The 55,964-nt window shown below is 69.2% G+C and carries 52 protein-coding genes (2 of these 52 cut by a window edge); 24 read left to right on the top strand and 28 right to left on the bottom strand.

What is annotated here, in order from left to right; all coding sequences use genetic code 11:
* Positions 1-569 carry the 5' portion of a Crp/Fnr family transcriptional regulator gene (locus J2848_RS11150; protein ID WP_149231077.1) on the bottom strand. 268 nt of this gene lie to the left of the window's left edge, so 569 of the gene's 837 nt are visible here — the first part of the coding sequence; it begins with the start codon at positions 567-569; its stop codon lies beyond the left edge, outside the window.
* Between the two features lie 275 nt (positions 570-844).
* On the opposite strand from J2848_RS11150, the gene J2848_RS11145 reads away from it, so the two are divergent.
* On the top strand, positions 845-1,063 hold the full coding sequence (locus J2848_RS11145; protein ID WP_246193809.1) for a hypothetical protein: 219 nt from the start codon (positions 845-847) through the stop codon (positions 1,061-1,063).
* Between the two features lie 38 nt (positions 1,064-1,101).
* Here J2848_RS11145 and J2848_RS11140 read toward each other — a convergent pair whose 3' ends face one another.
* The 3 genes from J2848_RS11140 to J2848_RS11130 form a co-directional block, all read right to left on the bottom strand.
* Positions 1,102-3,444 carry a hybrid sensor histidine kinase/response regulator gene (locus J2848_RS11140; RefSeq protein WP_149231075.1) on the bottom strand — a complete coding sequence of 781 codons (2,343 nt, stop codon included), beginning with the start codon at positions 3,442-3,444 and terminating at the stop codon, positions 1,102-1,104.
* Positions 3,445-3,450: 6 nt separating this feature from the next.
* Positions 3,451-4,575 carry an ABC transporter substrate-binding protein gene (locus J2848_RS11135; protein WP_246193808.1) on the bottom strand — a complete coding sequence of 375 codons (1,125 nt, stop codon included), beginning with the start codon at positions 4,573-4,575 and terminating at the stop codon, positions 3,451-3,453.
* Positions 4,576-4,898: 323 nt separating this feature from the next.
* Positions 4,899-5,324, bottom strand: a complete 426-nt coding sequence (locus tag J2848_RS11130) for an OsmC family protein (RefSeq protein ID WP_149231074.1) — start codon at positions 5,322-5,324, stop codon at positions 4,899-4,901.
* 317 nt (positions 5,325-5,641) lie between these two features.
* On the opposite strand from J2848_RS11130, the gene J2848_RS11125 reads away from it, so the two are divergent.
* A complete protein-coding gene (locus J2848_RS11125; RefSeq protein WP_149231073.1) occupies positions 5,642-7,639 on the top strand; it encodes a methyl-accepting chemotaxis protein in 1,998 nt (665 codons plus the stop codon).
* An 18-nt stretch (positions 7,640-7,657) separates the two neighbouring features.
* On the opposite strand, the gene J2848_RS11120 is transcribed toward J2848_RS11125, so the two are convergent.
* The 4 genes from J2848_RS11120 to rimO form a co-directional block, all read right to left on the bottom strand.
* Entirely contained in the window at positions 7,658-7,909 is a 252-nt protein-coding gene (locus tag J2848_RS11120) for a hypothetical protein (protein WP_014189516.1), read from the bottom strand.
* Between the two features lie 110 nt (positions 7,910-8,019).
* Complete coding sequence (locus J2848_RS11115) at positions 8,020-8,199, bottom strand: hypothetical protein (RefSeq protein ID WP_149231072.1); 180 nt, start codon at positions 8,197-8,199, stop codon at positions 8,020-8,022.
* Between the two features lie 69 nt (positions 8,200-8,268).
* A complete protein-coding gene (locus J2848_RS11110) occupies positions 8,269-8,616 on the bottom strand; it encodes an HNH endonuclease (protein ID WP_149231071.1) in 348 nt (115 codons plus the stop codon).
* A 25-nt stretch (positions 8,617-8,641) separates the two neighbouring features.
* Positions 8,642-9,961 (bottom strand): 30S ribosomal protein S12 methylthiotransferase RimO, encoded by a 1,320-nt coding sequence (rimO, locus tag J2848_RS11105; protein WP_149231312.1) that lies wholly within the window; start codon positions 9,959-9,961, stop codon positions 8,642-8,644.
* Positions 9,962-10,403: 442 nt separating this feature from the next.
* Here rimO and J2848_RS11100 point away from each other — a divergent pair, with 442 nt between their 5' ends.
* A complete protein-coding gene (locus J2848_RS11100; RefSeq protein WP_149231070.1) occupies positions 10,404-10,856 on the top strand; it encodes a MarR family winged helix-turn-helix transcriptional regulator in 453 nt (150 codons plus the stop codon).
* 6 nt (positions 10,857-10,862) lie between these two features.
* Here the strand turns inward: J2848_RS11100 and J2848_RS11095 are convergent, their stop codons facing one another.
* Genes J2848_RS11095 through dnaE form a run of 3 tightly spaced genes read right to left on the bottom strand, consistent with a single transcriptional unit; the run spans position 10,863 to position 16,191 of the window.
* Entirely contained in the window at positions 10,863-11,819 is a 957-nt protein-coding gene (locus tag J2848_RS11095) for an acetyltransferase domain-containing protein (protein ID WP_149231069.1), read from the bottom strand.
* On the bottom strand, positions 11,816-12,703 hold the full coding sequence (locus J2848_RS11090; protein ID WP_149231068.1) for a hypothetical protein: 888 nt from the start codon (positions 12,701-12,703) through the stop codon (positions 11,816-11,818). The genes J2848_RS11095 and J2848_RS11090 overlap by 4 nt, the downstream gene beginning before the upstream one ends.
* The gene (dnaE, locus tag J2848_RS11085; protein WP_149231067.1) at positions 12,700-16,191 is read right to left on the bottom strand and encodes a DNA polymerase III subunit alpha; all 3,492 of its coding nucleotides are present in this window, start codon (positions 16,189-16,191) and stop codon (positions 12,700-12,702) included. The genes J2848_RS11090 and dnaE overlap by 4 nt, the downstream gene beginning before the upstream one ends.
* Positions 16,192-16,327: 136 nt before the next feature.
* Here dnaE and J2848_RS11080 point away from each other — a divergent pair, with 136 nt between their 5' ends.
* From J2848_RS11080 to J2848_RS11045, 8 genes are all read left to right on the top strand, one after another.
* A complete protein-coding gene (locus tag J2848_RS11080; RefSeq protein WP_149231066.1) occupies positions 16,328-16,984 on the top strand; it encodes a hypothetical protein in 657 nt (218 codons plus the stop codon).
* A gap of 45 nt (positions 16,985-17,029) precedes the next feature.
* A complete protein-coding gene (locus J2848_RS11075) occupies positions 17,030-17,536 on the top strand; it encodes a nuclear transport factor 2 family protein (protein WP_149231065.1) in 507 nt (168 codons plus the stop codon).
* 90 nt (positions 17,537-17,626) lie between these two features.
* Positions 17,627-18,508, top strand: a complete 882-nt coding sequence (locus J2848_RS11070) for an EamA family transporter (RefSeq protein WP_149231064.1) — start codon at positions 17,627-17,629, stop codon at positions 18,506-18,508.
* Positions 18,509-18,691: 183 nt separating this feature from the next.
* A complete protein-coding gene (locus J2848_RS11065) occupies positions 18,692-20,914 on the top strand; it encodes a hybrid sensor histidine kinase/response regulator family protein (RefSeq protein WP_170307021.1) in 2,223 nt (740 codons plus the stop codon).
* A gap of 100 nt (positions 20,915-21,014) precedes the next feature.
* Complete coding sequence (locus tag J2848_RS11060) at positions 21,015-21,341, top strand: YgaP family membrane protein (protein ID WP_149231062.1); 327 nt, start codon at positions 21,015-21,017, stop codon at positions 21,339-21,341.
* A gap of 194 nt (positions 21,342-21,535) precedes the next feature.
* Positions 21,536-23,308, top strand: a complete 1,773-nt coding sequence (gene ggt, locus J2848_RS11055) for a gamma-glutamyltransferase (RefSeq protein WP_149231061.1) — start codon at positions 21,536-21,538, stop codon at positions 23,306-23,308.
* Between the two features lie 246 nt (positions 23,309-23,554).
* Complete coding sequence (locus tag J2848_RS11050) at positions 23,555-23,950, top strand: hypothetical protein (protein ID WP_109085915.1); 396 nt, start codon at positions 23,555-23,557, stop codon at positions 23,948-23,950.
* A gap of 137 nt (positions 23,951-24,087) precedes the next feature.
* Positions 24,088-24,513, top strand: coding sequence for an RT0821/Lpp0805 family surface protein (locus J2848_RS11045; protein ID WP_149231060.1), 426 nt, complete (start codon positions 24,088-24,090; stop codon positions 24,511-24,513).
* A gap of 15 nt (positions 24,514-24,528) precedes the next feature.
* Here J2848_RS11045 and J2848_RS11040 read toward each other — a convergent pair whose 3' ends face one another.
* Positions 24,529-25,590, bottom strand: a complete 1,062-nt coding sequence (locus J2848_RS11040; RefSeq protein ID WP_149231059.1) for an HD domain-containing phosphohydrolase — start codon at positions 25,588-25,590, stop codon at positions 24,529-24,531.
* Entirely contained in the window at positions 25,587-26,081 is a 495-nt protein-coding gene (locus J2848_RS11035) for a response regulator (protein WP_149231058.1), read from the bottom strand. The genes J2848_RS11040 and J2848_RS11035 overlap by 4 nt, the downstream gene beginning before the upstream one ends.
* Before the next feature lie 290 nt (positions 26,082-26,371).
* On the opposite strand from J2848_RS11035, the gene J2848_RS11030 reads away from it, so the two are divergent.
* The 4 genes from J2848_RS11030 to J2848_RS11015 all read left to right on the top strand — a co-directional run bounded on the left by J2848_RS11030 (position 26,372) and on the right by J2848_RS11015 (position 34,678).
* The gene (locus J2848_RS11030; protein WP_149231057.1) at positions 26,372-27,106 is read left to right on the top strand and encodes a LuxR C-terminal-related transcriptional regulator; all 735 of its coding nucleotides are present in this window, start codon (positions 26,372-26,374) and stop codon (positions 27,104-27,106) included.
* 270 nt (positions 27,107-27,376) lie between these two features.
* Complete coding sequence (locus tag J2848_RS11025) at positions 27,377-28,939, top strand: hypothetical protein (protein WP_246193807.1); 1,563 nt, start codon at positions 27,377-27,379, stop codon at positions 28,937-28,939.
* Positions 28,939-32,412 (top strand): PAS domain S-box protein, encoded by a 3,474-nt coding sequence (locus tag J2848_RS11020; RefSeq protein WP_149231055.1) that lies wholly within the window; start codon positions 28,939-28,941, stop codon positions 32,410-32,412. Before J2848_RS11025 ends, J2848_RS11020 begins: the two co-directional genes overlap by 1 nt.
* A 196-nt stretch (positions 32,413-32,608) precedes the next feature.
* Positions 32,609-34,678: a methyl-accepting chemotaxis protein gene (locus J2848_RS11015; protein WP_246193806.1), complete on the top strand. Its 2,070-nt coding sequence runs from the start codon at positions 32,609-32,611 to the stop codon at positions 34,676-34,678.
* A gap of 50 nt (positions 34,679-34,728) precedes the next feature.
* Here J2848_RS11015 and J2848_RS11010 read toward each other — a convergent pair whose 3' ends face one another.
* Both J2848_RS11010 and J2848_RS11005 read right to left on the bottom strand, forming a co-directional pair.
* Complete coding sequence (locus tag J2848_RS11010; RefSeq protein WP_149231054.1) at positions 34,729-35,457, bottom strand: ChrR family anti-sigma-E factor; 729 nt, start codon at positions 35,455-35,457, stop codon at positions 34,729-34,731.
* The gene (locus tag J2848_RS11005) at positions 35,454-36,089 is read right to left on the bottom strand and encodes a sigma-70 family RNA polymerase sigma factor (protein WP_149231053.1); all 636 of its coding nucleotides are present in this window, start codon (positions 36,087-36,089) and stop codon (positions 35,454-35,456) included. The genes J2848_RS11010 and J2848_RS11005 overlap by 4 nt, the downstream gene beginning before the upstream one ends.
* Positions 36,090-36,299: 210 nt before the next feature.
* Here J2848_RS11005 and J2848_RS11000 point away from each other — a divergent pair, with 210 nt between their 5' ends.
* The 4 genes from J2848_RS11000 (at position 36,300) to J2848_RS10985 (ending at position 40,350) form a co-directional block, all read left to right on the top strand.
* Entirely contained in the window at positions 36,300-37,688 is a 1,389-nt protein-coding gene (locus tag J2848_RS11000) for an NAD(P)/FAD-dependent oxidoreductase (protein ID WP_149231052.1), read from the top strand.
* Positions 37,688-38,545 (top strand): DUF1365 domain-containing protein, encoded by an 858-nt coding sequence (locus tag J2848_RS10995; protein WP_149231051.1) that lies wholly within the window; start codon positions 37,688-37,690, stop codon positions 38,543-38,545. Before J2848_RS11000 ends, J2848_RS10995 begins: the two co-directional genes overlap by 1 nt.
* A gap of 79 nt (positions 38,546-38,624) precedes the next feature.
* On the top strand, positions 38,625-39,806 hold the full coding sequence (locus J2848_RS10990) for a cyclopropane-fatty-acyl-phospholipid synthase family protein (RefSeq protein ID WP_318605049.1): 1,182 nt from the start codon (positions 38,625-38,627) through the stop codon (positions 39,804-39,806).
* Between the two features lie 16 nt (positions 39,807-39,822).
* Positions 39,823-40,350, top strand: a complete 528-nt coding sequence (locus tag J2848_RS10985) for a DUF3833 domain-containing protein (RefSeq protein ID WP_149231049.1) — start codon at positions 39,823-39,825, stop codon at positions 40,348-40,350.
* Here the strand turns inward: J2848_RS10985 and J2848_RS10980 are convergent.
* The 3 genes from J2848_RS10980 to J2848_RS10970 form a co-directional block, all read right to left on the bottom strand.
* On the bottom strand, positions 40,313-40,759 hold the full coding sequence (locus J2848_RS10980) for a nuclear transport factor 2 family protein (RefSeq protein ID WP_149231048.1): 447 nt from the start codon (positions 40,757-40,759) through the stop codon (positions 40,313-40,315). The two genes, J2848_RS10985 and J2848_RS10980, sit on opposite strands and share 38 nt — an antisense overlap.
* On the bottom strand, positions 40,756-41,526 hold the full coding sequence (locus tag J2848_RS10975; protein ID WP_149231047.1) for an SDR family NAD(P)-dependent oxidoreductase: 771 nt from the start codon (positions 41,524-41,526) through the stop codon (positions 40,756-40,758). Before J2848_RS10975 ends, J2848_RS10980 begins: the two co-directional genes overlap by 4 nt.
* 89 nt (positions 41,527-41,615) lie before the next feature.
* Positions 41,616-41,870 carry a hypothetical protein gene (locus tag J2848_RS10970; protein WP_149231046.1) on the bottom strand — a complete coding sequence of 85 codons (255 nt, stop codon included), beginning with the start codon at positions 41,868-41,870 and terminating at the stop codon, positions 41,616-41,618.
* A 367-nt stretch (positions 41,871-42,237) separates the two neighbouring features.
* On the opposite strand from J2848_RS10970, the gene exbB reads away from it, so the two are divergent.
* Genes exbB through J2848_RS10950 form a run of 4 tightly spaced genes read left to right on the top strand, consistent with a single transcriptional unit; the run spans position 42,238 to position 45,748 of the window.
* The gene (gene exbB / locus J2848_RS10965) at positions 42,238-43,179 is read left to right on the top strand and encodes a tonB-system energizer ExbB (protein WP_246193805.1); all 942 of its coding nucleotides are present in this window, start codon (positions 42,238-42,240) and stop codon (positions 43,177-43,179) included.
* A gap of 5 nt (positions 43,180-43,184) precedes the next feature.
* A complete protein-coding gene (exbD, locus tag J2848_RS10960; RefSeq protein WP_149231045.1) occupies positions 43,185-43,613 on the top strand; it encodes a TonB system transport protein ExbD in 429 nt (142 codons plus the stop codon).
* Positions 43,610-44,485 (top strand): energy transducer TonB, encoded by an 876-nt coding sequence (locus J2848_RS10955; protein ID WP_149231044.1) that lies wholly within the window; start codon positions 43,610-43,612, stop codon positions 44,483-44,485. The genes exbD and J2848_RS10955 overlap by 4 nt, the downstream gene beginning before the upstream one ends.
* A gap of 42 nt (positions 44,486-44,527) precedes the next feature.
* On the top strand, positions 44,528-45,748 hold the full coding sequence (locus tag J2848_RS10950) for a PepSY-associated TM helix domain-containing protein (RefSeq protein ID WP_149231043.1): 1,221 nt from the start codon (positions 44,528-44,530) through the stop codon (positions 45,746-45,748).
* Between the two features lie 51 nt (positions 45,749-45,799).
* Here J2848_RS10950 and J2848_RS10945 read toward each other — a convergent pair whose 3' ends face one another.
* The 4 genes from J2848_RS10945 to J2848_RS10930 all read right to left on the bottom strand — a co-directional run bounded on the left by J2848_RS10945 (position 45,800) and on the right by J2848_RS10930 (position 49,133).
* Positions 45,800-46,294: a hypothetical protein gene (locus J2848_RS10945; protein WP_149231042.1), complete on the bottom strand. Its 495-nt coding sequence runs from the start codon at positions 46,292-46,294 to the stop codon at positions 45,800-45,802.
* A 96-nt stretch (positions 46,295-46,390) separates the two neighbouring features.
* On the bottom strand, positions 46,391-47,068 hold the full coding sequence (locus J2848_RS10940) for a phosphatase PAP2 family protein (RefSeq protein ID WP_246193804.1): 678 nt from the start codon (positions 47,066-47,068) through the stop codon (positions 46,391-46,393).
* A 115-nt stretch (positions 47,069-47,183) separates the two neighbouring features.
* On the bottom strand, positions 47,184-48,137 hold the full coding sequence (locus J2848_RS10935) for a D-2-hydroxyacid dehydrogenase family protein (RefSeq protein WP_149231040.1): 954 nt from the start codon (positions 48,135-48,137) through the stop codon (positions 47,184-47,186).
* Positions 48,138-48,152: 15 nt separating this feature from the next.
* On the bottom strand, positions 48,153-49,133 hold the full coding sequence (locus tag J2848_RS10930) for a phosphoribosylaminoimidazolesuccinocarboxamide synthase (protein WP_149231039.1): 981 nt from the start codon (positions 49,131-49,133) through the stop codon (positions 48,153-48,155).
* Positions 49,134-49,237: 104 nt separating this feature from the next.
* Here J2848_RS10930 and J2848_RS10925 point away from each other — a divergent pair, with 104 nt between their 5' ends.
* A complete protein-coding gene (locus tag J2848_RS10925) occupies positions 49,238-50,014 on the top strand; it encodes a 4'-phosphopantetheinyl transferase family protein (protein WP_149231038.1) in 777 nt (258 codons plus the stop codon).
* 12 nt (positions 50,015-50,026) lie between these two features.
* On the opposite strand, the gene J2848_RS10920 is transcribed toward J2848_RS10925, so the two are convergent.
* The 6 genes from J2848_RS10920 to J2848_RS10895 form a co-directional block, all read right to left on the bottom strand.
* Positions 50,027-51,454 (bottom strand): S41 family peptidase, encoded by a 1,428-nt coding sequence (locus J2848_RS10920; protein ID WP_149231037.1) that lies wholly within the window; start codon positions 51,452-51,454, stop codon positions 50,027-50,029.
* Between the two features lie 288 nt (positions 51,455-51,742).
* Positions 51,743-52,465 (bottom strand): sugar transferase, encoded by a 723-nt coding sequence (locus J2848_RS10915; RefSeq protein WP_246193803.1) that lies wholly within the window; start codon positions 52,463-52,465, stop codon positions 51,743-51,745.
* A gap of 133 nt (positions 52,466-52,598) precedes the next feature.
* Positions 52,599-53,645 (bottom strand): hydrogenase expression/formation protein HypE, encoded by a 1,047-nt coding sequence (gene hypE / locus J2848_RS10910; RefSeq protein WP_149231036.1) that lies wholly within the window; start codon positions 53,643-53,645, stop codon positions 52,599-52,601.
* Positions 53,646-53,695: 50 nt separating this feature from the next.
* Positions 53,696-53,920, bottom strand: coding sequence for a HypC/HybG/HupF family hydrogenase formation chaperone (locus tag J2848_RS10905; RefSeq protein WP_136701240.1), 225 nt, complete (start codon positions 53,918-53,920; stop codon positions 53,696-53,698).
* Between the two features lie 16 nt (positions 53,921-53,936).
* Positions 53,937-54,965 (bottom strand): hydrogenase nickel incorporation protein HypB, encoded by a 1,029-nt coding sequence (gene hypB, locus J2848_RS10900; protein WP_149231035.1) that lies wholly within the window; start codon positions 54,963-54,965, stop codon positions 53,937-53,939.
* A gap of 76 nt (positions 54,966-55,041) precedes the next feature.
* Positions 55,042-55,964, bottom strand: the 3' portion of a protein-coding gene (locus J2848_RS10895; RefSeq protein ID WP_246193802.1) for a nickel-dependent hydrogenase large subunit. 259 nt of this gene lie beyond the right edge of the window; 923 of the gene's 1,182 nt are visible here — the last part of the coding sequence; its start codon lies beyond the right edge, outside the window — the gene reads right to left on this strand; it ends in the stop codon at positions 55,042-55,044.

Raw genomic sequence — 55,964 nt, 5'->3', positions numbered from 1 at the left:
TCCTGCGTCACCGGCAGGACGAAATGGCCGTCGGTCACCATGTTGACGACGCTGAGGCGGCGCAGAAGCTCGACCAGCAGGTGGGCGGTGCGCTCCAGCGCGGTGCGGCGGCCCAGGCTGAGCAGCCGTTCGGCGACGATGGCCTCCTCCCGCGCGCCGGACCAGGCCAGCGCGGCGGCAAGGCGGGGGAAGGACTGGAACAGCTCGCCGATCCGTTCGGGCGGAAAGCTCGCCACCTCGACCGGGGTCAGGGTGGTGACGCTGTGGTCGGCCGATTCGAACAGCGTGCAATACATGCCGATAATGTCGCCGGGCAGGACGAAGTTCACGACCTGACGCCGGCCATCCGGCAAGGCCTTATGGCGGATCGCCCAGCCTTCCCGCATGATCCGCACGTCCCGATATCTTTCGCCCTGCTGGAGAAGATCGGTGCGTGGCGGCTCACGAGCGATTGTCCTTTCCAAATCGGCCAGGTACATCTTTTCCTCATCCGACAGGACGAGGTAGCTGCTCAATTTGAGCCACAGTGGAGTGGGGTCGAGGGCGCGGCTCGCCGGGGCGCGAGTCATGGTCGTCTCTTTGCCTTCTTTGTCCTAATATTGGCGTTTCGATAAACGCGCCTGCAGTTGAGCCGGTTCCGCGTGGTCTCGAACGTTTAGGGTTTTCGGCGAAGGCGGCCACAACATAGGTTAATCGGCCGAATATTTTTCTCGAACGGTCTGTGACGCGCAGCCGACCCCCTTGTTGTTCCCTATGCAATTGGACCTATCGGCGGCAGGGCCGGGCGGGAAGGAAATCCAGTCAGACGGGGGGCATGATGACGGCGGAGGACGGAGCGGCGGGTATGGCCGCTCTCTCGATTTGTGAATCGCTGGTGATTGCCATGGTCGAAAAGGGCCTGCTCACGGCGGAGGAGGCCCGGGGCGTGCTGGAGGATGCGGCAGCCGCCCATCTGCGCCAGGAAACGCCTGGATTGGTGAGCGGGCGTCAGGAACTGGCGGTGCGCGCCATCGAACGGCTGGTCCTGCAGGTGGATGCCGCCGGACATTCCAGCCCCGGGTGACGCCCGGCCGCCGGTGACACTATGGAGGGTCGGCGCGATCAGCCCGGCAGAACAGCCTGATCATGCCGACCGCCGGCTTCGCGTCCGCTCCGCTCCAGAAGGGCATCGCTCAACAGCTGTGCCACCTCCTTGGCGGCGATGGGCTTGTGCAGGATGCGATAACCGCTGGCTTCGGCATCGGCGATGCGTTCCGGCGCGGTGTCGCCGGTCAGCACCACGCTGGTCGGGACCGCGAGGCCGCGGCCGCGCAGGGCAACCTCGACCGCGTGGATGGCTTCCAGGCCGGTGGCCCCGGCCTCCAGCCGGTAGTCGGCGATCACCAGATCGGGCGGACGCTCCTGGTCGCGCAGCAGGCGCAGCGCATGGCCTGCACTGTCGGCCGGCGTCGCCCGCCAGCCGAAATCCTCGATCAGCAGGGTCAACCCTTCGCGAACCAGCGGGTCGTCGTCGATGACCAGGGCGGTGCCGCGCCCCGGCTCCGGCGCCTGTTCGGCCGGCATGGCCGTTGACGGAGCTTCGATGGCCGCAAGGGCCGGGGTGGGAATCTCCAGCGTGAAGCAGGAGCCCCTGTTCGGCCGGGAGGCGACATGCACGCGGTATCCCAGCAGCCGTGCCAGCCGGTCGACGATGGCGAGCCCCAGCCCCAGCCCCTTGCCGCGGTCGCGGGTGGGGTTGGAGACCTGATAGAATTCGTGGAAGATCCGCTCCAGATGTTCGGGCGGAATGCCGATGCCGGTGTCGTAGACCTGGATGCGCAGAACTCCGCGGGCATGGCGGCAGCCCAGCAGGATGCGGCCATGGTCGGTGTAGCGCAGGGCGTTCTCCACCAGATTGCGGATGATCCGCTCCAACAGCGCCGGATCGGCGTTCAGCGTCACGCCGGTGGGGACGCTGCGGAAGGCGACCCCCTTCTCCGCGGCGCGCAGGCTGTATTCGCCCTCCAGCCGGGCGAAGATGGTGCCGAGCGACACCGCCTGCACATTGGGCGACACCGTGCCGGCATCCAGCTTGGAGATGTCGAGGATGGCGTCGAGCAGGCGGCAGAGCGCGTCCATCGATGCCTCGATGCTGCCGACCAGGGCGGCGGCGGGATGATCGCCCAGCCGGATCGCCAGGGCCGAGGTCAGCAGGACCAGCGACTGCACCGGCTGGCGCAGGTCATGGCTGGCCGCCGCCAGGAAATGCGTCTTGGCGGCGTTGGCACGCTCCGCCACCATCAGCGCCATCACCGCTTCCTGGCGCGAGCGTTCCGCCTCGTTGCGGGCGCCTTCCGCCTCGGCGCGGGCCTGCTCGGCGCGCTCGGCCAGCGTGCGCTGGATGGTGATCTCCTCCGCTGCGCGCATCTCGCGCTCGCGCTGGATGCCGGCGATGTGGTCCAGCATGGCGTTGAAGCCGCGCGCCAGGGCCGAGACCTCGTCGTTGCCGCGCACTTTGGCGCGCTGGCCGGTGAAGCCATCGGTGGCGATGGCGCCGGCCAGCCGCTCCAGCTCGCGCAGGGAGCGGGTCATGTGGTTGCCGACGGCGCGGCTGCCGACATAGATCGCCAGCAGGGCGGCCAGCCCCACCATGCCATAGGCGGGCAGCATCCAGGACAGCAGCGTGGAGGTCGGCGTTTCCGGCGCCTCCAGCCGCAGTGTCAGCCCGAGATTGGCCAACCGTTCCGGCACGGTCAGCGGCACCGTCACCGTCATCATGTCGGGTGGCACCGGCGCCGGCGGCTCGCCGGCGAAGAGAAGCTCCGCCTCCGGATGCAGGACCAGGGAGTCGAGCGGCACCTTGTAGAGCAGCGCCCCCTCCGGCGATTGGGTGCGGGAGTAGGCCAGCATCTCCGCCGCCAGCAGGAATTGCGTGTCGCCCTGCTGCACCACGCGGGCGGCGGGCTTGCCGGTAGCGACGGTGGCGCGCAGCCAGGCCATGTCGGCGGGTGCGATGGCCAGCGGAGCGGCATGGCGGCCGTTGTCGGCGATCGGCTCCCCTTCGAAATCGGTGAAGACCAGCGCCACCGGCACGCTGGCGATGTGGTTGAAGCTGCCGAGGAAGGGGATCAGGTAGGTTTCCTTGCCGGCGGAATCGACCAGGGCGGTGGCGAGCACGCTGTTGTTCGCCAGTTCGCGCACCGTCGTCACCAGCGTGTTCAGCAGCCCTTCGGTCTGGCGGGCGGCGAGGCTGGCGTTCGCCTCCACATTGGCATGGTGCTGGCGTGCCAGATGGCGGCTGGACACCACATACAGGCTGGCGCCGATCAGGATGGCGATCAGCACGCCCAGCATCAGCGACACCAGCGCGAAGCGGCGGGCCAGCCGGCCGGAGGTCAGCATCCGCTGGGCGGCGCGCGGGACGGTGCCGTAAACCGGCGGATCGATGGGGGTGGGATCGGTCATCTGTTCTCAATCCACCGGGACCAGCACGCCGTCGGCGCGGAAGCGGGTCATCAGCAGGTCGTCAGGGCCAAGCGCCTCGTGCCGGCCGGGGGCGAAGGGGCGGTCGAAGTCGCGGGTCACGCCGCGATAGGGGCCGACCTGTTCCAGTGCGTCGCGCACGGCGGCACGGTCGGTGGTGCCGGCGCGGTCGATGGCCAGCGCCAGGATGCGGGTCAGGTCGTAGGCGTGCAGGAAGCCGACCGGCGACACGATGTCCTCCGGCCGGCGGATGCCGAACAGCCGCCCGGCGGTCTCCAGCACCGGGGCCAGCCGGTCCGGCGGGATGCGGAAGGGGCTGACCGTCTGGATCACGGTGAAATCGACCTCATGCAGGGCCGGTCCGGCCTGCCCGGCGAAATCGCCGCCGGTGACGCCCCAATGGCTGAGAATCGGCAGCCGCCGCTGCGGCGGCAGGGCCGCCACCTCGCGCACCAGAACGGCGGCCTCGTCGTCGTTGGCGACCAGCAGGATCGCCTGGGCGCCGGCCTCGGCGAGCGCCTGATACTTGTCGATCAGCGAGCGGTCGCGCCAGTTGTACCAAGCGGTACCGGCCAGATCCGGGACCTTGCGGCCGGCGAGATAGCGATTGGCGGCCTCCAGGTTGGAACGGCCCCAGGCGGTGTTGGTCAGCAGGAGGCCGATGCGGGTCAGGCCCCGGTCGGCGGCGCGCTTCAGCAGGAAGGGCATCGCCAGACTGTCGCGCAGCGACAGGCGGAAGATGTAGTTGGGCTCCATCCCGTTGTCGACGATGGCGTCGGCCGACGACCAGGGGGCCAGGAACAGCGTGCGGGTCTGCTCCAGCACCGGCAGCTCCTCGATCACCACCGGGCTGAACCGGCCGCCGAACACGGCGATCAGGTCGGGGATGGTGGCCAGTTCCCGGATGTTCTTGATGCCGCGGGCGGAGATCGACCGGTGTTCGCGCGTGATCAGTTCCAGCGGCCGGCCGCCCAGCACGCCGCCCTGGCGGTTGACGTCGTCGATGGCGGTCAGGATGCCGCGTTCGATGGATTCTGCCGAGGTGCTGTTGGTCAGCCCGAATTCCCCGTCCAGCGCCAGCACCACAGGCTCCCCGGCCGGTTTCGGGGCCACCTGCGCGGCAACCGGCATCGCCGCAAGCGAAAGTGCTGCGGCAAGCAGAAAAAGGACCGGCCGGAGTAGGCGAAGGACTGCGATAAACATTGACCGTCGTTCGAATGGATCGGCGGACGGAAGAGGGGCTCCCGCGCACGCAACGCGGCACTATGGGTGGGCGGAAGCGGTGGGGTCAATCTGCCCTTCGGCAGAGCAAAGCGTCCGGAGGACATGGCCCATAGCGGCAGCCTAACCATTGGCGGAGCACGTTATTATCTGCACCGGCACGCTTGCCGCCGATGAGGCGCCGCCCGGCGGTGGGCGGCACCTCCCCCCGGCAATCAAAGCAGCTTGGCGGTCAGGCTGATCTGGGTGCCGGCCAGCGCCTTCGACACCGGGCAATTGGCCTTGGCGCCGTTCGCCTGTTCCTGGAAGGCGGCCTCGTCGATGCCGGGGATTTCGGCCTCGCACTCCAACTCGATCCGGGTGATGGCGAAGCCGGCGCCGGCCTTCTCCAGATGCACCTTCGCAGTGGTGTGCACGCGGGTCGGCGTGTGGCCGGCCTGGGCGAGCCCGGCCGACAGCGCCATGGAAAAGCAGCCGGCATGGGCCGCCGCGATCAGCTCCTCCGGATTGGTGCCCTGGCCGTTCTCGAAGCGCGACGGGAAGGAATAGCTGCCCTCGAAGGCGCCGCTGCCCAGCCGCATCTTGCCGCTGCCCGATTTCAGGTCGCCGCGCCATTCGGCATCCGATTGCCGCATCGCCATGATGGTGTCTCCCCATTTCAGTTTCGACCATGTCGGTTTTGTCCGCCCGGCCGCAAGGCGCGGAACGGGCCGCTCATGACCTAGATCCCGGACCGGGCGCCGCCAGCGGCCTAGCCGTTTGGAGAGGGATGCCCCTCCATGCCTATCTATGCGCCAACCGGCCCAGAGCTTGGACAGTCAGTGGGCGATGCTCATCCTTTGATCCTGCATTTTCAGACGATTGGATGTCGGCCCGCATTTTGCGTCTTGGTCCCCGGGGAAGGGGCCGACTCCAAAGGACCGGCCCCTTCGACTGATTTCCCTGCAGGAGGGCAGCAATGGCCAGGACCGTCTCGAACCGCGATCAGTACGCAGCCGCAAGTTTCGTGCTGGTGACGCGTTTCCGGCGCATGCGGGAACTGGAGCAGCTGCGCGCCGTCTGCGGTTTCGTTTCCACCGTGTCCGGCTTCGTCCATGAACTCCAGAAGGAGCGGGGATTGTGGAACCTGCGGCTGACCAGCGGCGATGGCCGCGTCGGCGGGCAGATCGCCATCCGGATCGATGCCCAGATGGCGCTGTGCCGGCAGCGTGAGCAGGAGATGCTCGCCGCCCTGGCCGGGCTCGACCGCATCGCCCATGGTCCGGCACTGTTCGGTGCCATCCGGCAGGCCATGGCGGAGGTGGACGCACTGCCGGATCTGCGGGACCGTGCCGGCCGGAACGAAGTGTCGGCGCGGGAGATGTTCGCCGCGCTGTGCGTCCTGGTCGGACGCCTGCTGGCCATCGTGTCGGCGGCGGCCGACGCCGTGACCGACCCGGCCGTCTCGCAGGCGCTGATCGCCACCTTCAACCTGATGCAAGGCAAGGAGCAGGCCGGGCAGGAACGGGCGACCGGTGCCGGCGGACTGTCGGTCGGACGGTTCGAGCCGGCGCAGCACCGGCGTTTCCTGGCCCTGATCGCCGCACAGGAGCGCTGCTTCGAGACGGTGTCGCAGACCGCGACGCCGTCCCGTGCTGCCGTGCTGCGGGACCTGCTGGCGGATCAGGCCGAATTCGAGCGGATGCGCATGGCGATGCGCAAGGATGGTCTGGCCGGGAGTGTCGCCGGTTTCGACGCGCCGTCCTGGTTCGCCGCCGCCACTCGGCGGGTCGACGGGCTGAAGGCCGTGGAGGACGCGCTGGTCGCCGATCTGGAGGCGATCTGCGGGACGGCGCTGGCGGAGGCGCGCCGGGAGTTCGTCCGGCCCTTCGACGGCGTGGCGGTGCCGGTGCGCCTGATGATGTGGTGGACGCGCCGTGCTTTGCTGGCGGAGGCGCGGCGTGCGGAACGGGTCGGCCGCGCCATGGCGCCGGTGGCCGGCCGGCTGCTGGACGTGGCTAACGCGCCGTCCTGGGTGCTGGAGGCCGCGCGGCGCTTTCGCGACGGGCCGGATGCCACCGCCTCGCTCGCCGACCAGCAGCAGCGCGAACGGGCCCTCGCCGAGGAGCGGCAGCGCAGCATGGAGGATGCCCTGCACAGCTTCGGCAGCAGCAGCGACGGCGCCCTGTCCACCATGACGGCGATGGCGGCCCGCATGCACCACAGCGCAAGCCGGATGTCCGATCTGGCGGGCGAGAACAGCCAGCGGTCGCTGAGCATGGCGGGGGCATCGCGCCAGTCGCTGGACGGCGTGCGGACCGTCGCCACCGCGGCGGAGGAATTGAGCGCCGCCATCCGCGACATCAACCGCCAGACCGAGGAAAGCCTGCGCATCACCAGTGCTGCGGTGGCGGAGGTGGAAAGCACCGGCACCATCATCGGCGGCCTCCAGGACGCCGCCAACCAGATCGGCAAGGTGGTGGAACTGATCGCCGGCATCGCCGGACAGACCAACCTGCTGGCGCTGAACGCCACGATCGAGGCGGCGCGGGCGGGGGAGGCCGGCAAAGGGTTCTCGGTTGTGGCGGGGGAAGTGAAGACGCTGGCATCCCAGACCGCCCGCGCGACGGAGCAGATCGCCGGTCAGGTCACCGGCATCCAGGACGCGGCCCGGGCGGCGGTGGGCACGATCGACACCATCCGCGGCACCGTCGGCAGCATGAGGGACATCGCCGCCCGCGTCGCCGCCGCCCTTGCCCAGCAGGAGGCGGCCACGGAACGCATCGCCACCACCATCCAGCAGGTCGCGGCGGGTGCCGAAACGGTGTCGGTCATCGTCGACGGCGTCGCCGCGGCGGCCGACGACACCGGTTCCATGGCCGGTCAGGTGCTGGAGGCCGCCCGCGACCTGGACATGCTGGCGCGCAGCCTGCGCGACGACCTGACGGGGTTTATCGCCACGGTGCGGGCGGCGTAAACGGAGAGGCGTGACGGCTCACGCCTCCTGGACGGTCTCGATTTCCGACAGATCGGACAGGCGGCGGGCCAGCCGTTCGGTGCAGCGCACCTCCAGGATGCCGAAGCCGGCGTTGGGGGCGATGGCGTGGAGGTCGCCGGCCATGCCGTTCTCGCTGGCCAGCCGCCGCACCCGCTCCACCATCGCGTCGCGTTCCGGCCGGCCGGGGCGCAGGCCTGGCAGCGGGCGGGTGAAGTGCAGCTTGTAGCGCTTGAAGATCGAGGGGGCCATTCTGCTCACGGAAGCCGGCTTACGGGTGCGAAGTGGGGGCGGCCCCTGGGAATGAGGTCCGCGGGCGCCGTCCCCCGGATCTCGCACAGGCCGGCGGTGCGATGCCAGACTTACTTCTTGGGCTCGACATTCTCCGCACCGGCGCGGGTGCCGCCGAAGCGGTCGGCGCCCTTGGCGTCGGGGACGTCCGGCTTCTTGTGGTTGCCAGTGTTCTGCTCGCCGTCGGTGTGGCGGACGGTCTGTTCGGTGTGGGGCTGCTTGTTCTGCTGGTTGTGGGGCTGGCCGGGCATCGGGGGGTTCTCCCTTTATATAAGGTGTCCCCCGTTAACCGGATCAGGCCGCTTTGGTTTCAGGCGCCGTCACCGTTGCCGTGCGATTGCCTGCGCCACGGCCATCCACCGCTCCTCCTCGTCCATCCCCCCATCCTCGTTGCGCAGGGTGCGCAAGGGGGGCCAGACGCCGAGCCGGCTGGAGCGGCGCAGGGCGAAGAAGCGGTCGAGTTCCTCGCGGGTCGGCAGCCGGTCGTCCTTGCGCTGGTTGCAGCGGCGGTGCGCCAGCACGACGTTGGCCGGATCGTCGATCCCGCCATAGGCCTGGGGGATCAAATGGTCGAAGGTGGCCTTCGCTCCCACCGGCCCGTCGCAGAAGAAGCAGCGCCCGCCCTGCTGGACGTCCATCAGTCTGGTGTCGTCCGGCGTGACGGGCATGGCGCTCTCCTGTTGATCGGCGGGGTTACAGGTCGCGCTCGACGCTGCCCCACAGGTCGTACTCGTCGGCATGCTCGATGGTGACGTCGACCATGTCGCCCGGCTTCAGGCTGGTCTCGCCGTTCAGGAAGACGTTGCCGTCGATCTCCGGTGCGTCGGCGTAGGAGCGGCCGATGGCACCGTCCTCGTCGACTTCGTCGATCAGCACGCCCAGCGTGTAGCCGACCTTCTGCTGGAGCCGTTCGGCGCTGATCGCCTTCTGCGTCTCCATGAAGCGCTCCCAGCGCTCCTGCTTGACCTCCTCCGGGACGGCGCCGGGCAGGTCGTTGGCGGTCGCACCCTCGACCGGCTCGTACTTGAAGCAGCCGACGCGGTCGAGCTGGGCCTCCTTCAGCCAGTCCAGCATGAACTGGAAGTCCTCCTCCGTCTCGCCGGGGAAGCCGGTGATGAAGGTGGAGCGCAGCACCAGATGCGGGCACTCGTCGCGCCATTTGCGGATGCGGTCCAGCTGCTTTTCCTGGGCGGCGGGACGGCGCATCGCCTTCAGCACGGTGGGCGAGGCATGCTGGAACGGGATGTCGAGATAGGGGAGGATCCTGCCCTCCGCCATCAGCGGGATGACCTCGTCCACATGCGGGTAGGGGTAGACGTAATGCAGGCGGACCCACAGGTCGAAGTTCGCCAGCTCGTTGCACAGGTCGAAGAAGCGGGTGCGGACCTCGCGGTCGTACCATTGCTCCGTCTTGTACTTCACGTCGACGCCATAGGCGCTGGTGTCCTGCGAGATGACCAGCAGTTCCTTGACGCCGGCGACCGCCAGCTTCTCCGCCTCGCGCAGGACCGAATGGATCGGCCGGCTGACCAGATCGCCGCGCAGGGACGGGATGATGCAGAAGCTGCAGCGGTTGTTGCAGCCTTCGGAAATCTTCAGGTAGGCGTAGTGGCGCGGGGTCAGCCGCAGCCCTTCCGGCGGCACGAGGTCGGTGAAGGGGTTGTGCGTCGGCGGCACGGCGTCATGCACCGCGCTGACCACCTGTTCATACTGGTGCGGACCGGTGACGGCCAGCACGTCGGGGTGGATTTGCCGGATCATGTCCGATTCCACGCCCATGCAGCCGGTGACGATGACCCGCCCGTTTTCCTTGATCGCTTCGCCGATGGCGTCCAGCGACTCCTTCTTGGCGCTGTCGAGGAAGCCGCAGGTGTTGACCAGCACGACGTCCGCGCCGTCGTAGCTGGGGGAGATCTCGTACCCCTCCGCGCGCAGGCGCGTCAGGATACGCTCTGAATCGACGAGCGCCTTCGGGCAGCCGAGGCTGACGATGCCGACCTTCGGGGCGCCCATGGTCTGGGCGGCGGCCGGCGATGCGGACTTCGGAACGGGGGATGTGGTCATCGCGCGCGTATACCGCCGAATCGAAGATTACGCCAGTGAAACATGGCGACGAAACGACCGAAGCATGGCGGCCATACCGGATTCGCCTGGGAATGCCGGGGCTTCGGGGACTTCCGATCCTTATCCATCCTTTCGCCAAGCTCAAGCCGATGCGACAATTTGCAACAAAAGGATGAAGTGTTCCAGGTTCCGTTTTCTGTTCGATCCCGCTATTATATATGACGATCTCATGATCGAAGTGGCTGCCGCCTTACAGCGATAGCTGCCTGCCTTTTGATGCGCCCATCGTATAGCCACTAAACTTTATAGAGTGGAAAAAATGGACTTCGCAAAAGTGCGCGGCGTTGCTGCGGGCCGGACGTCGATCGGAGCCGGATCCATCGGAGCCGCCATGGACTTCGCCGAACCGGATCATGCGGGTGCCGCCTCGCCGCAGGCCATTGCCGACGTGATGCTGCAGATCGCCCACATCGCCGACAGCCTTGGCTACACCCATGGGCTGAAGCCGTCGCAGTGGACGGCGCTTCGCTATTTCGCCGGTGCCAACAACAGCCAGCGCACCGTGTCGGCCTTTGCCGATTTCCACGCCACCACCCGCGGGGCCGCCTCGCAGATGGTCGAGGTGCTGGTGGGCAAGGAGCTGCTGGTCCGTGTCCCGGTTCCGGAGGACCGCCGCGTCACCCAGCTGCACCCGACGCCGAAGGCGCTGGAACTGCTGCGCCACGACCCGCTGAACGACTTCGCCGGCGTCATCGCCGGGCTGCCGGACGACGACCAGTACAAGCTGGCCGAAACGCTGACCAGCCTGCTGCGCGGCCTGCTGGAAAAGCGGCAGTCGGTCTGACCGCCGTCAGGGCTTGCTGCAGGCCGCGACCGCCGCCTGCAGCCCGCGCTGATCGCGCTCGCTGAGGCGGTTGGCGACGAAACCCTCCCATAGTCCGTTGCGCGCCAATTCGGACTGAACGCAGCCGCAGTTGGCGGTGCAGGTGGTCCTCGCCACGCCGGCGCGCTCGCAGCTCGCCACGCAGGACGCCTGGAAACTGCGCACGGCCAGCGTCTCCGCCGGCATCAGCTGCGCCACGGCCCAGGCAATCCCGAACAACAGCGGCTGGTGCAGCAGATAGACGGCAAGGCTGTGCCGTCCGGCGAAGGCGAGCAGCCGCCCGGCGTGGCCGGTCACCGCAACGCCCTGCCCCAGTCCCGGCCACAGCCGGCCAAGTCCGATTCCGGCCAGAACACCGCCGATCCAGGGCAGAAGCGGGACGAAATCGTTGGAATCCGGCGCCACAGTCGTCAGTCCGATCCAGCGGAGCCAGGGGCTGTCGAACAGCGGGAAGGATTGCGTCGTCCCGACCAGCACCGCCGCGACCGCCGCCGCCAGGGTCACAATGGCAGGCAGGCGGACAAAGCCGAGGCCGATGACGCTCGCCACCGCGATGTGGTGGAGCACGCCGAAGAAGATCGGGCTGTCGGGGAACAGGGCATAGGAGGCCGCCGACACCGCCGCGGCCCCCGCCGCCACCCGTCCCAGCCGGCGCAGGAAGCGTCCGCCATCCAACCCGTCGCGGGTCGCCAGCACCAGCCCGATGCCGGCCAGCAGCAGGAAGCTCGACAGGATCACCGTGCGGGCGGCCAGCCACAACGGGTTGTCCAGCAGATCGAAGCCGGCAAGGCCGAAATAGGTGGCGTCCCAGCTGCCGTGATAGGCCGCCATCGCCAGCAGCGCCAGCCCGCGCGCCACGTCGATCGCCGGGCGGCGGCCAGCCCGTGCGAGCCCCCGTGCCGGCGTGATGCCGATTGCGCTCATGATCCGGTCATTCCCACCCCGAAAATCCACCCCTCCTGCCGCCGCGCAATATCGTCCAACCCCGGCGGAGCCCAGGCCTGCGGCAGTCCGGCGAGCCAGCGCAGGCCGGCGGCCGACACCAGCGCGTCGCTGTCATGGTCGCTGACCGGCCCGGCCCGCTCCAGCGGCTGCGAGCCCAGCCGGCGCAGCGCCTCGTCCATTTCGGCACCGTCGCGGATCTTGCGCTGGCCGAAGCCGGTGTGTTTCAGGAACAGGCGGGGGTAGATCTCGACCATCACGCTGGCGCCGGGCGCTGGTTCCTCGAAGGGCCAGACCGTCAGCCGGCCGGGCAGGGCGGCCCGCAGGGCACGCAGCACCCGCATGCCGGCCAGCGCACCCTTGCCAACCTGACGCGAGCCGATCAGCTTGTAGGGGCTCTGCGGGTGGCCCAGCCCGTCGGCGCGGCAGGCCCATTCGGTGGCGCGGTGCGGATCCTGGTACCAGTCCGGCTGCGGTCCGCCATGCCAGAAACCACCCCCGTGCAGCGGATGGCTGGCGAAGGGACCGCCGCCGAAGTCGGGCTCCGCCGCGCAGACCTCCTCGACCGCATCCCACAGGTCGAAGGCGGTCGCCTGCCGGCCAGGAAAGCCGCATGCCGCTACCGCGAAGGGCAGGGAGAAGGCGCAGTCGATGCCGACGAGCGCCGGTTCGCGGGGCAGTTCCGCGCACAGCCACCCGAACACCGCCGTCCGTGACCACCAGCCCCCCGGTCCTTCTACCAGTCGGGGGGCGGCATCGCCCGCCTTGCACTCCGCCACGGCGATGCCGGCATAGCGCTTGCCGCGGGCACCGGACCAGTCGATGGCGATGAAGCGCCCGAAGGCGGGCGCCGCCGTTTCGATCAAAGTTCGGCCACCTCCACCACGCCCGGCACCGCTTTCAGGGCGGAACGGCTCTGCGCGGTGATGGTGTAGCTGCCGGGCAGCTCGATCTCGATTTCCTTCAGCGGATCGACCTCCACCAGCACATTGATGCGGCTCTTGCCGCGCGACAGCCGGTCGAGCGTGGCGCGCAGATGTTCGATCGGGCCGGGGTCGCGCAGGACGACGCGCAGGCCGGCGCTGACCGAGGCGACGGCCTCTTCCAGCGGCCTGATTTCCTGGCAGGTCAGCCGGACCTCTTCGCCGTTCAGCTGGGCGTCCACCGTCATCAGCACCGGACGGCCGGGTTCCAGCAGGTCGCGGTTGGCGGCCAGCACTTCGGAGAACAGGGTTACCTCATAGCCGCCGGTGGCGTCCGACAGCTCGACGAAGGCGAAGCGGTTGCCGGACTTGGCGGTCTTCTCCTTCTTCGACACGACGATGCCCGCCATCTTGTAGCGGGTGGAGCCGCCCTTCGCGATAGCGGTCTGGAGTTCGGCCGAGCGAACCACCTTCATGCGGCCGAGCGGGCCGGAATAGGCGTCCAGCGGGTGGGCCGACAGGTAGAAGCCGATGGCGCCGAACTCGTGCTTCAGCTTCTCCAGCGGTTCCCAATCCTTGACCTTGGGCATCTCGGGTTCGGGCAGGCCGCCGCCTCCGCCTCCGAAGAGGTTGCCGATGCCGCTGTCGCGCTCCGCCGCCTCCGCCTGGGCGTAGCGGATGATGGTCTCCAGCGCGGCATGGACCTGGGCGCGGTTGGGGTTCAGCCCGTCGAAGGCGCCGGCACAGGCGAGATTCTCAAGCTGGCGCTTGTTGATGGTCTTCAGGTCGAGCCGGCGGGCGAAGTCGAACAGGCTCTTATACGGGCCGTTCTTCCGTCGCTCCTCCACCACCGCCTTCATGGCGGGCAGGCCGACGCCCTTGACGGCGGCCAGCGCGTAGCGCACCGCCTTGGTCCCGTCGGTCAGCTGCTCCACCCCGAAGATGGAGTCGGATTTGTTGATGTCCGGGGTCAGCAGCTTGACGCGCAGGCGCGCCAACTCCTGGCGGAAGACGTTCAGCTTGTCGGTGTTGCCGAGGTCGAGCGTCATCGACGCCGCCATGAACTCCACCGGGTGGTTCGCCTTCAAGTATGCCGTGTGGTAGGCGACCAGGGCATAGGCGGCGGCGTGCGACTTGTTGAAGCCGTAGCCGGCGAACTTCATGACCTGATCGAAGATCATGCTGGCCAGATCGGCCTTCACGCCGCGCGCCTCGGCGCCGTCGCAGAAGATCTTGCGCTGGTTGTCCATCTCCTCCTTGATCTTCTTGCCCATGGCGCGGCGCAGAAGATCGGCGCCGCCCAGCGAATAGCCGGACAGCACCTGGGCGATCTGCATGACCTGTTCCTGGTAGATCATGATCCCGAAGGTCTCCTTCAGGATGCCTTCCAGGCTGTCATGCATGTAGTCGGCTTTTTCCTCGCCGTTCTTCACCCGGATGTATTTCGGGATGTTGTCCATCGGGCCGGGACGGTAGAGCGACACCAGCGCGATGATGTCCTCCAGCCGGTTCGGCTTCAGCCGGCGCAGGACGTCGCGCATGCCCGAGCTTTCCAGCTGGAACACGCCGGTCGCCTCGGCACGGCTGAGCAGCTGGTAGCTCTTCTCGTCGTCCAGCGGGACGGTGGTCAGATCCGGCTTCCCGGGGATCAGGTCGACCGCCGTCTTCAGCACGGTCAGCGTCTTCAGACCCAGGAAGTCGAACTTCACCAGACCGGCCTGTTCGACATATTTCATGTTGAACTGGGTGACCGGCATGTCCGACCGCGGGTCTCGGTAGAGCGGAACCAGTTCCTGCAAGGGCCGGTCGCCGATCACCACGCCGGCGGCGTGGGTCGAGGCATGGCGGTAGAGGCCCTCCAGCTTCAGCGCGATGTCGATCAGGTGGCGCACGGTATCGTCGCCGTCGCGCGCCTGCCGCAGCATCTCCTCGCTGTCCAGCGCCTGCTGGAGCGTCACCGGGTTGGCCGGGTTGTTCGGCACCATCTTGCAGATCTTGTCGACCTGCCCGTAGGGCATCTGCAACACGCGGCCGACGTCGCGCAGCACGGCGCGCGCCTGGAGCTTACCGAAGGTGATGATCTGGGCGACGCGGTCGTAGCCGTACTTGTTCTGGACGTAGCGGATGACCTCTTCGCGGCGGTCCTGGCAGAAGTCGATGTCGAAGTCGGGCATCGACACGCGTTCCGGGTTCAGGAAGCGTTCGAACAGCAGGCCGAAGCGCAACGGGTCGAGGTCGGTGATGGTCAGCGCCCAGGCGACGACGGAACCGGCACCCGAACCGCGGCCCGGGCCGACCGGGATGTCGTGGTTCTTCGCCCATTTGATGAAGTCCGACACGATCAGGAAGTAGCCGGGGAACTTCATCTTGACGATGACGTCCAGCTCGAACTCCAGCCGCTCGAAATAGGTTTTGCGGGTCTCCGCCCGCTGCTCCGGCGTCATCTCCGGGGTGTAGACGACCTTCTCCAGCCGCTCCTCCAGCCCGGCGCGCGACTGGGCGCGCAGCTCGTCGTCCTCGGTCCGGCCGCCTTCGCAGGCGAAGGGCGGCAGGATCGGCTTGATCGGCTTCAGCAGGAAGGAGCAGCGCCGGGCGATGGCGACCGTGTTGTCCAATGCCTCCGGCAGATCGGCGAACAGCAGCCGCATATCCTCCGCCGACTTGAACCGGTGGTCGGGGGTCAGGCGGCGGCGGTCCTCCTGGCTGAGATAGGCACCCTCGGCGATGCAGAGCAGCGCGTCGTGCGCCTCGTACATGTCCGCGGTCGCGAAATAGCAGTCGTTGGTGGCGACCAATGGCAGCTCGTGCTGGTAGGCGAGGTCGATCAGCGCCGGCTCGATGGCGTTCTCCACCGCGGCGAAATGGCCGCGCCCGCCCTCGTGCCGCTGCAATTCGACATAGAGGCGGCCGGGGAACAGCCGCTTCAGACGCTCCAGAACGTCGAGCGCCAGATCCTTCTGCCCCTCGTGCAGCAGCCGGCCGATCGAGCCGCCGGGACCGCCGGTCAGCGCGATCAGTCCGGCCGAATGGCCTTCCAGCGCGTCGAGCGTCACCTGGGGGCCGGCAAGCGGGTCCGACTCCAGGAAGGCCTTCGACACCAGCGCCGTCAGATTCCGGTAGCCCTCCTCGTTCTGGCAGAGCAGGACGAGCTGGTCGGGGGTGGCCGCCGCCTTGCCGGGCAGGCCGGGCTTGGTCTGGGCCGGGCCGACGCGGGTGATGCCCAGCACGGTGCCGATGATCGGCTGCACGCCGGCATCCGATGCCGCCAGCGCGAATTCCAGCGCGCCGAACAGGTTGCCGGTATCGGTGACCGCGACGGCCGGCATCTGCTGTTTCAGGCAGAGCTTGACCAGCTCCTTCACCTTGATCGCACCTTCCGACAGCGAATAGGCGGAATGGACGCGCAGGTGGATGAAGTCGGCGTGGGGCATGGCAACCGGAGGCTTGCTTGCTACAGGGCCCCTGGTTCTAGCACAGCCGGAACGGTTCCCGCGACGGTCGCGCGGGGGCATGCGAACGTGGTATGGAAGTCGCCGCATCACGTTCAGGGATGGGGAGGACGCCGCGATGGATCGGCAGCAACCTGCACCCGTCGTCCGACTGCGGCCGGCCTTTCGGGACCGCCGTACCGTCCGGGCGGCGACGCCTTCGGCCCTGCTGACCGGGGCCCTGCTGACCGGCCTGGCGCTGGCGCTGTCCGCCTGCGAGACCGTGCCGCCGGCGCCGGTCGCAGCCCCGCCCGCGGCCGGGCTGCCGGACGGGCCGGTCAGGCCCTTCAGTTCCGGCAAGGGCTGGACCGTCACCATCCATACGCCTCCCGGCGGCAAGGGCTTCTGCGTTGCCGAGCGCGGAATTTCGGTCGGCCAGAACGCCGCGCCGCGCCTGACCTTCCGCACCGCCGCCGCCGAATCGGGCTTCATCCTGTCAAGCTTCACCCCGTCGGACAGCGGGGCGATGGTGAAGCCCGGCGAACGCTATGACCTGACCGTCACGACGGACCTGGGGTCGCGCCTGTCCTTGAGCGCCCGCGGGCTGCCCAACGGCAGCCTCCATGTCGCCGTGCCGACCAAGGGCTATCTGGAGGAGATGGAACCGCTGGCCCGTGCCCACCGCGTCAGCTTCCGCAGCAGCGGGTTGGGGGATCTCGGCACGATGCTGCTGTCGGGATCGTCCTGGGCGATCAACGCATCGGACGAATGCCGGATCCTGCATGCGGAGTCGTGACGGACGGATGCGCAACCACGGCCTGTCGAAGGGAAGAGCGAGACGATGAAGAGACTGTTCGTCGTGGCGGTGGCTCTGGCCGCCGTTCTGGTCCAGCCGGTGATGGCCCAGCCGGCGACGGCACAGGAGGCGGTCGTGCCCGCCGGCGATGCCGAGGCGCTGTTCACCAGCCCCGACCCGGTGCTGAACGCCAACAAGCAGGTGGTTTACGGCATCATCCGCGATCTGCTGGAGGCCGGGCATTGGGAGATGGCCGACCGCTATCTCAGCGAGGGCTACATCCAGCACAACCCCAACGCAGCCAGCGGCCGGGCCGCCGTGGTGGAGTACTTCACCAAGGTGCGTCAGGTGAAGCCGCAGCCGATCCCCGCCAGGCTGAAGACGCCGATCGTCAGCGTAACGGCCGAGGGCGATCTGGTCGTCGTGGCCTATCCCCGTCAGGTCAAGGACCCCAAGCATCCGGCTGGCGACTACAGCACCACTTGGTTCGACATGTGGCGCATCCGGGACGGCAAGGCGGTCGAACACTGGGATCCGGCCCTGTTGCCATAGGCCACGCCGGTCTTCGCGCGGCAGCCCTGCGGCCCGCGCAGGGTGGCGATGGATTGACCCTTCGGTCAGCCAGCCGCTAGCTTTCCCACCATGCGCGCTTCCCACATCCTGCTCGCCGTGGCGGTCGCCGCCGTCTGGGGCTTCAATTTCGTCGCGATCAAGGTCGGATTGCGCGATTTCCCGCCGCTGCTCTTCTCCTGCCTGCGCTTCGCGCTGGCGGCGCTGCCGGTGGTGGTGCTGGGCTGGGGCAAGGGGCCGCCGGTGCCCTGGCGTTACGTGATCGGCATCGGCGTCATGCTGGGCGTGGTGAAGTTCCCGCTGCTGTTCCTGGGCATCGACGTCGGCATGCCGGCCGGGCTGGCGTCGCTGGTGTTGCAGGCGCAGGCCTTCTTCACCGCCATCTTCGCCGCCTTCGCGCTGGGCGACCGGCCGGGGCCGCGGCAGGTCGGCGGCATGCTGGTGGCCTTCGCCGGCGTTGGGCTGATCGCGCTGGAGATGCCGGCCGGCGATTCGCTGCTCGGCCTCGCGCTGACGATGGCGGCCGCGGCGGCCTGGGGCGTGTCGAACATCGTGATGAAGCAGGCCAAGGCGCCCGACCTGTTCAGCCTGATGGTCTGGGTCAGCCTGATCCCGCCCTTGCCGCTGCTGGCGATGTCGCTGGCGCTGGAAGGGCCGGACCGCATCGTCCACGCCTTCACCACCCTGACATTGGTCGGGGTCGGCTCGCTGCTCTATATCGCGGCGGCGGCGACGCTGTTCGGCTTCGCCGCCTGGGGCTTCCTGATGCGGCATTATCCGGCGAGCCTCGTCGCCCCCTTCTCGCTGCTCGTCCCCATTTTCGGCATGAGCTCCAGCGCGCTGCTGCTGGGCGAGACCTTCACCGCGGCGAAGCTGGCCGGCGGGCTGCTGGTCTTCGCCGGGCTGGCGCTGTCGGTGCTGAAACTGCCGGCCCCCGCCCGCGTGCGGGCCTGATCATCGGACGATTGGGGACCGCTTGGGGGCCGGCGGGCGGAACCAAGTGCGTCAAGGTCCTATTAACCTCGATGAGCTTGACGAGGCCCCATGGCGTCCGGATCATTCCGGCCGGTCAGTGCGTCACTAAACCATAGGCAAGCTTTGCTCTCTTCCGACAGGACCACGCAGCCGGACGGTGGAATGCCGATTCCGCCGATCCGGCATTGGCTGGCGCATCTGCGCGCCAGCCGGCCCCTGCGCGTCCTGCTGCTGATCGGCGGGCTGTCGGTCGCCGTGCTGCTGGTGGCGACGATCCATTACATCGGCAGCATGCGCGACCGCGAGCTGGAAGGGGCGGAGCGCGAGCTGTCCACCCTGAACCTGTCGCTGGCGGAACAGACGGCCAGCGCGACGCAGAGCGTCGATCTGGTACTGACCACCATCATCGAGCAGCTGAAGGCGGACGGGGTCGACACGCCGGAGGAGTATGTCCGCCGGATGGGCGGGCGCGACACCCACCAGATGCTGCGGGCGCGCATCACCGGGCTGCCGCAACTGGACGCCGTGACGATGATCGCGGCGGACGGGCACCTGATCAATTTCTCGCGCTATTACCCGATCCCGGCGGTCAACGTGTCGGACCGCGATTACTTCGCTTACCTGCGCGATCACGACACGACCGACCCCTACATCAGCGAGCCGGTGCAGAACCGTGGCAACGGCAGCTGGACCGTCTATCTCGCCCGCCGGATCAGCGGGCGGGACGGCAGATTCGTCGGGTTGGTGCTGGGTGCCATCGAATTGAGCTATTTCCAGAGGATTTACCAGGCATTGCAGCCCGACGGCGACGGCAGCATCAGCCTGTGGCGGCGCGATGGCCTCCTGCTGGCCCGCCATCCGGTGCTGCCGGACATCGGCCGGCCGCTGGGCCAGCGCCAGTTCCTGAAGGTGTTGGAGCGCAGCCGGTCGGGCGTCTATCTGTCGACCGGCGGGCTGAACGACGGCGCCCGTCTGGTGGCGACGCAGGCGCTGGCCGACTATCCGCTGGTCGTCAACGTGACGCGCAAGCTGGATGCGGTGCTGAAGGAATGGCGCATCCAGGCCTGGACCATCGGCGCTGCCGGCACCGTTGGCGTCGCGGCGCTGCTGCTGTCGCTTTGGGCGCTGGCCCGCCAGTTCAGCGCCTACGAGGCGGCGACCCGGGCGATGGACGCCGCCCGCCGCGCCGTGGAAGGGCGGGAGCAGGCCGAACATGCCCTGCGCCAGAGCCAGAAGATGGAGGCGATCGGTCAGCTGACCGGCGGCGTCGCCCACGACTTCAACAACCTGCTCCAGGCCATCGGCATCAACCTGCACGTCATCGACAGCCGCACCGACGACGAGCGCATCTCCGGCCCGGCGCGGCTGGCCTTGCAGGCGGTGGAGCGGGGGGCCACCCTGACCCAGCATCTGCTGGCCTTCTCGCGCCGGCAGCAGCTTCGTCCCGTCCCGGTCGACGTCGCGACTCTGGTGGAGCGGACCAGCCGTCTGCTCGGCCGCACGCTGGGGCAGTCGGTGCGGATCGAGACGGAGGTGGCGCCCGGCCTGTGGCCGGCGATGATCGACCCGACCCAGCTGGAAATGGCGGTGCTGAACCTGGCGCTGAACGCCCGCGACGCCATGCCCGGCGGCGGCACGCTGTGGATCCTGGCCGGCAACCGGACGGTTGGCGCCGGGCCGCTGCCGATGCAGGTGGAGGGGCTGGACGCCGGCGATTATGTGGTTCTGCGGGTGCGCGACACCGGCACCGGCATGCCGGCCGACGTGGCGGCCCGCGCCTTCGAACCCTTCTTCACCACCAAGGAGGTCGGGCGCGGCACCGGGCTGGGCCTCAGCATGGTGCATGGGCTGGCGACCCAGTCCGGTGGCGGAGTGGAGCTGGACAGCCGGCCGGGGCTGGGCACCACGGTGACGCTCTATCTGCCGCGCGCCTTGCAGGAAGCGGATGCGCCTGCCGCGCCGCCGCCTCCGCCGGTGGCGAAGGAGACGGCAGGGGATGCGGTCGCGATGGGCGCCGGTTGTGCCGTCCTGCTGGTGGATGACGAGGAACTGGTGCGCAGCGCCACCGCGGGCTATCTGGAACAGGCGGGATTCGCGGTGCGCGAGGCGGCCGACGCGGCGGCGGCGCTGTCGCTGCTCGACCACGGGTTCCGGCCGGACGTGATCGTCACCGACCATATGATGCCGGGGATGACCGGGCTGGACATGGCCCGCACCCTGCGCGCCCGGCACGACGAGACGCCGATCCTGATGGTCACCGGCTATGCCGAGGATCTGACCTCCACCGCCGCGGCGCAGGAGGTGGCGCTGACCGTGCTGTCCAAGCCGGTCGAGCCGTCGCGGCTGGTCCGCTCCATCCGCGACATGGCGGCGGTGGAAGGGTGACCCCCAGGGGAAGCCTCCAGGGGAACACGCCCGAGGGAACACGGAAGGGCGCCATGGCGTTGGAAGGGCGGTCCCAGTCCATTTCAGCCCCGGAGCAGCCATGAACGCCCAATCCACGATCCGCAACGCCTATGACAGCGTGTTCGAAGGCCACACCAACCTGGGCATGGGCGAGCGCATCGTCTCGACCGGCCTCGGCCTTGCCGTCGCGGCGGGTGGCCTGCGCAAGGGTGCCAGCATTCCCGGCGCCATCATGGGGCTGGTCGGCGCCGCCCTGGTCGCCCGTGGCATGAGCGGCCATTGCCCGGTCAAGGAACGCCTGTCCGGCGGCCAGCAGGACCGGCTGGGCCATGGCGCTTCCAATGGCGGCGGTTCCCATGGCGAGTCGCACGACATGGCCCGGTCGCGCATGGCGGAGACCTACTGATCCGCAGCGGAACGGACGCCATCCATTCACCGGCTGTCGCATTCCATTCACGAAACTGCGCGATACCATTAACCCTGTTGGTGAATTGTTGGGCGGCCCAGCGACGGGGTGAAGACCGGAGACCGCGGGTGTGACATCCTGCGGAACCCGGTCCGCAGCCCCCGACCTGACGTCCCGCTCAGGAGTCTCACCGTATGTGGTTCCCCGCTTTCCGATCCCGTTCCACCATTGCGGCGGTGGCGGCGCTCTGCGTCGGCTCCGCCCTGGTGCCGCCGGTGCCGGCGCTCGCCCAGAATGCTGCGGTCCCGGCATCGGCTTCGGTCCGCTACGACATCGGCTACGGCATCTTCTATCCCGTCCGCAGCCAGAACGGGATGGTCGCCTCCGAACACCGGCTGGCGACCGAGATCGGCGTCGACATCCTGAAGCGCGGCGGCAATGCGGTCGATGCGGCGGTGGCGGTCGGCTTCGCCCTGGCGGTGGTGCTGCCGAATGCCGGCAACATCGGCGGCGGCGGCTTCATGGTCGTCCATGACGCCAGGAGCGGCAAGGACGTCGCCATCGACTTCCGCGAAATGGCGCCGGCCAAGGCCTTTCGCGACATGTATCTGGACCAGCAGGGCAAGGTCGTCCCCGACCGCTCGCTCTACACCCATCTGGCGGTCGGCATCCCCGGCACCGTCGCCGGCCTCGCGCATGCGCTGGAAAAATACGGCACGATGAAGCTGGCCGATGTGCTGGCCCCGGCGATCAGGCTGGCGCGCGAGGGCTACGCCGTCACCCCGCAGCTGGCCGGGCTGCTGGAGGTCGAGCGCGACCATCTGGCCGCCTGGGACGCCACCCGCGCCATCTTCTTCAAGGACGGCCGTCCGCTGACCGCCGGCGAGACGCTGGCCAACGCCGACCTCGCCAACTCGCTGGAGATGATCGCCCAGCAGGGGCCGAAGGCCTTCTACGAAGGCGCCATCGCCGACGGGATTGCCGCCGAAATGGCCAAGCATGGCGGCTACATCACCAAGGACGACCTGAAGGCCTACAAGGTGGTGGAGCGCGAGCCGGTCAGCGGCAGCTACCGCGGCTTCACGGTGAAGTCGATGCCGCCGCCCAGCTCCGGCGGGACGCACATCATCCAGATGCTGAACATCCTCGAACGCTGGCCGCTGAAGGACTATGGCCCCGACAGCGCCCGGTCGATCCACCTGATGGCGGAGGCGATGAAGCTGGCCTATGCCGACCGCTCCGAATATCTGGGCGATCCCGACTTCACCAAGGTGCCGGTGAAGGGTCTGACCTCGCGCAAATACGCCGACGAGCTGGCGGCGAAGATCGATCCGGAGAAGGCGACTCCGGCCGGCAGCATCAAGCCCGGCAAGCCGGCCCCCTACGAGAGCGACCAGACCACCCATTTCTCGGTGGCGGACAACCAGGGCAACGTCGTCAGCACCACCTACACGCTGAATCTCAATTTCGGCAGCGGCATCGTCGCCGAAGGCACCGGCATCCTGCTGAACAACGAGATGGACGATTTCTCGGCCAAGCCGGGCGTGCCCAACGCCTTCGGCCTGGTCGGCGGCGACGCCAACGCCGTCCAGCCCTTCAAGCGGCCGCTAAGCTCGATGTCGCCGACCATCGTGCTGAAGGACGGCAAGCCCTGGCTGGTCACCGGCAGCCCCGGCGGCAGCCGCATCATCACCACCACCATGGAAACGGTGATCGACCATATCGACTTCGGCATGAACCCGGCCGAGGCCGCCGCCCTGCCGCGCGTCCATCATCAGTGGACCCCCGACGAGCTGCGGGTGGAAAAGGGCCTGAGCCCCGACACCGTCCGCCTGCTGGAGGGGATGGGCCACAAGGTGGCGGTGAAGCCGACGATGGGCCGCACCCAGACCATCCAGCTGCGCGAGGACGGGCTGTACGGCTATTCCGACCCGCGCAATCCGGACGGCATGACTTTGGGCTACTGAGGGGGGTACCGAGGGGGTTATTGACCGGAGGGCAATGGACGGAAGGAAAGAAGGGCGCCCGGCGAGGGCCGGGCGTCACAATTCCCGTGTACAAAGAAAAAGCGGCGTGCTTTGGTAACCTTTGATCCGCCTTGCCGGGCGGCGCAGGGCCCAAGGGCTCGTGCCCGTTCCGGAAAGGCAACGGAACAGTTGGATTAAGGCGGGCCTGTCGGTTAGCCTTTGCAGGAGTGAACCGGAGCATTTGCCGTGGACAAGGCCTTGGTCGAAAAGAACCGCGAGTGGACCTATCAGCGTGAAGGAAAGCAGCCCGTCACCATCCGGGTCGCCGATTTCGAGCGCGAGGGGAAGCGCATCGTCGCTTTCCTGGAACAGACCGACATCGCCAAGGCGGCCGGGTCTCCCCAGCCGGCCGTGAATGACTGGCCCCGCATCGCCGAGGCCTATGCGAAGGAACAGGGCGTGTCGCTGAGCGACATCTATTGGTACGAGCTGCATCCGCGCCGCTTCGCCAATGGCCGCCCGAACGTGTCGGAATACCGCCCCGGCATGGCCGAGTGGCGGTTCGAGACCAGCATTCCGCTCGCCCGCGCCATCGTCGAGCAGTTGGGCTTCGACCCCGACAATCTGCCGCTCGACATCTGACGGTCCTGCATACGGCTCCCCGCGCGCAGCCTCTGTGATGCGCCGCGGGACCGGTGTATGATGCCATCCTGTGTCAGACGGTCGGCGGGACGGTTCCCGCGGGCCGCAGCCGGGACATAGAGACCGGGAGATGAGGGATGAAGACGGTGCGGAGAGCGGTCGCCCTGGGTGCTGCGATGCTGGCGGTTGCGGCCGCAGCTGCTGTGATGTCCGTTCCGGGTGCGGCACAGGCGCGCACCTCGGTGTCGGTCGGCATCGGCGTCGGACCGGTTTTCCCGGCCTACGGCTATTACCACCCCTACCGCTACTACTACGCGCCGCCCCCGCCGGTGGTGCAGTATTACGCGCCGCCGCCGGTCGTCTATGCGCCGCCGCCTGCGGTGCAGTATTATGCTCCGCCCCCGGCCGCCGTCAGCGCCGATCCGGCAGGCCCGGTCTATTATTCGCGCAACGGCCAGCAATGCCGTGAATACCAGAGCCGCGCCATGGTCGGCGGCCGGTCGCAGCCGGTCTACGGCACCGCCTGCCTCCAGTCCGACGGGACGTGGCGCATCGTGAACTGAGGGCGTTCGCGGCCCTCACGCCTCTTCTGGTGTGAACTCCGGCAGTTCGTCGGCGTTCTCGCGGTGGATCCTGCACACCTCGTCCCAGCGCGACAGGAAGGCGTCCAGCAGCGACGGGTCGAAATGGCGGCCGCTGTTCTCGACCATGAAGGCGCGCGCCTCCTCCAGCGTCCAGGACCGCTTGTAGGGGCGGGTGGAGGTCAGGGCGTCGAACACGTCTGCGATGGCGACGATGCGGCCGGACAGCGGGATGGCGGTCCCGGACAGGCGGTTGGGATAGCCGCTGCCGTCGAACTTCTCGTGGTGGCTGACGGCGATCTCCGAGGCCAGCCGCAGAAGCGGGATGTCGCTATCCGCCAGGATGCGGTGGCCGATGGTGGCGTGCTGGCGCATCACCGTCATCTCCTCCGGCGTCAGCCGGCCCGGCTTCAGCAGGATCATGTCGGGGATCCCGATCTTGCCGATGTCGTGCATCGGTGCCGCCTTCATCAGCTCCCAGGCAAAGGCGCCGCCGCAGCCGGCAACCTCGGCGATCAGCCTTGAATAGAGTGCCATCCGTTCGATGTGGGCACCGGTTTCCGGATCGCGGTACTCGGCGGCGCGCGACAGGCGGCTGACCAGTTCCTTCCCCTGGCGCTGGAGCGCGGCGGTCACCCGCTCCACCTCGGCGGCCAGCAGGGCGGCGCGGTCGCGCAGCAGGGCGCGGCTCTGGCGCAGGGCCAGCAGGTTGCGCAGGCGGGCCTGCACCTCCGGCACGACGACCGGCTTGGTCAGGAAATCGCTGCAGCCCTCGTCCAGAGCCCGCACGCGGATGTCGACCGCCGTGTTGGCGGTGATCATCACCACCGGCACGGTGTCCAGCCGCGCATCGTCGCGGATGCGGCGCAGCAGGTCGATGCCGTCCATCTCCGGCATCATCTGGTCCAGAAGGATCAGGTCCGGCTCGTTCCCGCGCAGCCATTCGACGGCGTCCAGCGGGTTGCTCATGGTCACCGGCTCCGCATCGTCCATGCGGCGGACGATGGCGGCCATGATCAGCAGGTTCGTGCGGTCGTCGTCGACGATCAGGATGTTCATCCTGCGACATCCGCTTTGCTGTCCCCCCCTTTATCTTCCGCCGCCGTCCGTCCGGCCTTCCGGTGCGCAGCGACCAGCCGGCCGGCTTCGGCCAGCAGGGCCTTCAGGTCGACCGGCTTCTCGAAGGCCGCATCGGCCCCCAGCAGGCGGGCCATTCCCGGCAGCTCCAGCCGCAGGCGCAGGCTGCCGCCGGTCACCGCGATCAGCGGCGGGCGCGACTGTTGTCCTTTCAGCCGCAGGATGACCTCGTACCCGTCGGCCTCCGGCATGATGATGTCGGTCACCACCAGATCCACCGGATGGCCGGCCAGGACGTCCAGCGCCGCGTTGCCGTTCTCCGCCTCGTGAACGGTGTAGCCGGCGCGCTGGAAGGCGATGCGCACCATCCCGCGGAAGTCGGGGTCGTCGTCGACCAGCAGGACGGACGGGGCGGTTTCGGTCGTGGGGGAGGAGGCGGGCCGGGCCCGCAGCTCGTACAGGGTCATTTCCATGGTTGCCGCTTCCGTGGTCCGCCGTCCGACCGGCGGGGTGCGCCGGAGAGAAATCGCTAAGGTTCAGCATATCCGGCCACCGGGGTGTGTACCCGCTGTGTCAGGGATAGCAGGGACGGGAAACGGGATAGCGGGGATATTATCCCGCGGTCAGGGAAATATGAGTCGTCAGTCAAATATGACTGACGTGAAATATGGGGAAGCCACGAAAACTTAAGATTTCGTCCGGCATAACAGCGAATGTTGATACCATGGGATGAGCGGTTGCCGAGGGTGGCGGAGGCTGGTTGATGAAGATCTTGGTGGCGGACGACCATCCCCTGTTCCGGGACGCGTTGGAGCTGTCGATCCGCCAGGCCTGGCCGGATGCGGAAATCGGCTGCATCGGCTCGCTGCTTGAATTGCCTGCGGCGGCGCCTTCGGTATCGGTACAGGATGGCGGCACCCCCGCGATGCTCTTCCGTTACGACCTGATCGTGCTGGATTGGCGGATGCCGGGCGCGGAGGGAAGCAATCCGATCAGCGTGCTTCGCCAGGCGGGGGTCCAGGGGCCGGTCGCCGTCGTGACGGGGGCGGAGGATGCGTTGACCGCCCTGGAGGTCCTGCGCTGCGGCGCCGAAGCCTTCCTGCCGAAGACCACGCCGCGCCGTGTTCTGGCCCAGGCCCTGCGTCTGGTGGCCGAAGGCGGCAGCTTCGTGCCGAAATGCGTGGCGCTCGACCTGCTGCACATGACCGACCTGTCGCTCGACATCGATGAGGCGGAAGAGGCCGACGGACCGTCGCTGGAGGGAGAGGGGGCACCATCCTCGCCCCTGACCGACCGGGAGCAGCAGGTGCTGTCGATGCTCGCCACCGGCGCGACCAACAAGGAGATCGGTCGGCACCTCAGCCTTCAGGAGGTGACGGTCAAACTGCACACCCGCCGCATTCTGCGCAAGCTGGGAGCCCGCAACCGCACCGATGCCGTGCGCCGTGCCCAGCAGGCCGGCCTCTTATCCCGCAGCCTGGACGAAGCGGCGCCCTGAAAGCCGACAGGAAACCGGCAGGGGGGTGCCGGTTATGGCCGGGCGGTAGCATAGGGCTGGTCCCAGCAGCATGAGGTAACCCATTCTGCTATGGTGGCGTCCTCCGGTCATACGCCTTCTTCCAGCGCGGCAGAGACGGGCGTGACAGCAACAGGGCCGCATTCCGAGTCGCCGATGAGCCCATCCGACCATTCCCTGTCCGGTCCGCGAACAGGCCGCGCTGCGCCCCTCCTCGCTGCCCCAGTCTTTGCGGCATTGGGTGGAGCGGTGGTGCTTCTGCTGTCCGCGCTCGATCCGTTGCGCGAAGCGGCGCCATGGGCGCTTCCCCTGATGGCCGCCTTCAGTGGCGCTGCGGCCGGTCTGGCGCTTCTGTCGGTCTGGAATGCCGGACGCCTGACGGCTGTCCGGGATCGGGCGCCGGCAAGTTTCGTCCCACCTTCCATCCCACCGATGCCGCCGGAACAGCCGGCTGTGGACAGAGCTGCCGAGGCGGCCGTCCGCATCGCCGCGCTGGAGGAGGCGCTGCGCAGCAAGGACAGGCAGGCGGCCGAGCGGCTGCGCAGCCAGCAACTGGCGGCGATGGATGCCCGGGCCGAGCTTGCCTGCGCCATCGTCCACGACATGAACAATGCGCTGGGCGCGGTCTCCGGCTATGCCGATTTCCTGGTCAGCGACCTGCCGGCCGATTCGCCCCAGGCGGATTACGCCAACCGCATCATCACGGCCGTCGCCCGTGCCCGCCCGGGCCTGCGCACGCTGGTGTCGGCCGCGAGGCTGGAGACGGCCCCCCTGAAGCCAGAGCGTGCCGTCGGCGTTCTGGACGAGACGGCGACACTGCTGCGCGCCGTCCCGGCGCCACCCGGCAGTCTGGCCGTCCGCCATGACGCCGGCACGCCCGACCCGGTCTGCAACGCCGGCCTGCTGGCGCGGACGCTCGCTGGTCTGGCGGCGGAGATCCTCGCCGCCACCGGCCGGGCCGGCGATGCCCGGCTTTGCCTGCGCGCCTCGGCCTGCGTCTCCATCCCGGCGGAGCAGGAGGATGCGGATGCCGCCGCCGGCTGGACTGTCCGCCCGCTCCTGGTGCCGCATCCGGGGCCGCACGCCCTGTTCGAGCTGCGCGTCGACGGCACGCCGCTGGCCGACGACGTGCTGTCCATGCTGGTCGACCCCCTGCTGTTCGCCCGCGCCTGCTACCGTCGGGGCCAGTCCGACCGGGAGGAGGGGGCCCATTGGCCGGCAGCCCTTCTGACCGCGCGGCTCCATGACGGCGGGGTGAGCCTGCTGACCCACCCGGCGGAGGGCACGGCGGTGCGGCTGTACATTCCCGCCGCCGCCGCTCCACTCCGCTCCCCCCAGGCGGCGATTCCGCAGCCGCAACCTGTGCCGGGTCCGGCGAAGCACAGCCTCGCGCCGGCCTGCAAGGTTCTGATTGTCGACGCCGACCCGATGTCCGGCGACCGCTTCCAGACCGGGCTGGAGCGGCAGGGGTTCGAGGTGTCGGTCTGCGACGATCTTCGCGATGCTCTGGACGTCGTCACCGACGAGCCGGGCTTCTTCGACGCGGTGGTCATCGGCCCGGGGCTGAGCGCGCTTCCGGCCGGTCCTGCGCTGGCCGGCCGTCTGAAGGCGCTGCGGCCGGATCTGCCTTGCGTGCTCTATGGTACGGTGGGCGCGGAGCCGCTTCAGGCCGGGGCCGACGGACCGGCCGACCTGCTGCTGCCTCTGCCGGTCGATCTGCCGCGGCTGGCGCGCGGGGTGGCGGCGCTTGCCGCCGGTAGCCGGCAAGGGAGTTGCCAGGGGAGCGGGGACGGAATGGCCGGAGAACGGCGCTGATGGGCGGACGCCTTCATCTGCACGGCTTCATCATCGCCATCTGGACGGCGACCCTGGTGATCGCCGCCGGATTGTGGGCGGCGGCCCTGACGCTGGCCCGTTACGACGATGCCGAGGCGATGGCGCGGGCCGAGCGCGACAGCGGCAACCTTGCCCGTGTCGTCGCCGAACAGGCGACCCGAACCATCGCCGAGGCCGACCACGTTCTGCTGTTCCTGATCGATGATTTCCACGAGCATGGCGACACCTGGACCCCTGGCATCACCCAACTGCTGCGGCAGGCGGTGGAGCGGTCGGGCATCCTGGTTCAGTTGGCGGTGGTCGATGCGCATGGCGACCTGATCCACACCAGCGTGGAGGATGCGCCGGCCCGCATCCATCTGGCCGACCGCGAGCATTTCCGGATCCACGTCAACAACCCGCCCGCCGGGCTGTTCATTGGAAAGCCGGTGTTCGGCCGGGCATCCGGCAAATGGTCGATCCAGCTGACGCGGCGCGTCAGCAACAGCGACGGCAGCCTCGCCGGGGTCCTGGTCGCCTCGATGGACCCCTTCTATTTCAGCCGATTGCTGGAGGAACTGGACGTCGGCCCCAACGGGGCGGTGGCGATCATCGGCACCGACGGCATCCTGCGCGCCCATTCGCTGATGAACGACCGCATCGTCGGTCGCGACTTGGGCGAATCGCCGACGCTGCAACTGGCCCGCCGCCAGACCACCGGCTTCGTCCACACCGCCAGCGTGATCGACGGCATCCAGCGCCTGCAGTCCTTCCGCACCCTGGCCTCCTACCCGCTGATCGTCACCGCGGCCTTCGACGAGGATTCCTTCCTGGCCGACACCCGGAAGCGGCAGCGGGTCTATCTGCTGGCGGCGGCGGCGTGCAGCTTCGGGCTGTCCGGGCTGGCGCTGCTGGCGACGCGGCAGACGGCGCGGCTCGCAGCATTGGCAAGGCAGCTGGTCCAGAGCGAGGAGCGGTTCCGCGACCAGGCGGAGACCGCCTCCGACTGGTTCTGGGAGATGGATGCCGACCTGCGCTTCTCCAATCTGGCCGGGCCGCTGGTCCCGCATGTCGCCAATGGCACGCTGCCCATCGGCCTCCGGCGGGAGGATGTGGCTCTGCGCGAACCAGGGGACGCCGCCAAGTGGGAGCGGCACCGCCAGATGATGGAGCGGCGGGAGCCGTTCCGGAATTTCCGCTACCGGGTGATGACGGCGGCGGGCCTGCGCTATTTCAGCGTCAGCGGCCGTCCGATCTTCGACGAGAAGGGACGGTTCCGCGGCTATCGCGGCTCGGCCACCGACATTACCGAGCGGGAGCTGGCCGCCAACCGGCTGGCCTCCAGCGAGGCGCGCTACCGCGCCATGTTCGAGGCGGTCGGCCAGCCGATCATCACCATCGACGAGCATGGCACGGTCGACGCCTTCAACCGCGCGGCGGAGCGGCTGTTCGGCTACCGCGCGGCCGACGTGGTCGGCGGGCCGATGACCCGGCTGATGCCGAGTGCCGTCGGCGCCGTCCATGACGGGCTGCTGGCCACCTATCGCGAGAGCGACGCCTCGGTGCCGCGGTCGGAGATGCGGGAGCTGACCGGCCGCCGCAAGGACGGCAGCGAATTCCCGCTGGAGGCGACGCTGGCCGGCTGGCGCGAAGGCGACCGCCGCTACGTCACCGGCGCGCTGCGCGACGTCACCGCCCAGCGCGAGATCGAGGCCAGCCTGCGCCGCGCCAAGGAGGCCGCCGATCAGGCCAACCGCGCCAAGGGCGAGTTCCTGGCGACGATGAGCCACGAGATCCGCACGCCGATGAACGGTGTGCTGGGCGCACTCGCCCTGGTGGAGGGGCCGAACCTGAACGAGGAGCAGCGCCAGCTGCTGGACGTCGCCAACCGGTCGGGCAACGCGCTGTTGCAGATCATCGACGACATCCTTGATCTGTCGAAGCTGGAGGCCGGCAAGGCGGAGGTGGAGCCGGTGGATTTCGAGCTGCGCGCCGTTCTGGGCGATAGCATCGACCTGCTGGAGCCGGCCGCTTGCGGGCGGGGCCTGATCCTGACGAGGGAGGTGGCGCCCGCCGTGCCCGAGCGGGTGCGCGCCGACTTGCGCCGCATCCGGCAGGTTCTCGTCAATCTGGTCGGCAACGCGCTGAAATTCACCCACCGCGGCGGCGTCGCCGTGCGGGTCGGGCTGGAGGAGACGGGGGCAGGAGCGGCGGCGGCAGGAGGGACGGCGGATGGCGGCTTCTTCCTGCGCTTCGAAGTGGCCGACACCGGCATCGGCATTCCGGAAGACGTGCAACCGACCCTGTTCCGCCGTTTCACCCAGGCCGACAGCTCCACCACGCGCCGCTTCGGCGGCACCGGGCTGGGGCTGGCGATCAGCCGGGAACTGGTGACGCTGATGGGCGGGCGCATCGGCGTGGCCAGCGCCGAAGGCAAGGGCAGCACCTTCTGGTTCACCGTCCGCTGCGAACCCGCCGCCGATCCGTCGGACGGGGTGCTGGCCGTGCCCTGCGCCCCTGAACCGGTGCCGATGACCGGAGATGGGGCGGCACCGAAGGCGGGCCTGCATGTGCTGGTCGCCGAGGACAACGAGATCAACCGCGAGATCGTCGTCACCATGCTGAGCCGCGCCGGTCATCGCGTGACCGCGGTGGAGGACGGGCTACAGGCGGTGCGGTTGGTTGAGGAGGGCGGATTCGACCTTGTCTTGATGGACGTGCAGATGCCGGTGATGGACGGGGTCACTGCCACCCGGCATATCCGCGGCATGCCGGGCGAAGCTTCCCGCCTGCCCATCGTGGCGCTGACCGGCAACGTCATGCCCGGCCACCGTGCCGAATATCTCGCCGCCGGCATGACCGACTACCTGACCAAGCCCATCGTGTCGGCCGACCTGTTCGACGTGCTGGCGTCGGTGGCCGAATCGCGGACCGCCGGCGGCACAGGGGGGAACGGCGGCATGCCGCCGCGGCCGGCCGCCGCCCCTGTTCCACCAGCAGTCCCGTCGGCTGAGCCGTTCCACGCCCCGATCTCCCATGCGCCGGCCCAGCCCCCCGCCCAGCCCGAGACGGAGCTTTGGCGCGCGGTGCCGCTGCTGGATGGCGGACAGGCCGAGTCGCTGCGCGCGGTGATCGGAGAGGAGGCGTGGATGCGGACCGTGGCCGCCTTCCGGCGGACGGTGGGCGACAGCGTGGCCGCCATCCGCAATGCGGCCGGACAGGAGGCAGAGGAGGCCGCTCTGCCGCTGGTCCGCATCGCCCACACCCTGAAGGGAACCGCCGCCAACATCGGCGCCGTGCGCCTGAGCCGTCTGGCCTCGCAGCTGGAACAGCGGGCGCAGAACCATGGCGGCTGGGCGGTCGACGATCCGTGCTGCGAAGCGCTGAACGACGTCGCCGAGGCCACATTGGAGGTACTGTCGTCGCAGTTCCAGCCGGACGGCAAAACAGCGATGGAGCAGGAAACGGCTTGACGAAACAAACATATCGTCAGCAGTTTCTTTGTTTCGGAAAGGGTTTCAAAGAATTATTCAAATTAATGACTGCATTACCGTAAAAACGAAAACAAAAGGTTCGCCTCATCAGTGACGGAATGATTTTCATGGTATAGAATACGTTTTGTCGTCCTTTGTCGATCATTCGTACTCTTAACCAGTGAAGTCCTTAATCATGAAGACTGTCGGCAACATTCTCCACGCCATCTCGATCCGGGCGAAGGTCGTGGCGGTCGCAGTGTTCGTCTTTGCCGTGGTCGGGTTGTCCTCTTTCCTCACCATGCGCGATATGGGCCGGCAGACCGAAAATCTGTCGGAGGTGCAGCGCGACGCGCACGATGTGGTCGGCAGTGTCATTCCCCTGGTCTCGCTGGTCTGGGAAATCCGCAACGACGTGGTGCAGACCCAGCAGTGGCTGACCGACATCTCGGCCACCCGCGGGCTGGACGGGATGAATGACGGCCCGGAAAAAGCCGCCGACTATGCCCGCAAGTTCGAGGAGCACACCACCAAGGCCACCGAAGTGGCGCGGGCGCTGAACCTGCCCCAGGTGGTCGGGGAGATCGACAGTACCCGCAAGGCTTTCGGTCCCTATTACGACATGGGCCGGCGGATGGCGCAGGCCTACGTCGATGGCGGGCCGGAGACCGGCAACCGGATCATGGGAGAATTCGACAGCGTCGCCGACGCGATGGGCGACAGCCTGGAAACCCTGGGCGCCAGTGTGGTCGCCGTCAGCGCCGACCGGCTGAAGGAGCTGACCGCCGGCATCGAGGTGGTGCGGGAAACGGCCGACGGTCTGCGCTGGACCCTGACCGGCGCCGGGCTGGTCATCCTGCTGATGGCGTCGGCCTGCGTCGTCTTCCTGGAGGCGGCGATGATCCGCCCGATGGAACGGCTGCGCCGCGTCATGGTCGCGCTGGCCGGCGGCACCCTGGAGGTCGAGGTCGGGCTGGCCGAGCGCCGGGACGAGATCGGCCACATGGCCGACACCGTCCGCGTCTTCCAGAAGGGCGCGCAGGAGAACGCCCGGCTGCGCGCCGCCCAGGAGGAGACCCGCCGCCGCGGCGAGGAGGAACGGCGCCAGGCGCTGGAGGCGATGGCGGAGAAGGTGGAACGCGAGACGCGTGTCGCCGTCGACCATGTGGCGGAGCGCACCAGCCGCATGAGCAGCAATGCGGGCGCCATGGCGGAATCGGCGGTTCATGTCAGCGACAATGCCCAGAACGTCGCCGCCGCCGCCCAGCAGGCGCTGAGCAACGCCGAAACCGTAGCCGCTGCGACCGAGGAACTGTCGGCCTCCATCGGCGACATCGGCATGCAGGTATCAACCGCCACCCAGGTCACCGGCCGCGCGGTGGAGCGGGCCGGGCTCGCCCGATCCACCATCGAACGGCTGTCGGCCTCGGTCGAGCGCATCGGCACCGTCGCCCGGCTGATCGGCGACATCGCCAGCCAGACCAACCTGCTGGCGCTGAACGCCACCATCGAGGCGGCGCGGGCCGGCGACGCCGGGCGCGGCTTCGCCGTGGTGGCGAACGAGGTGAAGAGTCTCGCCAGCCAGACCGCCCGTTCCACCGAGGAGATCGGCTCGCTGATCTCCGAGGTCGAAGCCGTGACGGCTTTGGCCGTCGGCGCTGTCGGCGAGGTGTCGGAGACCATCGACGAGGTGGCCGGCATTTCGTCCTCCATCGCCGCCGCGGTGGAGGAACAGGCGGCGGCGACCCAGGAGATCGCCCGCTCCGTCAACCAGACCAGCGACGCGGCGAAGGAGGTGTCGGCGCGCATCGGCCGGGTCTCGGCCGAAGCCAATTCCACCCAGAGCCGGGCCGACGAGGTGCGGACGGTGGCGGACGACGTCGCCGGCGGCATCGACGCCCTGCGCAACATGCTGGTCCGCGTGGTGCGCACCGCCACCACCGACGTCGACCGCCGCCAGCGTCCGCGTTTCGCCCTGTCGATCGGCGGCGTCCTGGAAGTCCCGGGATCCCGCCCGACGCGTGTCACCATCGCCAACCTGTCGGCCGGCGGCGCCATGGTGACCGGCGTCCCCGACCAGGTGACCGGCGGGACGGTGACCCTGCGCATCGACAGCGTCTCCAGCCCGCTCGCCGCACGGGTCAAGTCCAGCGAGCGTGACCGGCTGCACGTGAAGTTCGACCTGTCCGACGCCGACCAGGAGGACTTCGACCGCGAGGTGGAGCGCCTGACGCGCGGCCTGACGCCGATGACGGCGGTCGCGTGAGCGGGGAGAGGGAGATATGCCCTATAGGCCGATGACCGACAGCCCCCAGCCTACAGCCCGATGAAAGGCTGCATCAGCCGGCCCATCAGTCCGGTGAAGCGCAGCGGCGCGTCGGTCGCGATCAGGCAGATGCAGTCGCGGTGGCTGTCGGCGATGGGCTGGTGGTTGGTGTCACCATCGACCTCCGCCAGATCGCCGGGGCCGTAGCGGCCGAGTTCGTCGGCGAAATGGCCGCTCAGCACCACGGTCAGCTCCAGCCCGCCATGGCCGTGGTGGGGTAGGGCGGTGCCCGGCGCGATGCGCAGAAGCTGCGCCGCGCCGCCGGATGCCGTCCGCGGCAGCAGCTCCACCCGCCGCACGCCGGGGGCCAGACGCTGCCAGGACAGGCCATCGAGTGACGGGACATAGGCGCGCAACGGACGGGGCAGGGGCGAAACCGGGGCCGGCATGGACGCGGCTTTCGGCTTGCTCCAGTGCGGCCTGACGCGCATCGCCTTGCAGGGATTGGCCGGCGCCTCCTCCCGGTCCAGGCGGTCGAGCGTGGCGGCCAGCGACAGCGTCTCCAGCGGGGCCGGCGGCAGATCCTCCAGCAGGGCGCCGCCCAACGCCTCCACCTCGGCCAAGGCGGCGCGGCAGTCGGGGCAATGGGCGAGATGGACGGCGACGGCCAGCGACAGCCCTTCTCCCAGGCTGCCCGCGCCATAGGCCACCAGCAGGGCGTCGCTGGGGTGATGGTTCGGCAGGAAGACTGGGCGGGCGGTGGGTTGGCGGGCGGTCATCGGTCGTCGTCTCCCAACGCCTTGCGGATCTTGGCCATGGCCAGACGCAGGCGCGATTTCACGGTGCCCAGCGGCACGTCGAGCCGTTCGGCGATGGCCGGATGGGCAAGGTCGGCGAAGAAGGACAGCCGCACCACCTCCGCCTGCTCCGGCGTCAGCGCTGCCAGCGCGCCGCGCAGGCGGCGGGCACGGCGGTCGCCGTCCAGCAGTTCGTCGGCCGGGGGCCGGTCGTCCTCATGCTCCAGCAGCTCGTCGTCCGACACCTCCGGATGGCGTTCGCGGCGGAGCGCGTCGATGCGCAGGTTGCGGGCGATGGTGAAGACCCAGGTCGCCGCCTCGGCCTTCGCCGGGTCGTAGAGCGAGGCCTTGCGCCACACCGACAGCAGGGTGTCCTGCGCCAGATCCTCCGCCCGCTGGGCCGGCATGCCGAGCTTCAGCATGTAGGCCTTCACCCGCGGGGCGAAATGGGCGAACAGCCGGGCGAAGGCCTGCCGGTCGCCCGCCGCCACCGCGACCAGATCGGCGGACAGCTGTGCGGCAGCCGGGTCGGCACAGCCGCGGGGCGGCGCTCCGGCTCTCGCGCGGTCCGGTCCGGCGGCGTGCGTCAGAAGTGTGGCCAGGGGGGCGATCATGCTGGGGTTACGCCGACGCCCGCGCTTCGGATCACTGCCGCCCGTCTCTTTTGTCCAGTCGGCCGGGTGGCGGGAATGCGCCAGCGTGGCGATGATCCAACCGCGATCCGCCGCCGTATCCCGGTCACACGCCGAGCCTACCCAAATCGGATAGGGTGCGGCCCCGGACACACCCCTGATTACCGCCAAGACCCCGAAGAGGGCCGCCCCATGCCGCATTTCCCGCCTCAGTCCACCTCCCAGGTCCCGCTCGACATCGCCGTCATCGGCGCCGGCATCGCCGGACTGTCGGCGGCCTGGCTGCTGTCGAAGACGCACCGCGTCACCCTGTACGAGAAGGAGGACCGGCCGGGCGGCCACGCCAACACGGTGGAGACCGATGGCGCCGGCCCGGTGGACACCGGCTTCATCGTCTACAACGAGCCCTGCTATCCCAATCTGGTTGCGCTGTTCGACCATCTGGGCGTGGCCACGCGGGCGACGGACATGAGCTTTTCCGCCTCGCTGGATGGTGGGCGGGTGGAATATGCCGGCAGCTCGCTCACCACCCTGTTCGCGCAGAAGCGCAACCTGCTGCGGCCGCGCTTCTGGCGGATGATCGCCGACCTGCTGCGCTTCTACCGCGAGGCGCCGGGCCTTCTCGCCGAGTTGCAGCAAGGCCCGGCGGCGGAGACGCTGACATTGGGCGACGTGCTGGACCGCGGCGGCTATTCCGACGCCTTCGTCCGCGACCATCTGCTGCCGATGGCCGCCGCCATCTGGTCGACCCCGGCGGTTGCGATGCGCGACCATCCCGCCGCCGCCTTCATCCGCTTCTGCGACAACCACGGCCTGCTGAAGATCAAGGGCCGCCCGGTCTGGCGCACGGTGGAGGGAGGCAGCCGCAGCTATGTCGAACGCATTCTGGCCGACATGCCCGGCGCCCTGCGCCTGAACTGCGCGGTGGAGGGCATCGTCCGCGAGGGAGCCGGTGTCCTGGTGCGCGACCGCCGCGGCGCGGTGCGCACCCATGACCACGTGGTGATCGCCACCCATGCCGATCAGGCGCTTGCCCTGCTGGAGGACGCCGGGGAGGAGGAGCGCCGGCTGCTGGGCGCCTTCGGCTACGAGCGCAACCTCGCCATCCTGCACAGCGACGCCGCCCTGATGCCGAAGCGCCGGGCGGTGTGGTCGAGCTGGAACTATCTGGCCGAGCAGGGCGACAACGGACGTGATGCGGTGTGCGTCACCTACTGGATGAACCGGCTGCAAGGCTTCCTGCCCAGGGAGCGCGACCTGTTCGTCACGCTGAACCCCGTCCGCCCGCCGCGCGAGGGCAGCATCCTGCGCAGCGTGCTCTACGACCACCCCATCTTCGGGATGGAAGCGCTGGCGGCGCAGAAGCAGCTGTGGAGCCTGCAAGGGCGGCGGCGGACCTGGTTCGCCGGCTCCTATTTCGGCGCCGGCTTCCACGAGGACGGGGCGCAGGCCGGCCTCGCGGTGGCGGAGGCGCTCGGTGGCGTGCCGCGGCCCTGGGCCGTGTCGAACCCGTCCGGCCGTATCCATGTGGGACAGACGCCCGCCCAGGCCCCCGGCGCCGCTGAACTGGAGGCGGTGTGATGGAGGTGCCGCGTTTTGCCTCCGGCCTCTATGTCGGCAGCGTGATGCACCACCGGGTGAAACCGGTGCGGCACCGGCTGTCCTACCGGGTGTTCAGCCTGCTGGCCGATCTGGACGAGCTTCCCCGGCTGGACCGCGAGCTGCGGCTGTTCGCACACAATCACTTCGGGCTGATCGGTTTTCACGACCGCGATTTCGGACCGCTGGGTGGTGAATCCCCTCTCCCCCCCAGGGAAAGGGAGATAAGAGACCTCAAGGGCTGGGCCGAAGGCCAGCTTGCCGCTGCCGGCATCGAAGGCGGCGGGCCGGTGCGGCTGCTGTGCTTCCCGCGGGTGCTGGGCTTCGTCTTCAACCCGCTCTGCGTCTGGTTCTGCCACCGGCGGGACGGGACGCTCGCCGCCATCATCCATGAGGTGTCCAACACCTTCGGCCAGCGTCACGCCTATCTGATCCCGGCGGCAGCGGGGCCGGACGGGCTGGTGCGCCAGCACTGCGACAAGCGCTTCTACGTCTCGCCCTTCATGGACATGGAGACAGCCTATCACTTCCGCATCCGCCCGCCCGGCGGTCAGGCGGGGGAGCGGCTGGCGATCTCCATCCGCCAGACCGATGCCGAGGGGCCGGTGCTGCACGCCTCGCTGACCGCCGAGCGGGTGGAACTGAGCGACGGCGCCATCCTGCGCGCCTGGGCCCGCCACCCGCTGATGACCGCCAAGGTGGTCGCCGGCATCCATTGGGAGGCGCTGCATCTGTGGCGCAAGGGGCTGGCGATACGCCCGCGCCCGCCGGCCCCTGTCCATCCCGTGACTGTGGTACGGGGCGCTGACCTAACGAACATCGCCCCCACCCGTTCCTGACCGTTTCCGAGAAGGCTTTCCGCCCATGACCGACATCGCTGCAAGCGCGCTTCGACGTCAGCCCCGGTGGCTGCGGCTTGTGACCGGACGCGACCTGTGGACCGCAGCCCTGGTGAGGATGGTCGGCCGCATCCGCCGGGGCGAGCTGACCCTGCGCCTGCCCGACGGCCGGACCATGGGCGTCGGCGATCCGGCGCAAGGTCCGTGCGCCGACCTGACTCTGCTCGACGATGGCGCGGCACGCCGGCTGCTGCTGGGTGGCGGCATCGGCATGGCGGAAGCCTATGGCGACGGGCTGTGGCGCAGCGGCGACCTGCCGGCGCTGATCGAGCTGGCGATCCGCAACGAGGCGGAGTTGGGCAGCGGTCTTGACGGCAGTCTGCTGGCCGGGTTGGTCAACCGGCTGTTCCACCGCAGCCGCGCCAATTCCCGCCGTGGCAGCCGCCGCAACATCGCCTTCCATTACGACCTGGGCAACGACTTCTACCGGCTGTGGCTCGACCCCGGCATGACCTATTCCTCGGCGCTGTACGAGCGGGAGGATCAGAGCCTGGAGGACGCCCAGGAGGCCAAGATCGCCCGCGCCGCCGAACTGCTGGACCTCCGTCCCGGCGACAGGGTGCTGGAGATCGGCTGCGGCTGGGGCGGCATGGCGGAGCATCTGGCCGGCCGCCGCGGCGCCTCGGTTGTCGGGCTGACCCTGTCGGCCGAGCAACTGGCCTTCGCCCGCGACCGTGTGGACGGAGCGGGACTGGCCGGGCAGGTCGATCTGCGGCTGATGGACTACCGCGATGTTGGCGGCAGTTTCGACCGCATCGTCTCCATCGAGATGATTGAGGCGGTGGGGGAGGAGCATTGGCCGCATTACTTCGCCACCCTGCGCGACCGGCTGCTGCCCGGCGGGGCGGCGGTGGTGCAGGCGATCACCATCGACGACGCCCGCTTCCCGGCTTACCGCCGCAACTGCGACTTCATCCAGCGCCACATCTTTCCCGGCGGCCTGCTGCCCTGCCCGTCGGCCCTGCGTGGCGAAGCGGAGCGGGCCGGGCTGGTGGTCGATCATGCCGAGAGTTTCGGCGCCTCCTATGCCCGCACCTGCGCGGAGTGGCGGCGGCGCTTCCTGGAGGCCGGGCCGCAGGTGGCGGCGCTGGGCTTCGACGAGCGGTTCCGCCGGCTGTGGGACTATTACCTCGCCTATTGCGAGGCCGGGTTCCGCGCCGGGACCATCGATGTCGGGCTCTGGCGCTTCCGCAAGCCGTGAGCGGAGGGCGCCTGAGATGAAGATCGAGGATTTCGCCGGCCGGACGCCGGAACTGCGGATCGAAGACTATTTCGTCGGGCGCACCCAAGCCTGGGGCGTATTCGAGGACCGCTTCGGTACCTTGCGCCGCAGCTTCACCGTCGACATCGACGGGCAGTGGGACGGGCGGGAACTGGTGCTGGACGAACGCTTCCTTTACGCCGACGGCGAGACCGACCGCCGGGTCTGGCGCATCGCCAGGACCGGGGACGGGCTTTATGAGGGGCGGGCCGACGACGTGATCGGCACGGCGTCCGGCCGGGCGGTGGGCAATGCGCTGAACTGGACCTATGAGATGGTGCTGAAGGTCGGCGGCGACCGCTGGCGCGTGCGCTTCGACGACTGGATGTGGCTGCAACCCGGCGATGCGCTTATCAACCGGGCCAATGTCTATCGCTGGGGTCTGTGGATCGGCACGGTCAGTCTGTTCTTCCTGCCCGAAGGCCGGCTGGCACGGCCGGATGCCGTCACCGCGGCGGAACGGCCCCCAGCCGCTGCCGAATGAGGCGCAGAGGGGCGCCGAGCAGCGGCAGACGCAGATAGACATGCTCGCCGGAATCCCAATGGTCGATGTGTTCGGCCACCCGGCCGTCGGCGGCCTGCCGCACCTCGCTGGTACCGATCACGTCCAGGCGGCCGATGCCGGTCACCGTCGCTTCGAACCGCCAGCGCAGGATCGTCAGATCGGCGGCGGACAGCCGGTGGGTGACGGTGAAGCGCAGGTCGCGGCAGCCGTTCAGCGTGTGGACCAGCACCGCACGCACCGCGTCTCGACCGCGGGCGTCGTTGAAGGGGTCGCGGAAGCGCACCTCCGGCACCGTCAGCGCCGGCAGCCGGTCCAGATTGTCGTGGCTGAGCGTCTCGAAAAACTCGGCCCAGGCCTCCAGCCCGGCAGTCCGCGGATCGTCCGTCATGCTCCCGTCGCCTTGCGCACCAGGGGGAAGTAAAGCCGATAGGGCAGGCAACGCGCCAGCTTCAGCTTGCGGACAAAGCGCCGGGGGAAGGTGATCTCGAACCCATCGGCGTCCAGCCCGGCAGCCAGTTCGCAGGCCGCGTCCTCCACCGACATCAGGTCCGGCATGGAAAAGCGGTTGCGCGCGGTCAGCGGTGTGTCGACGAAGCCGGGGCAGACCAGCTGAAGCTTGATCCCAGCGCGGTCGCAGTCGGGTTTCAGCGCTTCGCACAGGTTGATCAGCGCCGCCTTGGTCGGGCCATAGGCCGCCGCGGTCGGCAGGCCGCGGTATCCGGCGACCGAGGCCACCACCGCCACCTGTCCGCGCCCCCGCGCCCGCATCCGCGGCAGCAGTGCCTCCAGCCCATGGACGACGCCCATATAGTTGACCTCCAGCAGCCGGCGGGCGGTGTCGGCGGAGAAGTCCTCCAGCGACATCGGGATATGGGTGCCGGCGTTCAGCACCGCCCGGTCGATCGGTCCCAGCCGGTTTTCGATGGCGGCGACGGTGGCGGCGGTCGCCTTGCGGTCTGTCACGTCCAGCGGGAACATCCGCATGCGGTCGGGCAGCATCTGAACGGCGGCCGTCAGATCCTCGACGGTGCGGGCGGAGAGTGCGACCGATGCCCCGGCCGTGGCGAGATGGATCGCCAGCGCCCGGCCGATGCCGCTGCCGGCCCCGGTGATCCAGGTGACGCCGCGGACCTTGCCGTCCGGATCATTTCCCATCCCACCGTCCGTACCATCCATGGCGCGCGCCCCGCACGGTCAACCCTGGACGATACGCCGTCAGGCTTTTGCCGGATCACAAGATGCTATCACCAGATGCGGCGGGCCAGTTGGTCGCCACGCTCGGACAGGTCGCGCATCAGGGCGCGGGCCTCCTCCTCGCCTGTCCAGCGGGCGACCGACGCGATGCCGTCGGGGGTGTCCGCCGCACCGTCCCGGCCGCCATCTGCGTCGTCCGGCATGCCGAACACCTGTCCGGCCCGGATCTCCACCACTGCGAAGCGGCCGTCGCAGGCCACCAGCCGGAAGCTGCCCTTTTCCTCCACCACCGAAAGCTGGGTCATCGGCCTTCTCCTTGGCGTCGTCGTGTCGGTCGGTTCAACCGGTGGAAGCGCTGGAAGGTTGCGCAGTGGCGAGATTCTTCGCGACAACTGGACAAATTGATAGTATTGAGACTTATTCGCACTTGGTCGCCGTTGCCGTCCGTGTGTCCGCTACAGTTCGTCGGGCCAATAAAATCGCGGCCGAGCGGCGCCGAATTCCCACAAAAAAAGAATGACTCGCCATTGGGCGCAGTCGATTTTCAGTGCGAGTGCGACTCACTCGCATTATAACCGCGGTGGGGTATCTGCTCCGGGCCATCGCTCCGGAGTGCCATCGGGTTTTTGCATCGCGCGTGCCGGGCACGCGCCGAGGGGGAGTTGGACCGCCATGCCGACATCGTTTCGCCACCGTCCTGTCCTGGCCGCCATGTTCGCCGGCACCGGGGCGCTGATGGCCGGCGCCGCCCAGGCACAGGAGGCTGCCGCGCCGGCCGCCGCCGTGCCGGCGGCAGGGCCGGGTGTGGCGCAAGGGGCGGCGCAGGGTGTAGCGCAGGGTGTGCCGGACGCTGCGGCGGCGCTCGCTTCACTGCCGCACGACCTGTCGCCCTGGGGCATGTTCGTGACGGCCAGCCCAGTGGTGCAGGCGGTGATGGTCGGTCTGGCGCTCGCCTCGGTCATCACCTGGACCATCGCCATCGCCAAGACGGTGGAGCTGTCGTCGGCCAAGCGCAAGGCACGCTCGGCGCTGGCGATGCTTGAGGAGTCGCGGTCGCTGTCGCAGGCGGCGGAGCGGGTCGGCTTCAGCCAGGGCACCGCAGCGGTGCTGGTCCGTGCGGTGCTGGCGGAGACCCACCTGTCGGCCGATGCGCCGTCGCGCGACGGGCTGATGGACCGCGCCGCCTCGCGGCTGGAGCGGATCGAGGCGGCGGCCGGCCGGCGCATGGCGCGCGGCACCGGCATCCTCGCCACCATCGGCTCGACCGGCCCCTTCATCGGCCTGTTCGGCACGGTGTGGGGCATCATGACCAGCTTCATCGGCATCTCCAAGGCGCAGACCACCAACCTCGCCGTGGTGGCGCCGGGCATCGCCGAGGCGCTGCTGGCGACCGCCATCGGCCTCGTCGCCGCCATTCCGGCGGTGGTGGTCTACAACGCCTGCAGCCGCGCCATCGGCGGGCACAAGGCCCAGCTGACCGACGCCTCGGCCGCCGTGCTGCGCCTGCTGAGCCGCGATATCGACCGCCATGCGTTGCCGCGTGCCCATGCGGTTCCGGCGCATGCTCCGGCCCATGGCGTTCAGGGGCACGGCAATTCCCGCGCGGCGGAGTAACGGCGATGGGTGCGCGCCTCGGCTCCGGCAACGACGACGATCTGACCGAAACCCATGAGATCAACGTCACGCCCTTCATCGACGTCGTCCTCGTCCTGCTGATCATCTTCATGGTCGCGGCTCCGCTGGCGACGGTGGACGTTCCGGTCGATCTGCCGGCCTCCACCGCGACGCCGACGCCGCGGCCGGACAAGCCGCTGTTCCTGACCATCCAGGCCGACAAGACGCTGTCGCTGGGCGAGACCGCGACGACCAAGGAGGCGCTGGGGGCGGCACTGGACGCCGCCACCCATGGCGACAAGACCCAGAGGGTCTTCCTGCGTGCCGACAAGACCGTCGATTACGGCGCCCTGACCGAGGTGATGAACAGCCTGCGCGCCGCCGGCTACCTGAAGATCGGCCTCGTCGGGCTGGAAGCGGCGCCCGCCCCATGAGCGCCGCCTTCGACCATGGCGCCGTGGACTGGTCCGCCGGGGACGGCGAACGGCCGGCGCGGGGTGCCTTCCGCTGGGGCGGCAGCCTGATGCTGGCGCTGGGCGTCCATGCTGCGGCCGGTGTCGCGATGGTCGCCTGGCATGTGCCGGTCACCCCGTCGGAGGTCGAGCCGCCTGCCGTCCTGCTGGAACTCGCCCCGCTGCCGGTCACCCCGCCGGAGCCGCCGCCGGCCATCGACATCCCAATCGACATCCCCTTGCCGGAACCGATGCCGGAGCCGGTGATCGAACCGCCGCCACCCGAACCCGAACCGGTGATCGAGGAACCGCCCCCGCCGCCGGAGCCGCCCCCCGTGGTCGAGCCGGAAGTCGTGCTGCCCAAACCGCCGCCCGAACCGCCGAAGCCGAAGCCCGAGGTGAAGAAGGAAGCGCCGAAGCCGAAGCCGGAGAAGCCCCAACCGGAAAAGCCAAGGCCGCCGCGCCCGGTGACCCAGCCGGTGCAGCAGGCCCCGGTGGCGGCTCCGCCCGCTCCCACACCCGCTCCTGCTCCGGCGGCCCCGGCGCCGTCGGCGGCACCCAGCCGGGCGGTGCCGACCTGGCAGGGCCGGCTGCTGAGCCATTTGGAACGGCATAAGCGCTATCCGCGCGCCGCCCAGGCCCGCCGGCAGGAGGGCGTCGCCCAGGTCCGCTTCGTCATCGACCGAGAAGGGAATGTCCTGTCGGTCCAGCTCGACCGCAGTTCCGGCGTCAGTGCGCTGGACGAGGAGACGGTGGAGATGGTCCGCCGCGCCTCTCCCCTGCCGGCCCCACCGGAGGAGATGGCGAAGGACCGCATCGAGCTGGTGGTTCCGGTCCAGTTCTTCATCCGCTGATCCGCGGCCCGTCCAACCGCCTGTCCCGTCAGAGCCCGTCCCATGGCCACCGCCAGCAAGCCGCGCAGCCAGCACCCGTGGTACCGCACGCTTCAGACCATCCATCTGTGGGTCGGGCTGATCCTTTGCCTTCCCCTGGTCGTCCTTGGCATCACCGGGTCGATCCTGGTGGTGGACGAGGAACTGCGCGGCTTGATCGGTGACGCACCGGCCAAGGCGTTGGCCGACGGGCCGATGCAGCCGGTCTCCGCAATCCTGGCCGCCGCCCGCGCCGCAGCACCGGCGGGAACCCAGCCGGGCTTTCTGGTCCTGCCGGAAGAGCCGGGCCGTCCCGCGACGGTTCGTCTCGTCGCGGCGCGTGAGCGGGGAGGGGAACGGCCGCAGGGGCCGCAACAGGGGCCGCAGCCGGGGTTGGTAGGCATGCTGACCATCGACCCGGTGTCGCTGGTGCTGGTGGGCGGTGCCGATCCGGCGCAGGCGTCCGGCGGCTTCCTAAGGACGGTCCATCTGCTGCACGGCAACCTGCTGATCCGCGACCGCAGCGGACGGGAGGTCGTCGGCTGGCTGGGTGTGGCGATGCTGGTGCTGGGCGTCAGCGGCCTTGTCCTGTGGTGGCCGCGGCCGGGTCGCTGGAAGGCTGCCTTCACCGTCAAGGCCGGCGCCCGCGGCATCCGCCTGCACCGCGAGCTGCATGGTGCGGTCGGCATCTGGTCGCTGCTGGTCTTCCTGATCGTCAGCTTTTCCGGCGTCTATCTCGCTTTTCCGCAGACGCTGGGGGCCGGCGTGTCGTCGATCCTGCCGGCCCGCGACCTGCGCGCCGCGGTGACGGTGCAGCCGGTGAAGGGGGCTGTCCCCATCGACGTCGACCGGTCGGTCGGCCTGGCGCGCGCGGCAATGCCGGAGGCCGCCCTGCGCTCCGTCTCGCTGCCGGCGCGGCCGGATCAGGCCTACCGCATCGGCCTGGTCCCGGCCGGGCAGGCGCATGGTGCGCCCGGTGCGACGGTGTTCGTCGATCCCTGGACCGCCCAGGTCGCCGAGGTCCGTGATCCGGCTGGCTACAGCGCGGGCGAGACGGTGATCGCGTGGCAGCGCCCGCTGCATGCCGGCGAGGGGCTCGGGCCCGTGTGGAAATGGGCGGTCTTCCTGTCCGGCATCCTGCCGCCGCTGTTCGCCGTCACCGGCACGCTGATGTGGTGGCTGAAGCGCAAGGCCCGCCGCGCCAAGGATGCCGAGCGCGCGGCGGCGCTGGCGGCGGCGGAGTAACGGGGCTCACGCCTCGTGGACTCTGGCCCCCGTCCCCCGTCCCCCGTCCCCTCAATCCAGCGTCGGCTCCATCCGCTGACCGACCCGCCGCTGCGAATCGACGGCGGCGCGCAGGCGGTCGCGGGCGGCACCGCGGCTGCCAGCGGTGGCGGCCGGGCGCAGGCCGTTCAGGGCGGTCAGGAAATTGGTGCCGGCGCGGCCCTTCGGTTCGTTGACAAGCCGGGCCGGCAACGCCGGGATTTCCTGAGTCACCACATCGCGGTCGGCATCGGCCCCCGCCGCATCCGCCGCTTTCGCCTGGGCGCGTGCCTGCTGCGCCTCCGTCCGGGCGCGGGCGACGATGCGTTCGCGCAAATCGACGTCCAGCGTGCGGAAGACGCGCGAGGCCTCGTTCAGTTCGCGTTCCCCTCCACTGTCCAGCGTGCGCTTCAGGGCGTTGGCCAGCAGGCGGCATTCCAGGACGCCGGGCACCCGTTCGCGCTCCACCGCGCGGGCGAGGACGCCGACGGCTTCGAGGGTTTCGCGGTCGAGGGTGCCCTGGGGCATGGTGCGGCCTGATCCGAAAGGGTTACGGCCGACACTATCGGTTGGTACGCGACCTGATTCAACCCGCTTGTTAACCTTTTGTGCGATGCAACTGAGTCAGCGCCCAGCCGTCGCCTCCGGCCGGTCCTGCTCGACGGCGCCGCGGCGTTGCAGCCATTCGGCGATCATCCAGCAGAAGGCCGCCCAGGCGGCACCGACGCTCCATCCGGCCAGCACGTCGGTCGGCCAATGGACGCCCAGATAGACGCGGCTCGACCCGATCACCAGCGTCAGCAGCATCGCCCAGGTCAGCAGATAGGCCTTGGTCCGCCGGCCCTCGACGAACTGGGTCAGCAGGGCGCCCAGCGTCAGGTAGACGACGGCCGACTGCATGGCATGGCCGCTGGGGAAGCTGGCGGAAATCACCTCGTCGCCATGCGGCACCAGATCGGGGCGGGCACGGTCGAACAGCATCTTCAGCACGGTGCTGAGCGTCCCGCCGCCGCCGACCGACACCAGCACCAGCAGGGCCGCCGCCCGCTTGTGCAGCAGCAGCAGGAAGCCCAGCGTGGCGACGGTCAGGATGGCGAGGATGGTGGTGCTGCCGAGCGAGGTGATGTCGCGCGCCACGCGCGCCAGCCACCAGGGTCCGCCGGGCTGGTCGGGGTTCAGCGGATCGCGGAGCGCCAGCAGGATGCGCTTGTCGAAGGCGGTGGTCTCCCCCTCCATCACCTCGCCGGCCAGTTCGACGAAACCGAACAGCAGGCCGGCGATGACCGAGAGGCCGACCAGCATGCCAGGCTGGTGACGGCTGAGCTTCGCCCAGAAACCGTTTCTGTCAGAACCGTTTCCAGCCCCGCCCCCAACTCCTTCGTTCCGGCTCACCCGCACCCTCCATCCCTGTTGCCGTTCAGGCGGGAGAGAGCAGCCGCACCGGTGAGCCGGCCGTCCAGGCCAGGATGTCTTCCAGGGCGTCGCGGTAGAACACCGCGTAATTCTCCCGCGTCACGTAGCCCAGATGGGGCGTCAGCACGGTGTTGGGAAGGTCAAGCCAAAGGCTGTCTTTTGGCAGAGGCTCGATCGGGAAGACGTCGATGCCGGCGCCGCCGATATGGCCGTGGCGCAGCGCATGGACCAGCGCCGTCTCGTCCACCAGTCCGGCGCGCGAGGTGTTGATGAAGAGAGCGGTCGGCTTCATCGCGCCGATCTCCGCGGCTCCGACCACGCCGCGGGTGCGTTCGCTCAGCACCAGATGGACGCTGACCACGTCGGCGGTCGCGAACAGCTCGCGCTTCTCCACGCGGGTCACGCCGGCTTCGGCGGCGCGTTCGTCGGTCAGGTTGGGGCTCCAGGCCACCACCTCCATGCCGAAGGCCTGACCGACCCTGGCGACCTTGCTGCCGAGCTTGCCCAGGCCGACCAGTCCCAGCCGCTTGCCGCCGAGATCGCCGGTCAGGCCGGTCTGCCAGCGGCCCTCGCGCAGCGCCCGCTCTTCAGCCGGGATGCGCTTGGCCAGCGCCAGGATCAGGCCCCAGGTCAGTTCTGCCGTCGGCGCGCCCACCATGCGGGTGCCGCAGACGGGGATGCCGCGGGCGGCGCAGGCCTTCAGGTCGATGGCGTTGTTGCGGGCGCCGGTGGTGACCAGCAGCTTGAGGTTCGGCAGCCGCTCGATCAGCGATGCGGGAAACGGCGTGCGTTCCCGCATGATCACCAGAACGTCGAAGGGCTCCAGTGCCGCCGTCACCGCGTCCTGATTTCCGAGCGGTTGCTCGAAAACCGTCAGGCTGCTTCCCACCGGAAGCTGCGACCAGTCGGCGAGGTCGCGGGCGACCCCCTGGTAGTCGTCGAGGATGGCGATGCGCATGGAGCCCGTCCCCCTTTACTTGGTGAAGTAGGGCGCCAGGTTGGCGCGGATACGGTCGAGGATCGGGACGGCGGTCGCCGGCACCTCGAACGGGCGGCCGGTGATGGTCTCGCCGGCTTCGATGTAGACGCGCGCCGCTTCCAGCACCACGTCGGCGGGGATTTCCGGAACGTCCTGGGTGTAGGGATCGCAACGGGCGACGACCCAGTTGCGGACGAAGTCCTTGTCGAAGCTCTCCGGCTTCCCGCCAGCCTCGAACCGCTCCTGATAGCTGCCGGCGAACCAGTAGCGCGAGCTGTCGGGGGTGTGGATCTCGTCGGCCAGCAGGATGTTGCCGTCCTCATCGAAGCCGAACTCGTACTTGGTGTCGACCAGGATCAGGCCGCGGTCCGCCGCCATCTTCTGGCCGCGGGCGAAGAGGGCCAGCGCCTTGTCCGACACCTCGGCCCACTGGGCGCGGGTCAGCAGGTTGCGCTCCACGATCTCGGCCGCGGTCAGCTCCTCGTCATGGCCGGCGTCGAAGGCCTTGGTGGTCGGCGTGATGATCGGGGTGCCGAGCTTCTGGTTCTGGCGCAGCCCGTCGGGGAAGATGTGGCCGTACATCTCGCGCCGGCCCTGCTTGTACATCGACCAGATCGAGGTGCCGGTGGTGCCGGCCATATAGTCGCGGACCACGACCTCGACCGGCATGATGGTCAGCCGCTTCGCCACCACCACGTTGGGATCCGGGTATTCCAGAACGTGGTTGGCGCAGATGTCCTTCGTCGCCTCGAACCAGAAGCGGGCGGTCTGGGTCAGCACCTGCCCCTTGAACGGGATGGCGGTCAGGGCGCGGTCGAAGGCCGACAGCCGGTCGGTGGTGATCAGGATCCGCCGCCCATCCGGAAGGTCGTAGTTTTCACGCACCTTGCCGCGGTAATGATTGGGCAGCTCCGGGATGAAGGCGTCGCGAAGAACGTTGGTCAGGTGCGGGGCGAGCAGGGCGGTGTCAACCATGGGATCCTGGTCCGGATGCAGGGGCGGATGCGAGAGGCGCGCATGATACCCGAAACCCCTGCCGGAGCCAGGACGCTAATTTCAGGAGGGAGGATCGCTGTCCGATGCATGACGGGACCATCGAAATGCCGGCCACCGGGACCGTAACCGGGCCTGCCGGCGACTATGTCCTGGCGCCCGGTCTCATCCGTGTCTGGTTCGCCGATTTGACCGCCCTCTCGGCACACAAGGCTGCGATGCGCGCCCTGCTGTCCAACGACGAGGTCGAGCGCGCCGACCGCTTCATGATGGAACGGCTGACCGACCGCTTCATCCTGCGCCGCGGGCTGCTGCGGCTGCTGCTGGGGCGCTGCACGGGCCGTGACCCGGCGGGGCTGGTCTTCGATTACGGCACCCACGGCAAGCCGGCGCTGCCCGGCGGCCCGGCCTTCAACCTCAGCGACAGCGAGGACAGCCTCGCCATCGCCGTGGCGGCGGAGGGGCGGATCGGTGTCGACATCGAACGGCTGCGCCCGATCGAGAGCGCCGACGGCATCGCCGACCGCTTCTTCCACATCGCCGAGCGCGCGGCATTGCAGGGGCTGGCGCCGGAACGGCGTGACGAGGGATTCCTGCTGGCCTGGACGCGGAAGGAGGCCTTCATCAAGGCGGCCGGCGTCGGGCTGTCGATGCCGCTCGACCAGTTCGCGGTGGAGGTGAGGCCGGATGCACCGCCGGCCCTGCTGGAGATCGGCGAGGATTTGCGCGGCGATGTCGGCGTGCCGGCGGACTGGAGCCTGTTCGACCGCCGGGTGCTTCCAGGCACCATCGCCGCCATCGCGGCGCACGGCACCGGCTGGATAGTGGAGGGGCGGGTGATGGATGCGGGGTTCGTGGGGTAGGGGGAGCTTCCTTCACTCCCCGCCGGCCAACGTCCCGGTCAGGCGGTTGCGGATGGCGGAGACGGCGCATTCCAGCGGGCGGTCGTCGTCTGGCTTGGGGGCCTTGTCCATCACGTCGGGGCACATGTCCTGCGCCAGCCACACCTGCGGCTTGGGCGGGACCGGAGCGTTGGGGTCGCAGGTGGCGGGGTCGGGGTGGGTTTCCTCGGTGCTGCCATGGGTCGGCTTGACCTCCAGGTTCGGCGAGACGCCGAAGCAGTCCACCAGCGCCCCCGACGGGCGGTAGTAGCGGGCGGTGGTCAGGCGGATGCCGGTGTCGACGCTGAGCGAGGAAATCGTCTGCACCGACCCCTTGCCGTAGGAGCGGGAGCCGAACAGCAGCGCGCGGTGATGGTCCTGCAGCGCGCCGGCGACGATTTCCGACGCCGAGGCCGAACCGCTGTTGATCAGCACCACCACCGGCAGGCCGGCCATCAGGTCGCCGGCGGTGCCGCGGTAGGTGCGGGATTCCTCCGGATCGCGACCGCGGACCGACACGATGTCCACCGTCTCCAGGAAACGGTCGGCCACCTGCACCGCCTGCTCCAGCAGGCCGCCGGGGTTGTTGCGCAGGTCGATGACGGCGCCGGTCAGCCGACCCTTGGCCTGCCGGCGCATGTCCTCGATCGCTGCGTCCAGCGCCGAGGAGGTCGACTGGTTGAAGGTGGCGATGCGGACATAGGCGACGTTGCCCTCCAGCCGATAACGCACCGGCTGGATCTTGACGATGGCGCGGGTCAGCGAAACGCGGGTGTTGGCGTCGGTCGCCGGCGGGCGGCGGATCGACAGGGCGACCGAACTGCCGACCGGCCCGCGCATGCGGGCGACGGCGTCGTGCAGGTTCAGCCCCTTCACCGCCACGTCGTCGATGCGGGCGATCAGGTCGCCGCTGCGCAGGCCGGCGCGGGCGGCGGGTGAGCCGTCGATGGGGGAGACGACCTTGATCAGGCCGCTTTCCTCATCCATCGTCACCTCGATGCCCAGGCCGCCGAACTCGCCCTGGGTCTGTTCGCGCAGGTAGCGGTAGCGCTCGGCGTCGAGGAAGCTGGAATAGGGGTCGAGCGAGCCCAGCATGCTGTCCAGCGCCGCCTCGGTCAGCATGCGGTCGCTGGCCTTCGGGTTCTCCGCCTTCTTCTTCTTCAGCCCGTCTTCCGCCTTGTCGATCAGCACCTGCGGGTCGAAGGACTTCACATGCTCCGTCAGGACGCGGCGCATGGCGTCGGAGAAGAGGACGTAATTGCGGTCGGCGGTGGACAGCGAGCCATAGCCGCGGACCTTGGCGAAATCGGTGCGGTAGCGGTCGAGCGCCGCGACGGTGTCGGCACGGCTGGCGGGGGCCACGGCGCAAGCGGGCCCGATCGCCACCATCATCAGCAGCAAGGCAGCCAGCAGCTTCGCCATCCTTGGACCCTCTTGACTGGCCGATCCGGCCGGCGGTCTTACACGCATCGTTCACTATACCAGGGTTTCGCCGGTTGCCCGACCCTAGCACGTCGTTCGCCCATTCTCAAAGTCCACCCCGATTTCGGCAAGAGGGCATGCCGGGGGTGGAACGGCCAAACCGCGCAATGGAGCGGACTCCTGAAATAGGATGCACAAACAGCGATGTCGCGCGCCCCCCTGGGGCGCGCGACCGGCGTGAAGGGATGAGCACTTTCGGAGGGGACCAGGCAGGCCGGGGAGATGCGCTCAGTAGGCGCCGCTGCCCTTCACCACGACGCGCACGGTGCGCAGCATGATGCCGATGTCGGCCCAGAAGTTCCAGCCGACGACATAGGCGGTGTCGAGCTGGACGCGGCGCACATAGTCGACGTCGCTGCGGCCGCTGACCTGCCACAGCCCGGTCAGGCCGGGGCGGCAGCGGGTGTAGAAGGGGAAGCAGGCGTGGTAGTAGGACACCTCGTCATCGATGATCGGGCGCGGGCCGACCAGGCTCATGTCGCCACGCAGCACGTTGATCAGCTGCGGCAGTTCGTCCAGGCTCGACTTGCGCAGGAAGCGGCCGACCGGGGTGATGCGCGGGTCGTTGCGCAGCTTGCGCGTCGCCAGCCATTCGGCGCGCGCCGTCTCGTCGGTGGCGAGCAGCCGTTCCAGCACCTCGGCGGAATTGACCACCATGGAGCGGAACTTCAGGCAGGTGAAGGGACGCCCGTCGGCACCGATGCGCCGGTGGCCGAACACCGCCGGGCCGCCGTCGCGCGCCACCATCCAGGCCAGCACGAGCATCAACGGCCCGAAAACGGCAAGCAGCGCCAGCGAGCCGACGATGTCGAAGGCGCGTTTGACGCGGTGCCTGTGCAAGGGGGGACAACCGGGGAGCCGATCCATCGCCTGCATCGCCGACCGGGTTCCGGCCATACGGCCGGGGTCCAGACGGGGAGCGCCCAAAAGAGCGATGTTGGACAACGCCATCGTATTCTCTCGTCGCTGATCGTCTCTGGTCAGAGCATAGGACCATCCGGGAGAGGCAACGGCCAGCGCGCGAAAGGGGTCCCGCCAATGGGACCGCTTCTTTGGAAACAGCGGGTTAGCCCGCCGGTACGTATCAGCAGATCCGGGGAAGCTGTTCTCCGGTCAGCCAATCGACGATCCGGTGGCCGCCGAACCGGGTCTCCATCTGAACGAAACGGTGGGCGTCTTCCACCACCCGTCCGATGCAGGCGGCGTCCCGTCCCAGCGGATGATCGCGCATGACGGACAGCAGCCGGTCGCACTCCTCCCCGGCGCAGATCGCGATCAGCTTACCTTCGTTGGCGGCATAGAGTGGGTCGAGGCCCAACAATTCGCAGGCCGCCGTTACCTGCGCCCGCACCGGGATATCGGATTCGCGCAGCCGCATGCCGACGCCGGACTGGTGGGCGATCTCGTTCAGCGTCGTCGCCAGTCCGCCGCGGGTGGGATCGCGCAGCACATGGACGTCGGGCACCGCTGCCACCATCGCCGCGACCAGCCCGTTCAGCGCGGCGCTGTCGGACAGGATCGCCGTCTCGAAGCCCAGATTGTCGCGGGTCGACATGATGGCGACGCCATGGTCGCCCATGGTGCCGCTGACCAGGATCGCGTCGCCCGGCCGCGCCCGGTCGCCGGACGGCGCGACGCCGGGCGGCACCATGCCGATGCCGGTGGTGGTGATGAAGACCCCGTCGCCCTTGCCGCGCTCCACCACCTTGGTGTCGCCCGACACGATGGCGACCCCCGCTTCGCGCGCCGCGGCGGCCATGCTGTCGACCACCCGCTTCAGGTCGGCGAGCGGGAAGCCCTCTTCTATGATGAAGCCGGCGGTCAGGTGCAGCGGCACCGCACCCGCCATGGCGACGTCGTTCACCGTGCCGTGGACGGCCAGCGAGCCGATGTCGCCACCAGGGAAGAACAGCGGCGAGACGACGAAGCCGTCGGTCGTCATCACCATGCGCCCGCCCGGCACCTCGAAGGCGGCCTGGTCGTTGCCCTGGTCGAGATACGGGTTGGCGAAGGCGGCGGCGAACAGCTCGCGCACCAGCTGTGCCATCGCCTTGCCGCCCGACCCGTGGGTCATGTCCACCGCCCCGCGGGCGATGTCGAGCTTGCGGGTGAAGAGGCGGCGGTCGGTCATGGCGGGGGTCCGGGTGGTCGGCGGGTGTGTGGAGAGGTGTTGTGTCTGCGTCAGGCCGCGGCGTCCGCGACCTCGGCCAGCAGAGCGAGCGTTCGCTCGGCCTCCTCCGCATCCAGGCGGGACAGGGCGTAGCCGACATGGACGATCACGTAATCGCCGACGGCGACGTCCTCCACCAGCTCCAGCGAGCAGGTGGAGGTGACACCGCCCAAGCTGACGGTGGCGCGGTCGTCGGGCAGCAGGGCGGTCACCAAGGCGGGGACGGCAAGGCACATGGCGGCGACCCTCCGGTCAGATGGCAGCGGAAGCAGCGTGGGAGGCGCGGGCCTCGGCCAGCCCGTCGGCGATCCAGTCGTACCACTCCTCCAGCCCCTGGCCGGTGGTGGCCGACAGCTGGATCACCGCCAGCGACGGGTTCAGGCGCTGGGCATAGCCGATCATGCGCTCGACATCGAAGGTCAGATGCGGCAGCAGGTCGATCTTGTTGACGACCAGCAGGTCGGCGCGGACGAACATGTCCGGGTATTTCAGAGGCTTGTCCTCCCCCTCCGTCACCGACAGGACGACGACGCGGTGGGTCTCGCCCAGGTCGAAGCCGGCGGGGCAGACCAGATTGCCGACATTCTCGACGAACAGCACGCCGTCTGCCGTGAACTGGCCCCCGGCCGCCAACTTGTCGGCCGCCTGCGCCACCATGGAAGCGTCGAGGTGGCAGCCCTTGCCGGTGTTGACCTGTACCGCCGGGGTGCCGGTGGCGCGGATGCGGTCGGCGTCGAAGCTGGTCTGCTGGTCGCCCTCGATCACCGCGACCGGGAAGCGGCCCTTCAGGTCGGTCAGGCTGCGGGTCAGCAGGGTGGTCTTGCCCGAGCCCGGGCTGGACATCAGGTTCAGCACGAACACGCCGCGCTCGGCGAAGCGGCAGCGGTTGACGGCGGCCAGCCCGTCGTTCTTCGCCAGGATGTCGCGTTCGATGGTGACCAGCCGCGGCTGGTTCAGCGCGGCGCCGCCGTCGATGGCGTCCGGACGGTCGGGGCGGTGGTGGTCATGGGTGTGGCCGTGATCGTGATGGTGGTGGTCATGCCCGTGATCAGGGTGCCCGTGGTCGTTATGGCTGTGGCGGAACACCGTGCCGTCGGGGGCGACATGCTCGTGGGTGTCGTCATGGTGATGGTGGGCATGGTGGTGCGCCTCGCCGTGGCGGTGGCGGTAGACCTTGCCGTCGGGGCCGATATGCTCATGCCCGGCATCGGCGGCCTTGCCGTCGATCCCCTTGCCATCGATCCGGGTCTCGCCTTCGCCGCATCCGCAAACCGTGCACATCACGCGCTCTCCCACTCGTCAATCCGCCAGACGCCCGCCCATCATCGACTTGCCCGCGGGCTTCGGCAAGCGATCCTCATTCCTGGACTTCTATGCCGCAGGCGACGCAGGGATCCAGCATCGCGACCAGCAGCCGCGCCCGCTCCACCGCATCGTCTCGGTCGCGCACCGGTGCCCCGGCCAGACCGCGCGCCAGCGGGCCGTCGGCGGCGAAGTTCCAGTCGGTCGGCGCCACCATCCGGGCATCGGCCAGCCGGTCATCCCCGTCCAGCCGCAGCCAGTGGGCGAGCCGCCCGCGCGCCGTTTCCGCCACGCCGCAGCCCCCGCCCGGAGCTGACGAACCGGCGGCAACCGGGTCGGCCGGCTGAAGCGCCGTGATGGTTGCCGCCATCCGCTGCGGCAGCTCGGCCAGATCGGCGAGCCGCGCCGCGAACAGCCGGGCCAGACCATCGCCGAAGCGTTCCGTCACCGAGACGACCAGCGGATGGTCGGCCTGCCGCTCCAGCGGGCCGGTCAGGGCCGGGGCATCGTTGCATTGGGGATTGGAGGCGAAGGCCGGATCGCCGGCCAGCGCCGCCGCGAACCAGCCGGGCGACCGTTCGCCGAGCAGGGGCACCCCGCAGGCTCCCCAGCCGGCCAGATCGGGCGACAGCAGCCGTCCTGCCAGCCGGGCCGCGTCGCTGCCGCTGCGTGTCGCCCAGCGGGCGAGGTCGTCGGCATCCTGGGGGCGCGGGCCGGTGAAGACGGTGGCATCCAGCCATCCGGCCATCCGTGTCAGCGCGTCTCGCAGGGCCGCCTTGTCCGGCCGCAAAACGCCGCCGCCGGGACGCAGCCCGTCCTTGGCAGGATAGAGCGCAGGCATGACGACCGACACCGCTGCCCGCAGGTCGCGCAAGGCGACGGGCCGCGGTGGGGCGCCCAGGCGCGCTGGCCATTCGACCACGGCCTGCCAGCCATGGCTGTCCAGCGCCTCCGCATCGGTCAGCAGGGCGCGAGCGG

Origin of the sequence: Azospirillum lipoferum (assembly GCF_024170005.1) — a bacterium.
Lineage (GTDB): Bacteria > Pseudomonadota > Alphaproteobacteria > Azospirillales > Azospirillaceae > Azospirillum > Azospirillum lipoferum.
The sequence above is the reverse complement of the archived record's forward strand: the minus strand, read 5'-3'. Positions and strand labels throughout refer to the sequence as shown.

Coding starts and splice junctions, on each gene's coding strand:
- dnaE (WP_149231067.1), bottom strand. CDS start 16,191: ATGCCCCACGCCGACTTCATCCACCTGCGCGTCCATTCCGCCTATTCG.
- J2848_RS10920 (WP_149231037.1), bottom strand. CDS start 51,454: ATGGCGAAGCTGCTGGCTGCCTTGCTGCTGATGATGGTGGCGATCGGG.
- J2848_RS11130 (WP_149231074.1), bottom strand. CDS start 5,324: ATGGCGATGCGGCAATCGGATGCCGAATGGCGCGGCGACCTGAAATCG.
- J2848_RS11000 (WP_149231052.1), top strand. CDS start 36,300: ATGCCGCATTTCCCGCCTCAGTCCACCTCCCAGGTCCCGCTCGACATC.
- J2848_RS11065 (WP_170307021.1), top strand. CDS start 18,692: ATGCCGATTCCGCCGATCCGGCATTGGCTGGCGCATCTGCGCGCCAGC.
- J2848_RS11040 (WP_149231059.1), bottom strand. CDS start 25,590: ATGAACATCCTGATCGTCGACGACGACCGCACGAACCTGCTGATCATG.
- rimO (WP_149231312.1), bottom strand. CDS start 9,961: ATGGGCGCCCCGAAGGTCGGCATCGTCAGCCTCGGCTGCCCGAAGGCG.
- J2848_RS11145 (WP_246193809.1), top strand. CDS start 845: ATGGCCGCTCTCTCGATTTGTGAATCGCTGGTGATTGCCATGGTCGAA.
- exbD (WP_149231045.1), top strand. CDS start 43,185: ATGGGTGCGCGCCTCGGCTCCGGCAACGACGACGATCTGACCGAAACC.
- hypB (WP_149231035.1), bottom strand. CDS start 54,965: ATGTGCACGGTTTGCGGATGCGGCGAAGGCGAGACCCGGATCGATGGC.
- J2848_RS11070 (WP_149231064.1), top strand. CDS start 17,627: ATGCGCGCTTCCCACATCCTGCTCGCCGTGGCGGTCGCCGCCGTCTGG.
- J2848_RS10970 (WP_149231046.1), bottom strand. CDS start 41,870: ATGACCCAGCTTTCGGTGGTGGAGGAAAAGGGCAGCTTCCGGCTGGTG.
- exbB (WP_246193805.1), top strand. CDS start 42,238: ATGCCGACATCGTTTCGCCACCGTCCTGTCCTGGCCGCCATGTTCGCC.
- J2848_RS11010 (WP_149231054.1), bottom strand. CDS start 35,457: ATGACCGCCCGCCAACCCACCGCCCGCCCAGTCTTCCTGCCGAACCAT.
- J2848_RS10930 (WP_149231039.1), bottom strand. CDS start 49,133: ATGGTTGACACCGCCCTGCTCGCCCCGCACCTGACCAACGTTCTTCGC.
- ggt (WP_149231061.1), top strand. CDS start 21,536: ATGTGGTTCCCCGCTTTCCGATCCCGTTCCACCATTGCGGCGGTGGCG.
- J2848_RS11005 (WP_149231053.1), bottom strand. CDS start 36,089: ATGATCGCCCCCCTGGCCACACTTCTGACGCACGCCGCCGGACCGGAC.
- J2848_RS10925 (WP_149231038.1), top strand. CDS start 49,238: ATGCATGACGGGACCATCGAAATGCCGGCCACCGGGACCGTAACCGGG.
- J2848_RS11095 (WP_149231069.1), bottom strand. CDS start 11,819: ATGAGCGCAATCGGCATCACGCCGGCACGGGGGCTCGCACGGGCTGGC.
- J2848_RS11045 (WP_149231060.1), top strand. CDS start 24,088: ATGAAGACGGTGCGGAGAGCGGTCGCCCTGGGTGCTGCGATGCTGGCG.
- J2848_RS11100 (WP_149231070.1), top strand. CDS start 10,404: ATGGACTTCGCCGAACCGGATCATGCGGGTGCCGCCTCGCCGCAGGCC.
- J2848_RS11030 (WP_149231057.1), top strand. CDS start 26,372: ATGAAGATCTTGGTGGCGGACGACCATCCCCTGTTCCGGGACGCGTTG.
- J2848_RS11120 (WP_014189516.1), bottom strand. CDS start 7,909: ATGGCCCCCTCGATCTTCAAGCGCTACAAGCTGCACTTCACCCGCCCG.
- J2848_RS11075 (WP_149231065.1), top strand. CDS start 17,030: ATGAAGAGACTGTTCGTCGTGGCGGTGGCTCTGGCCGCCGTTCTGGTC.
- J2848_RS11060 (WP_149231062.1), top strand. CDS start 21,015: ATGAACGCCCAATCCACGATCCGCAACGCCTATGACAGCGTGTTCGAA.
- J2848_RS11015 (WP_246193806.1), top strand. CDS start 32,609: ATGAAGACTGTCGGCAACATTCTCCACGCCATCTCGATCCGGGCGAAG.
- J2848_RS10955 (WP_149231044.1), top strand. CDS start 43,610: ATGAGCGCCGCCTTCGACCATGGCGCCGTGGACTGGTCCGCCGGGGAC.
- J2848_RS11080 (WP_149231066.1), top strand. CDS start 16,328: ATGGATCGGCAGCAACCTGCACCCGTCGTCCGACTGCGGCCGGCCTTT.
- J2848_RS10950 (WP_149231043.1), top strand. CDS start 44,528: ATGGCCACCGCCAGCAAGCCGCGCAGCCAGCACCCGTGGTACCGCACG.
- J2848_RS10905 (WP_136701240.1), bottom strand. CDS start 53,920: ATGTGCCTTGCCGTCCCCGCCTTGGTGACCGCCCTGCTGCCCGACGAC.
- J2848_RS11125 (WP_149231073.1), top strand. CDS start 5,642: ATGGCCAGGACCGTCTCGAACCGCGATCAGTACGCAGCCGCAAGTTTC.
- J2848_RS10935 (WP_149231040.1), bottom strand. CDS start 48,137: ATGCGCATCGCCATCCTCGACGACTACCAGGGGGTCGCCCGCGACCTC.
- J2848_RS10915 (WP_246193803.1), bottom strand. CDS start 52,465: ATGGCGTTGTCCAACATCGCTCTTTTGGGCGCTCCCCGTCTGGACCCC.
- J2848_RS10980 (WP_149231048.1), bottom strand. CDS start 40,759: ATGACGGACGATCCGCGGACTGCCGGGCTGGAGGCCTGGGCCGAGTTT.
- J2848_RS11020 (WP_149231055.1), top strand. CDS start 28,939: ATGGGCGGACGCCTTCATCTGCACGGCTTCATCATCGCCATCTGGACG.
- J2848_RS11115 (WP_149231072.1), bottom strand. CDS start 8,199: ATGCCCGGCCAGCCCCACAACCAGCAGAACAAGCAGCCCCACACCGAA.
- J2848_RS11140 (WP_149231075.1), bottom strand. CDS start 3,444: ATGACCGATCCCACCCCCATCGATCCGCCGGTTTACGGCACCGTCCCG.
- J2848_RS11035 (WP_149231058.1), bottom strand. CDS start 26,081: ATGGAAATGACCCTGTACGAGCTGCGGGCCCGGCCCGCCTCCTCCCCC.
- J2848_RS11110 (WP_149231071.1), bottom strand. CDS start 8,616: ATGCCCGTCACGCCGGACGACACCAGACTGATGGACGTCCAGCAGGGC.
- J2848_RS10945 (WP_149231042.1), bottom strand. CDS start 46,294: ATGCCCCAGGGCACCCTCGACCGCGAAACCCTCGAAGCCGTCGGCGTC.
- J2848_RS10995 (WP_149231051.1), top strand. CDS start 37,688: ATGGAGGTGCCGCGTTTTGCCTCCGGCCTCTATGTCGGCAGCGTGATG.
- J2848_RS10940 (WP_246193804.1), bottom strand. CDS start 47,068: ATGCTGGTCGGCCTCTCGGTCATCGCCGGCCTGCTGTTCGGTTTCGTC.
- hypE (WP_149231036.1), bottom strand. CDS start 53,645: ATGACCGACCGCCGCCTCTTCACCCGCAAGCTCGACATCGCCCGCGGG.
- J2848_RS10985 (WP_149231049.1), top strand. CDS start 39,823: ATGAAGATCGAGGATTTCGCCGGCCGGACGCCGGAACTGCGGATCGAA.
- J2848_RS10975 (WP_149231047.1), bottom strand. CDS start 41,526: ATGGGAAATGATCCGGACGGCAAGGTCCGCGGCGTCACCTGGATCACC.